At 67.1% G+C, this 57,671-nt stretch carries 49 protein-coding genes, 1 tRNA gene and 1 pseudogene (1 of these 51 running past the window's edge); 27 read left to right on the forward strand and 24 right to left on the reverse strand.

All coding sequences use genetic code 11. The annotated features are described in order from the left end of the window. Both AB0M45_RS23785 and AB0M45_RS23790 read left to right on the forward strand, forming a co-directional pair. On the forward strand, positions 1-222 hold a 222-nt coding region (locus AB0M45_RS23785; protein WP_364333114.1), incomplete at its 5' end, for a hypothetical protein. Positions 223-328: 106 nt separating this feature from the next. Beyond that, on the forward strand, positions 329-4,282 hold the full coding sequence (locus tag AB0M45_RS23790) for a DNA-directed RNA polymerase subunit beta' (RefSeq protein ID WP_364333117.1): 3,954 nt from the start codon (positions 329-331) through the stop codon (positions 4,280-4,282). 115 nt (positions 4,283-4,397) lie between these two features. Here the strand turns inward: AB0M45_RS23790 and AB0M45_RS23795 are convergent, their stop codons facing one another. Beyond that, the gene (locus AB0M45_RS23795; RefSeq protein WP_364333120.1) at positions 4,398-5,408 is read right to left on the reverse strand and encodes an aldo/keto reductase; all 1,011 of its coding nucleotides are present in this window, start codon (positions 5,406-5,408) and stop codon (positions 4,398-4,400) included. Positions 5,409-5,508: 100 nt separating this feature from the next. On the opposite strand from AB0M45_RS23795, the gene AB0M45_RS23800 reads away from it, so the two are divergent. Further along, positions 5,509-6,363 (forward strand): helix-turn-helix transcriptional regulator, encoded by an 855-nt coding sequence (locus AB0M45_RS23800; RefSeq protein WP_364333123.1) that lies wholly within the window; start codon positions 5,509-5,511, stop codon positions 6,361-6,363. Here AB0M45_RS23800 and AB0M45_RS23805 read toward each other — a convergent pair. After that, a complete protein-coding gene (locus AB0M45_RS23805) occupies positions 6,360-6,983 on the reverse strand; it encodes a hypothetical protein (protein ID WP_364333126.1) in 624 nt (207 codons plus the stop codon). The two genes, AB0M45_RS23800 and AB0M45_RS23805, sit on opposite strands and share 4 nt — an antisense overlap. 405 nt (positions 6,984-7,388) lie before the next feature. Between AB0M45_RS23805 and AB0M45_RS23810 the strand changes: the two genes are divergently transcribed. Continuing rightward, complete coding sequence (locus AB0M45_RS23810) at positions 7,389-7,721, forward strand: metalloregulator ArsR/SmtB family transcription factor (RefSeq protein WP_364333129.1); 333 nt, start codon at positions 7,389-7,391, stop codon at positions 7,719-7,721. A 76-nt stretch (positions 7,722-7,797) separates the two neighbouring features. Next, a complete protein-coding gene (locus AB0M45_RS23815) occupies positions 7,798-8,274 on the forward strand; it encodes an SRPBCC family protein (RefSeq protein ID WP_364333132.1) in 477 nt (158 codons plus the stop codon). Between the two features lie 57 nt (positions 8,275-8,331). On the opposite strand, the gene AB0M45_RS23820 is transcribed toward AB0M45_RS23815, so the two are convergent. From AB0M45_RS23820 to AB0M45_RS23835, 4 genes are all read right to left on the reverse strand, one after another. Continuing rightward, a complete protein-coding gene (locus tag AB0M45_RS23820) occupies positions 8,332-9,321 on the reverse strand; it encodes a pirin family protein (RefSeq protein WP_364333135.1) in 990 nt (329 codons plus the stop codon). A gap of 76 nt (positions 9,322-9,397) precedes the next feature. Continuing rightward, positions 9,398-10,192: a GNAT family N-acetyltransferase gene (locus tag AB0M45_RS23825; protein WP_364333138.1), complete on the reverse strand. Its 795-nt coding sequence runs from the start codon at positions 10,190-10,192 to the stop codon at positions 9,398-9,400. Between the two features lie 80 nt (positions 10,193-10,272). Then, positions 10,273-10,719, reverse strand: coding sequence for a MerR family transcriptional regulator (locus AB0M45_RS23830; protein WP_364333141.1), 447 nt, complete (start codon positions 10,717-10,719; stop codon positions 10,273-10,275). Positions 10,720-10,862: 143 nt separating this feature from the next. Further along, positions 10,863-11,234 (reverse strand): VOC family protein, encoded by a 372-nt coding sequence (locus tag AB0M45_RS23835; RefSeq protein ID WP_364333144.1) that lies wholly within the window; start codon positions 11,232-11,234, stop codon positions 10,863-10,865. Positions 11,235-11,292: 58 nt separating this feature from the next. Here AB0M45_RS23835 and AB0M45_RS23840 point away from each other — a divergent pair, with 58 nt between their 5' ends. Further along, positions 11,293-11,496, forward strand: a complete 204-nt coding sequence (locus AB0M45_RS23840) for a hypothetical protein (RefSeq protein WP_364333147.1) — start codon at positions 11,293-11,295, stop codon at positions 11,494-11,496. A 19-nt stretch (positions 11,497-11,515) separates the two neighbouring features. Here AB0M45_RS23840 and AB0M45_RS23845 read toward each other — a convergent pair whose 3' ends face one another. Then, positions 11,516-12,007: a histidine phosphatase family protein gene (locus AB0M45_RS23845; protein ID WP_364333150.1), complete on the reverse strand. Its 492-nt coding sequence runs from the start codon at positions 12,005-12,007 to the stop codon at positions 11,516-11,518. Between the two features lie 120 nt (positions 12,008-12,127). Between AB0M45_RS23845 and AB0M45_RS23850 the strand changes: the two genes are divergently transcribed. After that, on the forward strand, positions 12,128-13,798 hold the full coding sequence (locus AB0M45_RS23850; protein ID WP_364333282.1) for an FAD-dependent oxidoreductase: 1,671 nt from the start codon (positions 12,128-12,130) through the stop codon (positions 13,796-13,798). A 295-nt stretch (positions 13,799-14,093) separates the two neighbouring features. On the opposite strand, the gene AB0M45_RS23855 is transcribed toward AB0M45_RS23850, so the two are convergent. From AB0M45_RS23855 to AB0M45_RS23865, 3 genes are all read right to left on the reverse strand, one after another. After that, the gene (locus tag AB0M45_RS23855) at positions 14,094-14,897 is read right to left on the reverse strand and encodes an acyl-ACP thioesterase domain-containing protein (RefSeq protein ID WP_364333153.1); all 804 of its coding nucleotides are present in this window, start codon (positions 14,895-14,897) and stop codon (positions 14,094-14,096) included. 166 nt (positions 14,898-15,063) lie between these two features. Further along, a complete protein-coding gene (locus tag AB0M45_RS23860) occupies positions 15,064-16,176 on the reverse strand; it encodes a transglycosylase SLT domain-containing protein (RefSeq protein WP_364333156.1) in 1,113 nt (370 codons plus the stop codon). Then, complete coding sequence (locus tag AB0M45_RS23865) at positions 16,173-16,469, reverse strand: type VII secretion target (RefSeq protein ID WP_364333159.1); 297 nt, start codon at positions 16,467-16,469, stop codon at positions 16,173-16,175. The genes AB0M45_RS23860 and AB0M45_RS23865 overlap by 4 nt, the downstream gene beginning before the upstream one ends. Before the next feature lie 123 nt (positions 16,470-16,592). Between AB0M45_RS23865 and AB0M45_RS23870 the strand changes: the two genes are divergently transcribed. Together AB0M45_RS23870 and AB0M45_RS23875 are read left to right on the forward strand one after the other, a co-directional pair. Beyond that, entirely contained in the window at positions 16,593-17,567 is a 975-nt protein-coding gene (locus AB0M45_RS23870) for an NADPH:quinone oxidoreductase family protein (protein WP_364333162.1), read from the forward strand. A 23-nt stretch (positions 17,568-17,590) separates the two neighbouring features. Next, positions 17,591-18,703: a winged helix DNA-binding domain-containing protein gene (locus tag AB0M45_RS23875; protein ID WP_364333165.1), complete on the forward strand. Its 1,113-nt coding sequence runs from the start codon at positions 17,591-17,593 to the stop codon at positions 18,701-18,703. Between the two features lie 152 nt (positions 18,704-18,855). Here the strand turns inward: AB0M45_RS23875 and AB0M45_RS23880 are convergent, their stop codons facing one another. Beyond that, positions 18,856-19,380: an Lrp/AsnC ligand binding domain-containing protein gene (locus AB0M45_RS23880; RefSeq protein WP_364333168.1), complete on the reverse strand. Its 525-nt coding sequence runs from the start codon at positions 19,378-19,380 to the stop codon at positions 18,856-18,858. A 161-nt stretch (positions 19,381-19,541) separates the two neighbouring features. Between AB0M45_RS23880 and hppD the strand changes: the two genes are divergently transcribed. The 7 genes from hppD to tuf all read left to right on the forward strand — a co-directional run bounded on the left by hppD (position 19,542) and on the right by tuf (position 26,648). After that, positions 19,542-20,744 (forward strand): 4-hydroxyphenylpyruvate dioxygenase, encoded by a 1,203-nt coding sequence (hppD, locus tag AB0M45_RS23885; RefSeq protein ID WP_364333171.1) that lies wholly within the window; start codon positions 19,542-19,544, stop codon positions 20,742-20,744. Positions 20,745-20,825: 81 nt separating this feature from the next. Continuing rightward, the gene (locus AB0M45_RS23890; RefSeq protein ID WP_364333174.1) at positions 20,826-21,353 is read left to right on the forward strand and encodes a DUF3558 domain-containing protein; all 528 of its coding nucleotides are present in this window, start codon (positions 20,826-20,828) and stop codon (positions 21,351-21,353) included. Between the two features lie 10 nt (positions 21,354-21,363). Continuing rightward, complete coding sequence (locus tag AB0M45_RS23895) at positions 21,364-21,921, forward strand: DUF3558 domain-containing protein (RefSeq protein WP_364333177.1); 558 nt, start codon at positions 21,364-21,366, stop codon at positions 21,919-21,921. 337 nt (positions 21,922-22,258) lie between these two features. Beyond that, a complete protein-coding gene (gene rpsL / locus AB0M45_RS23900; protein ID WP_014353064.1) occupies positions 22,259-22,633 on the forward strand; it encodes a 30S ribosomal protein S12 in 375 nt (124 codons plus the stop codon). 1 nt (position 22,634) lies between these two features. Further along, positions 22,635-23,105, forward strand: a complete 471-nt coding sequence (rpsG, locus tag AB0M45_RS23905) for a 30S ribosomal protein S7 (protein WP_014353063.1) — start codon at positions 22,635-22,637, stop codon at positions 23,103-23,105. Between the two features lie 137 nt (positions 23,106-23,242). Further along, positions 23,243-25,345, forward strand: coding sequence for an elongation factor G (gene fusA, locus AB0M45_RS23910; RefSeq protein ID WP_364333183.1), 2,103 nt, complete (start codon positions 23,243-23,245; stop codon positions 25,343-25,345). A 112-nt stretch (positions 25,346-25,457) separates the two neighbouring features. Beyond that, positions 25,458-26,648 carry an elongation factor Tu gene (gene tuf / locus AB0M45_RS23915; RefSeq protein ID WP_364333186.1) on the forward strand — a complete coding sequence of 397 codons (1,191 nt, stop codon included), beginning with the start codon at positions 25,458-25,460 and terminating at the stop codon, positions 26,646-26,648. 159 nt (positions 26,649-26,807) lie between these two features. Here the strand turns inward: tuf and AB0M45_RS23920 are convergent, their stop codons facing one another. From AB0M45_RS23920 to AB0M45_RS23935, 4 genes are all read right to left on the reverse strand, one after another. Beyond that, complete coding sequence (locus tag AB0M45_RS23920) at positions 26,808-27,440, reverse strand: hypothetical protein (RefSeq protein ID WP_364333189.1); 633 nt, start codon at positions 27,438-27,440, stop codon at positions 26,808-26,810. 320 nt (positions 27,441-27,760) lie between these two features. Continuing rightward, positions 27,761-28,396, reverse strand: coding sequence for a hypothetical protein (locus AB0M45_RS23925; RefSeq protein ID WP_364333192.1), 636 nt, complete (start codon positions 28,394-28,396; stop codon positions 27,761-27,763). A 297-nt stretch (positions 28,397-28,693) separates the two neighbouring features. Beyond that, the gene (locus tag AB0M45_RS23930; RefSeq protein ID WP_364333195.1) at positions 28,694-29,779 is read right to left on the reverse strand and encodes an acyl-CoA desaturase; all 1,086 of its coding nucleotides are present in this window, start codon (positions 29,777-29,779) and stop codon (positions 28,694-28,696) included. Between the two features lie 308 nt (positions 29,780-30,087). Continuing rightward, positions 30,088-31,062 carry an alpha/beta fold hydrolase gene (locus tag AB0M45_RS23935; RefSeq protein ID WP_364333198.1) on the reverse strand — a complete coding sequence of 325 codons (975 nt, stop codon included), beginning with the start codon at positions 31,060-31,062 and terminating at the stop codon, positions 30,088-30,090. Between the two features lie 79 nt (positions 31,063-31,141). Here AB0M45_RS23935 and AB0M45_RS23940 point away from each other — a divergent pair, with 79 nt between their 5' ends. After that, a complete protein-coding gene (locus tag AB0M45_RS23940) occupies positions 31,142-31,768 on the forward strand; it encodes a helix-turn-helix domain-containing protein (RefSeq protein ID WP_364333285.1) in 627 nt (208 codons plus the stop codon). Between the two features lie 332 nt (positions 31,769-32,100). Then, positions 32,101-34,119, forward strand: coding sequence for a polyprenyl synthetase family protein (locus AB0M45_RS23945; RefSeq protein WP_364333201.1), 2,019 nt, complete (start codon positions 32,101-32,103; stop codon positions 34,117-34,119). Positions 34,120-34,310: 191 nt separating this feature from the next. On the opposite strand, the gene AB0M45_RS23950 is transcribed toward AB0M45_RS23945, so the two are convergent. After that, positions 34,311-35,552, reverse strand: a complete 1,242-nt coding sequence (locus tag AB0M45_RS23950; RefSeq protein ID WP_364333204.1) for a hypothetical protein — start codon at positions 35,550-35,552, stop codon at positions 34,311-34,313. 188 nt (positions 35,553-35,740) lie between these two features. On the opposite strand from AB0M45_RS23950, the pseudogene AB0M45_RS23955 reads away from it, so the two are divergent. Next, a pseudogene (locus tag AB0M45_RS23955) lies at positions 35,741-35,911 on the forward strand (recombinase family protein); the annotation flags it as partial. A gap of 865 nt (positions 35,912-36,776) precedes the next feature. On the opposite strand, the gene AB0M45_RS23960 reads toward AB0M45_RS23955, so the two are convergent. Both AB0M45_RS23960 and AB0M45_RS23965 read right to left on the reverse strand, forming a co-directional pair. Next, the gene (locus AB0M45_RS23960) at positions 36,777-37,130 is read right to left on the reverse strand and encodes a hypothetical protein (protein WP_364333207.1); all 354 of its coding nucleotides are present in this window, start codon (positions 37,128-37,130) and stop codon (positions 36,777-36,779) included. Between the two features lie 423 nt (positions 37,131-37,553). Further along, on the reverse strand, positions 37,554-39,491 hold the full coding sequence (locus tag AB0M45_RS23965; protein WP_364333210.1) for a DUF4132 domain-containing protein: 1,938 nt from the start codon (positions 39,489-39,491) through the stop codon (positions 37,554-37,556). Between the two features lie 828 nt (positions 39,492-40,319). Between AB0M45_RS23965 and AB0M45_RS23970 the strand changes: the two genes are divergently transcribed. Further along, the gene (locus tag AB0M45_RS23970) at positions 40,320-40,916 is read left to right on the forward strand and encodes a hypothetical protein (protein WP_364333213.1); all 597 of its coding nucleotides are present in this window, start codon (positions 40,320-40,322) and stop codon (positions 40,914-40,916) included. A gap of 780 nt (positions 40,917-41,696) precedes the next feature. Here AB0M45_RS23970 and AB0M45_RS23975 read toward each other — a convergent pair. The 3 genes from AB0M45_RS23975 to AB0M45_RS23985 all read right to left on the reverse strand — a co-directional run bounded on the left by AB0M45_RS23975 (position 41,697) and on the right by AB0M45_RS23985 (position 44,154). Continuing rightward, positions 41,697-41,769: transfer RNA gene (locus tag AB0M45_RS23975), tRNA-Arg, on the reverse strand. Between the two features lie 97 nt (positions 41,770-41,866). Further along, a complete protein-coding gene (locus tag AB0M45_RS23980) occupies positions 41,867-42,628 on the reverse strand; it encodes a DUF1542 domain-containing protein (RefSeq protein ID WP_364333216.1) in 762 nt (253 codons plus the stop codon). 53 nt (positions 42,629-42,681) lie between these two features. Further along, positions 42,682-44,154, reverse strand: coding sequence for an NAD(P)/FAD-dependent oxidoreductase (locus AB0M45_RS23985; RefSeq protein WP_364333219.1), 1,473 nt, complete (start codon positions 44,152-44,154; stop codon positions 42,682-42,684). 482 nt (positions 44,155-44,636) lie between these two features. Between AB0M45_RS23985 and AB0M45_RS23990 the strand changes: the two genes are divergently transcribed. The 4 genes from AB0M45_RS23990 to AB0M45_RS24005 all read left to right on the forward strand — a co-directional run bounded on the left by AB0M45_RS23990 (position 44,637) and on the right by AB0M45_RS24005 (position 49,316). Beyond that, complete coding sequence (locus tag AB0M45_RS23990; RefSeq protein ID WP_364333222.1) at positions 44,637-45,032, forward strand: metalloregulator ArsR/SmtB family transcription factor; 396 nt, start codon at positions 44,637-44,639, stop codon at positions 45,030-45,032. Beyond that, positions 45,029-46,138: a cation diffusion facilitator family transporter gene (locus AB0M45_RS23995; protein WP_364333225.1), complete on the forward strand. Its 1,110-nt coding sequence runs from the start codon at positions 45,029-45,031 to the stop codon at positions 46,136-46,138. Before AB0M45_RS23990 ends, AB0M45_RS23995 begins: the two co-directional genes overlap by 4 nt. 222 nt (positions 46,139-46,360) lie before the next feature. Beyond that, positions 46,361-47,647, forward strand: coding sequence for a serine hydrolase domain-containing protein (locus tag AB0M45_RS24000; protein WP_364333288.1), 1,287 nt, complete (start codon positions 46,361-46,363; stop codon positions 47,645-47,647). 31 nt (positions 47,648-47,678) lie between these two features. Further along, positions 47,679-49,316 (forward strand): long-chain fatty acid--CoA ligase, encoded by a 1,638-nt coding sequence (locus AB0M45_RS24005; protein WP_364333228.1) that lies wholly within the window; start codon positions 47,679-47,681, stop codon positions 49,314-49,316. Positions 49,317-49,343: 27 nt separating this feature from the next. Here AB0M45_RS24005 and AB0M45_RS24010 read toward each other — a convergent pair whose 3' ends face one another. The 3 genes from AB0M45_RS24010 to AB0M45_RS24020 form a co-directional block, all read right to left on the reverse strand. After that, entirely contained in the window at positions 49,344-49,892 is a 549-nt protein-coding gene (locus tag AB0M45_RS24010; protein ID WP_364333231.1) for an HD domain-containing protein, read from the reverse strand. 127 nt (positions 49,893-50,019) lie between these two features. Next, entirely contained in the window at positions 50,020-50,412 is a 393-nt protein-coding gene (locus tag AB0M45_RS24015) for an SCO5389 family protein (protein ID WP_364333234.1), read from the reverse strand. A gap of 61 nt (positions 50,413-50,473) precedes the next feature. After that, positions 50,474-51,538: a nitronate monooxygenase gene (locus AB0M45_RS24020; RefSeq protein ID WP_364333237.1), complete on the reverse strand. Its 1,065-nt coding sequence runs from the start codon at positions 51,536-51,538 to the stop codon at positions 50,474-50,476. A gap of 187 nt (positions 51,539-51,725) precedes the next feature. Here AB0M45_RS24020 and AB0M45_RS24025 point away from each other — a divergent pair, with 187 nt between their 5' ends. The 3 genes from AB0M45_RS24025 to AB0M45_RS24035 form a co-directional block, all read left to right on the forward strand. Beyond that, positions 51,726-52,610 carry a M23 family metallopeptidase gene (locus AB0M45_RS24025; protein WP_364333240.1) on the forward strand — a complete coding sequence of 295 codons (885 nt, stop codon included), beginning with the start codon at positions 51,726-51,728 and terminating at the stop codon, positions 52,608-52,610. A gap of 143 nt (positions 52,611-52,753) precedes the next feature. After that, on the forward strand, positions 52,754-53,737 hold the full coding sequence (locus AB0M45_RS24030; protein ID WP_364333243.1) for a LuxR C-terminal-related transcriptional regulator: 984 nt from the start codon (positions 52,754-52,756) through the stop codon (positions 53,735-53,737). 294 nt (positions 53,738-54,031) lie between these two features. Beyond that, positions 54,032-57,671: the 5' portion of an amino acid adenylation domain-containing protein gene (locus AB0M45_RS24035; RefSeq protein ID WP_364333246.1), read on the forward strand. 3,809 nt of this gene lie beyond the right edge of the window; only the first 3,640 of its 7,449 coding nucleotides appear in the window; its start codon is at positions 54,032-54,034; its stop codon lies off the right edge, out of view.

Raw genomic sequence — 57,671 nt, forward strand, 5'->3', positions numbered from 1 at the left:
GTCAAGGGCGAGAACATTCCGGAGCCCGGCATCCCGGAGTCGTTCAAGGTCTTGCTCAAGGAACTCCAGTCGCTGTGCCTCAACGTCGAGGTGCTGTCCTCCGACGGCGCCGCGATCGAGCTGCGGGAAGGCGAGGACGAGGACCTGGAGCGTGCGGCGGCCAACCTGGGCATCAACCTGTCCAGGAACGAAGCGGCCACCGTCGACGATCTGGCGAACTAGGCGGCCGGCCGGATGCCGTCATCGCACGGCATCCGGCCTCCGCAACGGATTACCCAACTAGTGAACTTTTGCTCGAATTCGACCCGCACAGGGGAAAGGAAGTTACGTGCTAGACGTCAACTTCTTCGATGAACTCCGGATCGGCCTCGCCACCGCCGACGACATCCGTCAGTGGTCCTACGGTGAGGTGAAGAAGCCGGAGACCATCAACTACCGCACGCTCAAGCCGGAGAAGGACGGCCTGTTCTGCGAGAAGATCTTCGGTCCCACCCGGGACTGGGAGTGCTACTGCGGCAAGTACAAGCGCGTCCGCTTCAAGGGCATCATCTGTGAGCGCTGTGGCGTCGAGGTGACTCGCGCCAAGGTGCGCCGCGAGCGGATGGGCCACATCGAGCTGGCCGCTCCGGTCACCCACATCTGGTACTTCAAGGGCGTGCCCTCGCGCCTCGGGTACCTGCTCGACCTGGCGCCGAAGGATCTGGAGAAGATCATCTACTTCGCCGCCTACGTCATCGTGGCGGTCGACGAGGAGCTGCGGCACAACGAGCTGTCCACGCTCGAGGCCGAGATGGAGGTCGAGAAGAAGGCGGTCGCCGACCAGCGTGACGCCGATCTCGAGGCCCGCGCCCAGAAGCTCGAGGCCGACCTGGCCGAGCTGGAGGCCGAAGGCGCCAAGTCCGACGTCCGCCGCAAGGTCAAAGACGGCGGCGAGCGGGAGATGCGCCAGCTCCGCGACCGGGCCCAGCGCGAGCTGGACCGGCTGGAGGAGATCTGGAACACCTTCACCAAGCTGGCGCCCAAGCAGCTGATCGTCGACGAGGTGCTCTACCGCGAGCTGGTCGACCGCTACGGCGAGTACTTCACCGGCGCGATGGGCGCGGAGTCCATCCAGAAGCTGATGGAGAACTTCGACATCGAGGCCGAGGCCGAGTCGCTGCGCGAGACCATCCGCACCGGCAAGGGCCAGAAGAAGCTGCGCGCACTCAAGCGGCTCAAGGTCGTCGCGGCCTTCCAGACCAACGGCAACTCGCCGATGGGCATGGTGCTCGACGCCGTTCCGGTGATCCCGCCGGAGTTGCGCCCGATGGTTCAGCTCGACGGTGGCCGCTTCGCCACCTCCGACCTGAACGACCTGTACCGTCGCGTGATCAACCGCAACAACCGCCTCAAGCGACTGATCGACCTCGGCGCGCCCGAGATCATCGTCAACAACGAGAAGCGGATGCTGCAGGAGTCTGTCGACGCGCTGTTCGACAACGGCCGCCGCGGCCGTCCGGTCACCGGGCCGGGTAACCGTCCGCTCAAGTCGCTGTCCGATCTGCTCAAGGGCAAGCAGGGCCGCTTCCGCCAGAACCTGCTCGGTAAGCGCGTCGACTACTCGGGCCGTTCGGTCATCGTCGTCGGTCCGCAGCTGAAGCTGCACCAGTGCGGTCTGCCCAAGCTGATGGCACTGGAGCTGTTCAAGCCGTTCGTGATGAAGCGCCTGGTCGATCTGAACCACGCGCAGAACATCAAGTCGGCCAAGCGGATGGTGGAGCGGCAGCGGCCGCAGGTGTGGGACGTCCTCGAAGAGGTCATCGCCGAACACCCCGTGCTGCTCAACCGCGCGCCCACCCTGCACCGCCTCGGTATCCAGGCCTTCGAGCCGCAGCTGGTGGAAGGCAAGGCCATCCAGCTGCACCCGCTGGTCTGTGAGGCGTTCAACGCCGACTTCGACGGTGACCAGATGGCCGTGCACCTGCCGCTGTCGGCGGAGGCGCAGGCCGAGGCACGCGTGCTGATGCTGTCGTCGAACAACATCCTCTCGCCCGCCTCGGGCCGGCCGCTGGCCATGCCGCGTCTGGACATGGTGACCGGCCTGTACTACCTGACCCGCCTGGAAGACGGCGCGAAGGGTTCCTACCAGCCGGCCACCAAGGACGCTCCGGAGCAGGGCGTGTACTCCTCGTCGGCCGAGGCGCAGATGGCGGTGGACCGCGGTGAACTCACCGTGCGTTCGCTGATCAAGGTCCGGCTGACCGACCAGCGTCCGCCGAAGGACGTCGAGGCGGCGCTGTTCCCCGAGGGCTGGCGCCGTGGCGACGCGTGGACCACCGAGACCACGCTGGGCCGGGTGCTGTTCAACGAGCTGCTGCCCGCGGACTACCCGTTCATCAACGAGCAGATGCCGAAGAAGCGTCAGGCGACGATCATCAACGATCTCGCCGAGCGCTACCCGATGATCGTGGTCGCGCAGACCGTCGACAAGCTCAAGGACGCCGGCTTCTACTGGGCCACGCGTTCCGGCGTGACGGTCTCCATGTCCGACGTGCTCGTGCCGCCGGAGAAGGCCGAGATCATGGAGCGCTACGAGGCGCAGTCGGATCAGATCGAGAAGAAGTACCAGCGTGGTGCGCTCGATCACCAGGAGCGCAACAACGCCCTGGTCAAGATCTGGCAGGAGGCGACCGAGGAGGTCGGTAAGGCGCTGCGCGCGCACTACCCGGCCGACAACCCGATCATCACGATCGTCGACTCGGGCGCCACGGGTAACTTCACCCAGACCCGTACCCTCGCCGGTATGAAGGGCCTGGTGACGAACCCGAAGGGTGAGTTCATCCCGCGGCCGATCAAGTCCTCCTTCCGTGAGGGCCTGACGGTTCTGGAGTACTTCATCAACACCCACGGTGCCCGTAAGGGTCTGGCCGACACCGCGCTGCGTACCGCCGACTCGGGTTACCTGACCCGTCGTCTGGTGGACGTGTCGCAGGACGTCATCGTGCGCGAGCACGACTGTGGCACCGAGCGCGGCATCGTGGTGCCGATCGCGGAGAAGCTGCTCGACGGCTCGATCATCCGCGACGCGCACGTGGAGACCTCCACCTACGCGCGCACGCTCGCGGCCGACGCGATGGACGAGCAGGGCAACGTCATCGTGGCGAAGGGCGCCGACCTCGGCGACCCGGCGCTCGAGGCGCTGCTGGATGCGGGCATCACCGAGGTGAAGGTCCGCTCCGTGCTGACCTGCACCACCGGCACCGGCGTGTGCGCGACCTGCTACGGCCGCTCCATGGCGACCGGCAAGCTGGTCGACATCGGTGAGGCCGTCGGTATCGTCGCCGCGCAGTCCATCGGTGAGCCCGGTACCCAGCTGACCATGCGCACATTCCACCAGGGTGGTGTCGCTGGTGACGACATCACCGGCGGTCTGCCTCGTGTGCAGGAGCTGTTCGAGGCGCGTGTGCCGAAGGGCAAGGCGCCCATCGCCGAGGTCTCCGGTCGCGTGCGGCTGGAGGACGACGATCGCTTCTACAAGATCACCATCATCCCGGATGACGGTGGCGAAGAGGTTGTCTACGACAAGCTCTCGAAGCGGCAGCGTCTGCGCGTGTTCAAGCATGACGACGGCACCGAGCGTCTGCTCTCCGACGGTGACCACGTCGAGGTCGGCCAGCAGCTGCTGGAAGGCGCGGCGGATCCGCATGAGGTGCTGCGCATCATGGGCCCCCGTCAGGTGCAGGTCCACCTGGTCCACGAGGTCCAGGAGGTCTACCGCTCACAGGGTGTGTCGATCCACGACAAGCACATCGAGGTCATCGTGCGCCAGATGCTGCGTCGTGTGACGATCATCGATTCCGGTGCGACGGAGTTCCTGCCCGGCTCGCTCACCGAGCGCGCCGAGTTCGAGGCCTCCAACCGCCGCGTCGTCGCCGAGGGCAACGAGCCCGCGGCGGGTCGCCCGGTGCTGATGGGTATCACCAAGGCGTCGCTGGCCACCGACTCGTGGCTGTCGGCGGCGTCCTTCCAGGAGACCACCCGAGTCCTGACGGACGCGGCGATCAACTGCCGCTCCGACAAGCTCATCGGCCTCAAGGAGAACGTGATCATCGGTAAGCTGATCCCGGCCGGTACCGGTATCAACCGCTACCGGAACATCCAGGTGCAGCCGACCGAAGAGGCCCGTGCCGCGGCGTACGCGGTGCCGTCCTACGACGACACCTACTACAGCCCGGAAGGGTTCGGTGCCCCCACGGGTGCCGCGGTTCCGCTGGACGATTACGGCTTCAGCGACTACCGGTAATCCATTTCACGGCAAAAGCATTCGGCCCCCGCTCCGATTTCGGAGCGGGGGCCGATGTGGTTTGCTGGGCAATGATTCACGGTGCGGGATCGAAATCCCGACCCCGCCAGCGGTTTCAGCGCTCGCTGTCGAGCAGCGCCATCTGTGCGGTTGCGTAGCGCTCTCCGGCGACTCGGTCGGCGGGGATGGCCGACTCGATGGCGGACAGTTCGTCGCTGGTGAGCGAGATATCCAGTGCACCAATGCTTTCCGCCCAGCGCGCGCGTCTCCGAGCGCCGATGACGGGCACGATGTCGTCGCCGCGGGTCAGTGCCCAGGCGATGGCCAGTTGAGCTACCGAGGCACCCTTGCGTGTGGCGATCTCGCCCAGCGCGCGGACCAGTTCGAGGTTGCGGTCCAGGTTCTCGCCCTGGAAGCGCGGGCTGTGGGCGCGGAAGTCGCTGGCGTCGAAGGCGGTCCCGGGCCGGATCGAATCGCTGAGCAGGCCGCGTGAGAGCACGCCGTAGGCGGTGATGCCGACGCCGAGTTCTCGGCAGACCGGGAGTATCTCCGCCTCGATGCCACGTGAGATCAGCGAGTACTCGATCTGCAGATCCGCGATCGGGTGTACGGCCGCGGCGCGGCGGATGGTTTCCACGCCGACCTCCGACAAGCCGATATGACGCACGTATCCCGCCTCGATCAGTTCGGCGATGGCCTCGACGGTGTCCTCGATCGGGACGTTCGGGTCCAGCCGGGCGGGACGGTAGATGTCGACGTAGTCGACGCCGAGCCGCTGCAGGCTGTAGCCGAGGAAGTTGCGCAACGCCTCCGGGCGATTGTCCACACCGCCCCAGGTGCCGCCGGGGCCGCGCAGCGCGCCGAACTTCACGCTCAGCACCACGTCCTCGCGTGGACGTTCGGCGATGGCCCGGCCGATCAGCATCTCGTTGTGTCCGGCGCCGTAGAAATCGCCGGTATCGATGAGGTTGGCGCCGGAGTCCAGCGCCGCGTGGATCGTCGCGGTGGACTCGGCGTCGTCGGCCGCGCCGTACATGCCGGACATGCCCATCGCGCCGATGCCGATGCGGCCGACCGTGGGGCCGGTCGCCCCGAGCTGTACTTCTTCGATCGTCTTTGTCGTCATAGAACTAGCCTGAACTGCGCGGACCAGGTGCGGGAGAGATCGTTTATCGGGGGAGTGGCGATCCCTGGCTGAGGCCGCCGTTTCGGGGGACAGTGGTGACATGGACCGCGCCGAACTCGCCGATTTCCTGCGCCGCCGCCGTGAGCAGCTCACGCCCGCCGACGTCGGGCTGCCGCCCGGTGTCCGGCGGCGTACGCCCGGCCTGCGCCGCGACGAGGTCGCGCTGCTGGCGGGCATGTCGACCGACTACTACACCCGTTTGGAGCAATGCCGCGGCCCGCGTCCGTCCACCCAGGTGCTCGCCGCGCTCGCGCGCGCTCTGCGTTTCACCAGCGACGAACGCGACTACCTCTACCATCTGTGCGACCACACGCCGACGGGACGCGAGCCGACCGACAAACATGTCGGCCCCGGTCTGATGCACCTGCTCGCGAAGCTGGACGACACCGCCGCCACCGTCGTCACCGATCTCGGCGAGGTGCTGGTGCAGAACCGGATGCACACCCTGCTCGTCGGCGATCACGCCGAGCGGCGCGGCTGGGAGCGCTACTACCCCTACCGCTGGTTCACCGACCTCCCGTCGCGCGCCATCTTCCCGGTGGAGGACTGGGATCGGCTCGGCCGCCAGCATGTCGCCGATCTGCGCGCCACCGCCGCGCGTCGCGCGGGAGACGCGGACGTCACCGAGTTGATCGCCGAGTTGCGCTCCGCGAGCGCGGATTTCGATCGTCTCTGGGATGAACACGAAGTGGCGGTGCGCCTTTCGGACACCAAGCGCATCCTGCATCCGCAGGTCGGCCTGATCGATACCGTGTGCGAAACGTTGCTGACCCCGAACGCCGCGCAGCGGTTGCTGGTCTACCTTCCGCGTCCAGGCACCGACGCAGCCGAGAAACTGGACCTGCTGCGCGTGATCGGGACGCAGAAGCTGACCTCCGCCGACCAGCTCGACTAGGGCGCGGTCACATACTGCAGCGCCGCGTCGACGGCGGGCTGCCCGCCGCCTACGACGAATCCGGCCATCGCGCCGATCGCGGCGCCCGCGACCGCGGCGGCGGGCACCGTGATGAAGTCGAGCACGAACAGTCCGAGCGGGAATCCGAGGACGAAGCCGATGGCCGCGCCGATCCCCGCACCGGTGAGGATCGAAGGCATGGCTTTCTCGGCCTCGGCGTAGAACCGCTCCTGCGCGCTGACGTCACGCAGCGGTGCGTCGGTCAGGCCGGTTGGTGCGAGGGTGAGCCGGTGGCCCGCGTCCTCGACTATCGGACGCAGTGCCACGCGTTGTTCCCCGACTCGCAATGCCATCGGCAGCGCTGCGACGACCTTGCCGTCCCGGTCGGAGACCGTCACCACGCGATCGTCGTGGGTGAGCTCGAAGGTCCCGTCCTGGATGGTGGCCACGGCCGCGCGCCGGTCATCGGTCGCGGCGACCTGGTAGGCGACCTGGTGGAACGAGCCGCTCAAGTCGAGCGGCGCGTCGTCGGGCGCGGGTTGCGCGTGTGCTGCGGTCGTGGTGATCGCGGTGGCCGCCAATGCGATCAGTGCCGTCGCGGTGAAATGGGAGATCCTCATCGTGCTCTTTCCATGTGCCGCCCCCGTGTCCGGTTCGTCCGAAGAACATACCGTCTGGTGGGCGTTATCAGAAGCGGTTGGGGCACGGCATTGTTCGATCCATCCACGCGGAATCGCGGTGTTGCGCTTCGCAAACCGGGCCCTCGCATCGGTGCGTGAACCGTGACGGCAAGTCGGCTCCAGCCTGGCTATGCGATCGACGAGCGCGGGGTGGACCGCTACGCGGTGCGTTCGTGCTGGTCGGGGTTGCCGTCGACGATGCGACTGGCGACTCGGGATTGTCCGATCAGGGGGTGTGCGGTCGGCGCAGTTGCTCGTGGATCGTGGCCCGGCGAATCGCGCCGACGTCGAGGCGACTCGCATTCGCTCTTGACATCCACGCGCGCACACGCAACACTGAACTAGATGGTTCAGTATGACTTCCTGGATGCCTCCTTCGGAGCGCTCGCGGATCCCACCCGGCGTGGGATCCTGGAGCGACTCGGCAGTGGGCCCGCGACCGTCAGTGAGCTGGCCGAGCGCTTCGAGATGACGCTGACCGGCGTCAAGAAGCACATCCAGCTGCTGGAGGCGGCGGGCATGGTCGTCACGGAGAAGCGTGGCCGGGTGCGGTACTGCCGCCTCGGTGCGAACGTCTTCGACCGCGAAGTGGCCTGGATGCAGGGCTACCGGCGGATGGTGGAAGCCCGGCTGGATCGTCTCGGTGAATTTCTCGAGCGAACGGAGCAGGAACCATGAGCGAGCGTAGCGAGCGAACAATCAACACAGCCACGTTTGTGGTCATGACGGAGCCGAGCGCCAGCGAGGCGCAGTCATGAGCACAACCACGAACGACGCCGTTGTCACGACCGACACCGACCGCACGATCCACATCGAGCGGATCTTCGACGCCCCGCGCCAGCGGGTGTGGGACGCCTATAGCAGGATCGAGTTGCTCGCCCAGTGGTGGGGGCGCGGAAACAAGCTCGACATCGAGCGGTGGGAGTTCCGCCCGGGCGGCCATTGGCGCTTCGTCGAGCACTCCGATGAGGGCACCGACGGCTTCGAAGGCCGCTTCCGCGAGGTCACCCCGCAGGAGCGCATCGTGTACTCCTTCGAGTGGGACGGCATGCCCGCCCATATCGCGATCGACCACGTCAGCTTCGTCGACCTCGGCGACGGCCGCACGAAGGTGGTCACCGACAGCCAGTTCCACACGCCCCAGGAACGGGACGGGATGCTCCAGTCCGGCATGGAGGTCGGGCTCAACCAGAGCTACCGCGCGTTGGACGCGCTGCTGGCACGCGGCTGATCACCGAACGTGTTCGGCCCCGGTCGTCGTCTCCGCGAGCGGGGCCGAATCACGCGGTCAGTCCCTGGCCGGACCGATGCGACGTTTGCGCGGCTCGAGGTGCAGCCCCGGCAGTGGCGGTGCGGGAATGCGTTGCTGTGGCATATGGCCCGCGATGTCGGCGAACCGGCTGACGTCGTGGTTCTCCCAGTCGGTGCGGGCCGCGACGATGTCCTCGTGGCTACGGCCGACGAAGTTCCACCACATCACCAGTTCCTCGCCGAACGGCTCGCCGCCGATCAGCGCGAAATGAGCGCCCTCCGCGCTGCTGATCCGCAGCTCGTCACGATCGGTGCCCAGGTAGAGCAGGGGGCCGGGAGCGAGTTCGGTACCCGCGACCGTCACGCGGCCCTCGATCACCAGCACCGCATGCTCGAAACGGGGTTCCAGCGGCACGGTGACGTCGGCTCCGGGCTCCACCCGCACGTCGGCGCCGACGATGGGCGAGTAGGCGATCGCCGGTGAGCTCACCCCGGCCAGTGAGCCGATCAGCACGATCGCCCTGAGGCCGGGCGCTTCCAGGACGGGCAGCTCGCGATGCTGCTCGAAGTGCGGGTCGATGCCGGTGCGGTCGCCCGGCAGCGCGATCCACAGCTGCAGACCGTGTCCGGCGGGCGCGCCGGGGACGGCGTACTCGGAATGGGCGATGCCGCGACCCGACGTCATCAGATTCAGCTGGCCCGGTTCGATCTCCACGTCCGAGCCGACCGAGTCGCGGTGCCGGATACGGCCCTCGAATGGCCAGGTCACCGTCTGCAGTCCGATGTGCGGGTGCGGATCGATGTCCGGCGGCGCGCCGGTCTTGGTGACGGTCGGCGATCCGAAGTGATCGAGGAAGCACCACGCGCCCACGGTCGGCAGATCCCGTTGCGGCAGCACGCGTTCGACGAAGACGCCGCGAACACCGCCGAGCGGCACCTCGCGTGCCGGATACAGCTCCGCGGCCGGACCGGGACCCGGCGCCGGTTCGCAGAGCGTTTCCGCAGGGCGAGGATCCAGATCACTCACGACTCCGCCTCGCTGGCGCTCGGCTCCGTCGTGTACGAGGGCACGCTGTGCTTTCGGTCAGCTCGCTGGCGCTCACTCACCGCGTGACGCCTTTGCCGATCACATGCGCGTCGTACTGCGGATGCTTCTCCAGGTATCCCTTGATGAACGGGCACAGCGGCCGGATCACGCGCTCGCGCTCTACTGTGTCCTCGATCGCGTTCTTCGCCAGGATGGAGCCGAGCCCTTTGCCGGAGAACGCGCCGTCGATCTCGGTGTGGGTGAACACCGTCTCGTCGTCGCGCTCCTCGTATTCGGCGAAGCCCGCCAATTCTCCGCCGTGGAACACCTCGTAGCGATGCCGCTCGTCGTTGCGAACGACCGTGGATTCCGGAGCTGATTCGGTCATGCTTGCCTTCTCCTTCCGTGCGCGTACTGGGTGCCCGCTGAGAATCGAGACGCGGTTGAACGCGCCGATCGTGGTGGCCACCCACATGACGACAGACAGCTGATCGTCCGTCAGGTACCGGCGAGCGAAAGCGTACTCACGCTCGATGATGTTTTCGTCCGGAAGCGTCGCCGTGACCTCCGCGACCGCGAGCACGGCCCGCTCGAACGGGGTGTACGTGCCGCCGCGCCGCCACCCGGGCAGCACCGAGATTTCCTGCTCGGTTGCTCCGGCCGCGAGTGCGGCCCGGTAGTGCACGTCCAGGCAGTACGCGCAACCGTTGAGCTGGGAAACGCGCAGGTTGATCAGTTCGATGATCCGGCGATCCAGCCCGACCGCGGCGCCGGCTGCTCTGACCTCGCTCGCGACGCTGTTGAGCGCGCGGAACGCGGACGGCGTCCGCTTGTCGATCCAGACGCGATCGTGCGGTGTATCGGGCTTCATATTCATGGGATGTTAGCCGCTCTCGGTGAACGCGCCCGGACCGGAGTGGCAGTAACCGGACTCCGGTCCGGTGATCGGCTCTAAGGCCCCCGATTCGGCGACTGAGCAGCCCGTGGACCGACCTCTTGGGCTTTGCCCTCGTAAAGGGCGATCTTGTAATCCAGCACGGCCAGGGTCTGACGAAGTTCATCGATCTTGGCGAGTACATCGGCGCGCGTGTTCCGGAACATCTCCAGCCGCTGCGGGAACGTGGTTTCCCCCGCGCGCACCAGTTCGGCGTAGCGGACCATGTCCGCCACCGACATGCCCGTGGTGCGCAGCCGGCCGATCAGCGTCAGCCATTCCAGATCGCGATCGCTGAACCGGCGCTTGCCGGCGTGATCCCTGCCGATGTAATCCATCAGCCCGATCCGCTCGTACCAGCGCAACGTGTCCCGGCTCAGTCCCGACCGCTCGGCCACCTCGCCGATCGAATACCGCGGCTGCTCCCGATCGCTCCCGCCGCCGTGCGGTGCGGTTTCACTCACGACTGCGCCTCGCTGACGCTCGCTCACTGTGCTCGCCTTTCCCGTTGAACGCCGACGACGCTAGTCACCTGGAGTGCACTCCAAGCAAACTCTGACAACCGCCCCGTCGGCGCATTTTGTTGACGGGAGATGGATCGTGCTGGTCAGCTGCTGTAATCGGGCAATTGCTGGACGGCCCACTTGTTGCCGTCCGGATCAGCGAAGAAGGTGAACAGGCCCCAGCCGAGATCCTGGACCGGCGTGGCGTCCACACCCGCGGCGATCAGCTGTTGATACGCCTCCTCGGCGCTGGCGACCACCATCTGCATGCCTTCGACGCTGCCAGGAGCCGCTTCGGTGATGCCATCGCCGAGGCAGATGGAACAACCGGAACCTGGCGGGGTCAGCTGAACGAAGCGCAGATTCTCGTTCACCCGGTGGTCGTGGTCGGCGTTGAAGCCGATCTTGGTGTAAAAGTCCTTGGCGCGGTCGACGTCGGTCACCGGAATCGCGACGAGCTCGATTTTCCAATCCATTCGCCGAGCATTCCACCGCCCGCCGACAAAGTCCCGGCTTCCGGCCTACCCTGGGAACATGCCTGGAAAGGACATCGATCGCGTCAGGGCCCGTTCGGCCTGGGCGACGGTCAAGGAAAGCCCCGTGATCACCGCCATCGCGGTCGCGCCGTTCGCGCTCGCGTTCGGCGTGGTCTGGTGGCTGTTCGGTGGTTTCGCCGCGTTCGTTCTACTGGTCATCCTGGGCGCGGTCGTTGTGCTGGGCGGCAAGTTACTGCGCTGACCGCGCGTCGCCTGCGCGGTCAGCGCGGGATATGGAAGTGGATCAGCTCCCCGGTTCCCGGGTCGACGTCGGCCCAGGGGCGGTCGAATCGCAGTACCGCGAGTGCTGAGGTCGGGAACTTCCTGCTGAGTTCGACGGCAGGCGCGCAGTCGTGATTGCTCGCCAGTTCCCATGCCGTCCATGGCATGCCCGGAGCGTGCCCGATCACCAGCAGCGTCGCCACGTCGTCGTCGCTGAGCTGGATCAGCTCGATGAGCGTCTCGGGCGCGGCCTCGTAGATCGCGGATTCGAACACGACCGGCGCGGTGATCTCGGTGGCGGTGAGCGTTTGCCTGGTGCGCGTCGCGGTGGAGCAGCGCACGGCATCGATCGGCGGCTGGGTCTCGCGCAGCCACTGACCTGCCAGTCCGGCCTCGCGCCGTCCCCGCGGTGCCAGCGGGCGCTCGTGATCGTCTACGCCATCCGGATAGGCCGATTTGCCGTGCCGCATGAGGATCAGAGTCCGCACCATGGGGGATACCGTAAGCCCTCCGGGTGAGAGGTCTCGACCACACTCGAGGCAAACTGAAAGCAGCATCACATCACCCCATAGGTGGCACAGCCCACGCACATCTTCGAGGATCAGCACAATATGGCCTACGTAATCACGCAGCGTTGTTGCAACGACGCCAGCTGCGTTTCCGAGTGCCCGGTCGACTGCATCCGTCCCACACCGGACCAGCCGGAGTTCGCGACGACCGAGATGCTCTACATCGACCCCGACACCTGCATCGACTGCGGCGCCTGTGTCGACGCGTGCCCGGTAGAGGCCATCTTCTCCGAGGACGACCTGACCGCCTCGCTGGCGCGGTTCCGCGATATCAATGCCGCCTATTTCCAACGGCATCCGCTGGAATCGAACTTCGATCCGATCGTCACTCCCGCGCGTCCACCGAGGGAACTGGGCACTCTGCGCGTCGCGATCGTCGGCGCCGGGCCCGCGGCCTGCTATGCGGCCGACGAACTGCTGCGCCGGGCCGACGTCGAAATCGAGATGTTCGACCGGCTGCCGACTCCCTGGGGTCTGGTCCGGGCTGGCGTCGCTCCCGACCACCCCGGCACCAAGACAGTGTCGAACATGTTCGAGTCCGCGTTCCGCCGGGAGACCCTGCAGTACTACCTGAACGTCGAAGTAGGCACGCACATCTCGCACGAGGAACTGCTGCGCCACCACCACGCCGTGATCTACGCGGTCGGCGCCTCGACCGACCGTCGGATGGGCATCCCCGGTGAGGACCTGCCGGGCAGCCACTCCGCCACCGAGTTCGTCGCCTGGTACAACGGCCACCCCGACTACGCCGATCGGACCTTCGACCTGTCCGGCGAGCGGGCCGTCATCGTCGGCAACGGCAACGTCGCGCTGGACGTGGCGCGCGTGCTGACCGTCGACCCCGACGAGCTCGCCAAGACCGACATCGCCGACTACGCGCTGGACGCCTTGCGGCAGAGCAATATTCGCGAGGTCGTCGTAGTCGGCAGGCGCGGCCCGTTGCAGGCGGCCTACACCTCGTCGGAGTTCCTCGCCCTCGCCCACCTGAAGGGCGTCGACGTGGTGGTGGACGAGACCGACTTGGAACTCGACCACGCCAGCCAGGCGATCGTGGACGACCCGGAAATCGAGCCCTCGCTGGGCCTGAAGTACACGCTCGCCAAGGAATACGCGGCCGGTCGTCGCGCCGAGGGCAACAAGCGGATCGTGTTCCGCTACCTGACTTCGCCCACCGCGCTGACCGGCACCGACCGGGTCGAGTCGGTCGAGTTCGTGCACAACGAGCTGGTCGAGGTGGACGGCCAGTTGGTGGCCAGGCCGGCCGACCGCACCGAGACCATCGACGCCACGCTGGTGCTGCGGTCCATCGGCTACCGCGGCGAGCCGGTCGCGGGCCTGCCGTTCGACGAGCGGCGTGGCGTCGTGCCCAACGAGAACGGCCGGGTCATCGGCGACGACGGCACGCCGGTGCCCGGCGTGTACGTCAGCGGCTGGATCAAGCGCGGCCCACGCGGCGTGATCGGCTCGAACCGGACCGACTCCGAGGAGACGGTGGAACTGCTCCTCGCCGATTTCACCGCGGGCAAACTCGGTTTACCGCAGGGCGACCGCGCCGCGCTGAAGACCCTGCTCGCCGAGCGCCAGGCCGACTTGGTGGACCGAGCGGGCTGGAAGGCGATCGACCAGGCCGAGAAGGCGGCGGGCAAGACCGCGGGCCGCCCCCGAGTCAAGTTCACCACCCGGGAAGACCTGCTCAAAGCCGCCCGCGGCTGACAATCTTCGAGGCCGGTCGGATCACCCGAGATCCGACCGGCCTTCAAACTATGGAACTCTCCGCTACCAGCCAACTGATTTCGCAAGAACATGGGTAACTCACGGGGAACGCCCAGAACTCGAGTGGCACCCAACGCAGGACCTGAACGCAGATCCCGCGTCACCCGACTTGTACGGCAAGCCCCGCAACAACTGATTTCGTCAGGACATGGGTAACTCGTCGGGAACGCCCAAAATTGAGCGGCACCTGACGCAGGACCTGAACGCAAATCCCCCGCCCGCCGACTGGTACGGCCTAAAGACCCGGAGAGGCGGGGGAGCCGGGGGAGCCGGGCAGTGGCATGATGCGGACCACTGTGGTGGTCGTCCCGCCGACCACGAACCATAATCGCAGCACCGGCTGCCCGGTCCGGTCGCCGGGCTCGTACCGGCTGCGCACGGTCACGTGCTGACGTGCCAGCACCGGTGCCACGTACTCGATCACCGCCCGGTGCGGCCCCGCGAGCAGCTTGGGATATTCGACCAGGAACTGTTCCACCGCCTGCCAGTAACAGGCGTTGTTGACGTGGTTGTATTGATCGATGTCGGTGGCGCGCACCGGGAATGGCATGTCCGTGTCCGACTCCGGCGGCGTGGCGTCGGTCAGATACGGCCGCCACCGCAGGCGGTGTTCGGTGGCGGTGCGGGCCAGGTAGGCCAGGCCTTCGTCGCTGATCCGCGAGGGCATGCCGGTGGACTCACTGATATTGATCCAGAAACCCTCGGTCTCGATCAGGCCACCGTTTCCGCTGGTGATTCGCACGCGCATATTGGTCCACCGGGTGGACAATGCCGAGCACCACCGCAGCAACCGCACCTCGTCCGGCCATAGAATCGGACGGATGACGTCGATGACCGTCCGCCGGACGATCCAGTTCGGGTCGGTGCGATGGAAGAACGTCTCATGCAGGTTTTCCCAGGCGATATCTTGCAGGTAGCGGGCGATGGCGTCGAACCGCAACCGGTCGTAGGGATCCACATCGCCAGCCCGGACGGGCCACGCCGAAGCAAAGCCCATGCCCTCCTGGGGAAGCGGGGCGAGTGGCTGATCGAGTGACACTTGTGCTCCTCGCGCTGCACTGTGTGCCGCGTTTCTTCATGCGGTGCTGTTGTGACGACTTTACGGGGCGTACGTCACACCCTCGCGTCGAGCCGTCTGTACCTCCTTCATAGTCCGCCTGACAGCACCCGGGCCAGGAAGTCTGGCAATGGCCTGGCTACCTCGATCAATAACCCTGGTACGCGCCGCCCGAGTTAACGGCGGCCACACCGGGGACATCGGCGAGCGACCCGTAGCGGTCGATCGAGTACCGCACTCCGGCGATGATGTTGTCGACCGGGTTCCAGATGTCGTCGTGGCCGGGTGCCTTGTACGCGTTGAACGTGCTGTCGATGGTCTGCATCAACCCCTTGGACGGATGCCCGGCCACCCAATTGCTGTCCCAGCGGTTCTCCGCGTACGGGTTACCCGCGGACTCGTGCTGGATGATCAGCGCGATCGCCCGCTCATCGAGGTCCTTGGGGTCGTAGCCCATCGCGATGAGCTTCTGCTTGGCCGCCGCGATCCATCGCGCGACATCGCCGCTCGGCAGTGGACCGCTCGGCGCTGACGGGCCCGGGCCACCCTGGTACGACGTGCCATGCGGAGACCCCGAGGTGCCGTGGTGCCCGGACATCAGCTGGCTCGGCCGGTTCGAATTCTGGTTGGTGACCGGTGGACCCGACGTACTCGCCGGTGTGGTCGCCGCGGGTGCGGGCACGTTCGAGCTCGGCTCGCCGAGCCCGGCGAACGCCGCCTCCAGCTTGCCGACCGCGCCCTCGACCTGTGTTTTCGCCTGGTTGGCTACGTCATGCGCGGTTTTCAACGCGTTGGTCAGCTCCCAGGTGCGGGAGGCCGCCTGTAGCGCCTCCTGGAAGACCAGGCCCTCCACGTCGGCCTTGTCCGCGTGCGCGCGGAGGTAGGCGATCCGCCCCTTTGCGTCCACGGCGCCGTTGGCCGCGACCTCGAAGGCGGGCGCCTGGTTGAGCGCGTCGTCGCGCAGACGCAGCACTTTGGCTTTCGCCTCGGTGAGGTTCTGCACCTGGGCTGTGAGCGCGGTCTTCAGTTCCAGCAGTGCGGCGGTCACCGCGGATGCGCGGGTTTTCTCGGTCTGCATCCGGGCGGTCGCGGCGTCGCCCGCGGAGCCGGACCATTTCTTCGCGTCGGCGAGCGCCCTGGTGTCGTCCATGCCCTTGCCGACCACGGTGTCCAGACCGTGCGACATGGTTCCGGCGAGTGCACCCGCCGCCGACAGCTGTTCCGGCTGCCAGTTCGCTACGTCGGGGACGGTGAGCGTCATGGCAGCCGCAGTCCGATGACTCGGAGTTTCGCTGCGAAGTCGTCCTCGGCCAGCTGGTACTTGCCCGCCGCGTCGTGCAGGTTGTCGGCGATCGTGGTGAGGCGTGTGCCGATGCGTCCCAGGCAGCGCTGGACGGCGTCGTTCGCGCGCTGAGCCGCCGGACCGAAGTCGGTGCCGGGCAGTGCCGCCACGGCGGCGGCGAAACCCTCGCCTTCGCCCAGATCGGTGACGGCCGTGGCCTCGGTGCGCAAAATCTGGGCGAAAGACCGCAACGCTGCCGGATCAACTTGCATCGTCCCCGCGGCAGCCGATTCCGCCGCTCGGCCCGCAGGCAGACATCATCCGGACGCGCCCGTTATGTTGTCGGTGTGGCGTCGGCGCGGAACATGCCGTCGCGAGGACAGAGAGGTCGGCACATGCGCGCAGCCCAGGTGAGCAAGCTGGAGGGACCGGAAGCGGTCGAGATCGTGGACATCCCGGAGCCCACGCCCTACCCGGGCGGCGTCGTGATCGACGTGCACGCGGCGGGCGTCGCCTTCCCCGACGTGCTGATGACGCGCGGCCTCTACCAGATGAAGCCGGAATTGCCCTTCGTCGCCGGCGGCGAGGTCGCGGGCATTGTGCGGGAAGCCCCGGAGGACGCGCATGTGCGGGCGGGCGACCGGGTGGTCGCTCTGACCCTGCTCGGCAACGCCATGGCCGAGACGGCCGTCGTGCCCGTGGAGATGGTGTTCCGGCTGCCGGACAACGTCTCGCTGGAGGCCGGTGCCGGCATCCTGTTCAACGACCTGACCGTGCACTTCTGCCTGCGCACCCGAGGCAGCCTGGCCGCAGGAGAGACCGTGCTGGTGCACGGCGCGGCGGGCGGCATCGGCACTTCGACGCTGCGCATGGCCGCGGCGCTCGGCGCGGGCCGGGTGATCGCCGTGGTGAGCACGGAAGCGAAGGCCGAGGTCGCCCGCGCGAGCGGCGCCACCGACGTGGTGCTGACCGACGGCTGGCTCGCCGCGGTGCAGGAGTTGACCGGCGGTCGCGGCGTCGACATCGTGCTCGACCCGGTCGGCGGCGACCGCTTCACCGACAGCATTCGCTCGCTCGCCTCGGCGGGCCGGCTGCTGGTGGTCGGCTTCACCGCGGGTGAGATCCCCACCGTCAAGGTCAACCGGCTGCTGCTGAAGAACGTCGAGGTGGTCGGCGCGGCGTGGGGCGAATGGGTGATGTCGCATCGAGGCTATCTGCGGGAGCAGTGGGCCGAGGTGGAACCGCTGCTGGCCTCCGGTGAGATCGCACCGCCCGAGCCGGTGCTCTACCCGCTGGACAAGGCGGCCGTGGCGATCGCCTCGCTGGACAACCGCACCGCCACCGGCAAGGTCGTGGTCACGCTGCGTTGACCCGCACGCGAACCGAATCCGTCATGAAGCTGTCCAACCGGGTACTGAACCGGACCCTGCTGGCCCGCCAGCATCTGCTGGAGCGCTCGCGGCTGACCGTGCACGAGATGTGCGACCATCTCGTCGGGCTCCAGGCCCAGGATTCGCCGCCGCCGTTCGTCGCATTGTGGAGTCGCGTCGCGGATGTCGATCCGACGACGGTGTCGGACGCGCTCGAGGACCGCTCCCTGGTCCGGATCACCCTGATGCGCGGCACGATTCACCTGGTCACTCCCGCCGACGCGCTGCGGATCGCGCCGCATGTCCAGCCGGAGCTCGAGAAGGTGCCCTTCCGTAAGGGTTTCAACTACGGGGCCATGGTGGGTCTGGATCCGGACGAGGTGCGCAGGCACGGCGAGGCGGCACTCGGCGACGAACCGATGTCCGCGGCGGACCTGCGGGCCCGCGCCGCCGAGTTGTACCCCGATCGCGACGCGGGCGCGGTGCTGCAGACCTGGCTGTATCAGCTGCCGGTCTTGCAGACTCCGCCGCGCGGGAAATGGAAGGACAGCAGCAGGCCGATCTGGTCGCGGGTCGAACCGTGGCTGGGCGCCCCACTCGACCCGACGTACCCGCTGGCGGAACTGCTCTTCCGCTACCTGCGCGCCTTCGGCCCGGCCAGCACGATGGACATGCAAACCTGGTCGAAATTGCTCGGCATGAAGCAGGCGGTCGAACAACTCGGCGACCGGGTGCGCACCTACACCGACGAGCGCGGCCGCACGCTCTATGACGTCGCCGACGGCGAACTGGCCGACCCGGACCTCCCCGCCCCGGTCCGGTTGCTCGGGTGGTACGACAACGCCCTTCTCTCGCACCAGGACCGGAGCAGAATCGTGCCGGAGGGCACGGCTCCTCCGCTGCGCGCCTTCGCCGCGCAGGTGTCTCCGATCCTGGTCGACGGGTTTGTCGCCGGCCTGTACAAGGTCTTCGCGAACACCAAGACGGCCCGGCTCAGGGTCAGTCCGACCAGGGCATGGACGAAAGCCGAGCGCGCGGCCGTCGAAGCCGAGGCACACGGTCTGCTCGCCTTCCTGGAGGAAGGCAAACAGGGGAGCGTGGAAATTCTCGACCCACACGCCGACCTGCGTCCCTGAGGGGACGAGTTCGGCGGCGCACCTGCCACGATCGCCGGCCGCGGCGTCGGCCACCCGGCCGCACCGCTCGGTCGGCGGTCGCACCGATCAGGCAGCCGAGGCCGGGTCGACCGAGTGGTCACACCGACTTCGCGAATCACGAGCAGACGCGCTCACGGCTCGCGGGGCGGACGGTAGGCGGGGGCCTTGGTGGTACCGGTCGGACTCAGCGTGCGCAGCAGCGGCAGCGAGCGGCGCGCCACCACGGTGGACAGCACGATCACGCTGTGCGAGCGCACCACCGACGACGTCCGGTCGATGCTCAGCAGCACGGTTTGCAGCCCGGCGTGCGAGTCGGCCCCGATCCGGCACAGCACGTCGCCCGAGCCGGTGGTGGCATAGGCCTCCAGCACGCCGGGGATGGCGTCGAGTTCGGCGGCCACCGTGTCCAGCGCGCCCTGGGCGATTTCCAGCGTGACGAATGCCTGCACGTCGAATCCCGCCGCGGTGACGTCGATGTGCGGGTCGTAGGAGGCGATCACGCCGGATTCCTCCATGCGGGCGATCCGGGATTGCACGGTTGCTCGGGCGACCTTGGTGCGGCGGGAGAGTTCGAGAATGCCCGCCTTCTGGTACTCGTGCATCGCGGTGAGGATGGCGAGATCGAGCTCGTCGAGTTTCGCGGGTGTGCGCGACATGACGGCCTCCGTTTCGAGCACTGGCCGGGCTTGCCGCCCGTCCTGCTTGTGCTATTCAAATTGTCCAGCATCCAAGGCGGTTTCCTAGCCGAATTCGCCACACTGACCATCGAGAATTCGCGCTGTTGCCTACTGGGCGGGCCTGGCGATTTCCTTGGAACATGACCATCGAGCACCTGCCGAACGCCCGGTCCGGCGCCGTTCCCAGCGACGGCGAGTTGCGCACGCTCGTGGGGCTGGTCGACCACGACGACAGCGGCGATCCCTTCCCGGTCATCGGATGGGACGCCCTGGTCTGGGCGGTGGGCAACGCCACACAGACCGCACACTTCCTGCAATCCGCCTTCGGTATGCGGTTGGAGGCGTACTCCGGTCCCGAGACCGGCAACCGCGACCACAAGGCGTTCGTCTTGCGCAGCGGCGCGGCACGTTTCGTCATCACCGGTGCGGTGGACCCGGACAGTCCGCTGGTCGCCCATCACGATCGGCACGGTGACGGCGTGGTCGACATCGCGCTGGAGGTGCCCGATGTGGACCGCTGCGTGGCGTGGGCGCGTGCGCACGGGGCCACCATCCTGGTCGAACCGCACGACGACTCCGACGACTTCGGCACCGTTCGCTCGGCCGCGCTGGCGACGTACGGCGACACCAGGCACACGCTGGTCGACCGTTCCGGCTACCACGGGCCCTACCTGCCCGGCTATGTCGCCCGGCGCTCGCGCTACCAGCGGCGCGACGGCGCGCCCACCCGGCTGTTCCAGGCGATCGACCACGTCGTGGGCAACGTGGAGCTCGGGCAGATGGACGAGTGGGTCGAGTTCTACCGGAGGGTCATGGGTTTCACGAATATGGCCGAGTTCGTCGGCGACGACATCGCCACCGAGTACTCGGCTCTGATGAGCAAGGTCGTCGCCAATGGAAATCACCGGGTGAAGTTCCCGCTCAACGAACCCGCCGTGAGCAAGAAGCGCTCCCAGATCGATGAGTACCTGGAGTTCTATCGCGGTCCCGGCGTGCAGCACATCGCGCTCGCCACCAGCGACATCCTCGCCTGCGTCGATGCGCTGCGCCGCGAAGGCGTCGAGTTCCTGGAGACACCCGCCGCCTACTACGAAGACCCTGAATTACGCGCTCGCATCGGCCGCGTCCGCGTCCCGGTCGAGGAACTCCAGCGGCGCGGCATTCTCGTCGACCGGGACGAAGACGGCTACCTCCTGCAGATCTTCACCAGACCGCTCACCGACCGGCCCACCGTCTTCTTCGAACTCATCGAGCGCCACGGCTCCCTCGGCTTCGGCAAGGGAAATTTCAAGGCGCTGTTCCAGGCCATCGAACGCGAACAAGCCGCCCGCGGCAATTTGTGACCGAGCTCCGGCGCCGATCGCGGCAGCGGGCCGGGTTCGTCGGACGATCCCCCCCTCGGCGTAATCGGTAGAGTTCTTCCCATGCGGATCAAGTCGGCGGTCGTCCTGGCGACAGCCTTGGTGCTCGCGCTGGCGGCTTGCGGTTCGGACGCACAGTCGGAGGACTCCGGTCCGTCGCGTCCGGCGCCGAAGGTCGTGGCGCTGGGCCCGTTCGTCGGGGAGTGTGGGCACGTGACCGACGACGAGGTGCGCGATATCGGCGGCCTCGGCCAGATCTCCGGGGTGTTCAAGAATGCGGTCGGTTGCAACTGGCGGGCGGCCGGAGTCGGTTCCGCCAGCATCACTTTCGCGTCGTATCGGGGCAGCCCGATCGAGCGGGAGCGGGCGTGGGTGACCGTCAACGGCCGCGCTCCCGATCCGATCAAGGTGGACGGGCGCGAGGGATTCGCCGCGTTGGATCCGAGCGGACAGATCTGTGATCTCGCGGTGCAACTCGGCGACGACTTCTTCGAGTGGTCGACGTCCTTCGGGTTCTTCTCCACCGCCACCGCCAACCCATGCGACCGCAGCCGCGCCCTGGCCGAGCTGACCTTACGGCGGTTGCAGTGAGGGGGAGGGCATGAACTCCGGACGAGGTCTGCGCCGCCGTGGTGCGGCCGCGCTCGCCGCCATCGTCGTCGCGTTGGCCGCGGGTGGCTGTAGCCAGACGATTTCGGGTTCGGCGCGCCCGGTCGGCGGCAGTGAGCCGGTCAACACCAGGCTCGACAAGCTGCTGCGGGAGTGCGAGATCCTCTCCAAGGAGCAGATCGGCAAGGCCATCGGCGAGAACATCTCGGTCGAGGATTCGTTCTTCGGGGCGGTCTGCATGTGGGATCTGGTCGGCGCGCCCGGCGGCAACGGCATGGCCACGCTCAACTGGTACGAGAACGGCACGTTGAGCAACGAGAAGCAGACGAACAACAAGCTCGGCTACGTCACCACCAACGTCACCGTGCAGAGCGCTCTCGCACTGCTGATCCGCAGGCCGAACGATCCCGACTCTTGCGGTGTGACGGCGAGTGCGCCGGACAACGGCGTGATCGGCTGGTGGATCAACTACCGGCCCGGCTCCGCCCACCCTGATCCTTGCGAGGCCGCCAAGAAGCTGATGGAGATGACCTTGAATCTGGCCCGGTAGACCACGGTCGTCGCGACCCGCTTTGACCCTGTGTCCCGGCCGCGGGTATCGTGGATCGCTGTGCCCGGAAGCATGCGGGCAAGTTCGTGCGTGACCGTAGGCCAGCGAGAGCGGCCGACGACTCCAGCGTGCCCGGAATCCGGGCTCCGCGCCGCGCGCGACACGCCCGACCTCGGGACGCGAGAAACGTGGCCGGACGTGCGAGTGAAAGCTCGATGACAGCGGAATGAACGTCGGGCCGGAAGCGGAAGCTTGCCGCCAAGGGCCCCGGGAGCGCCGCGCACCACAACAGACATGAAGTCCAGACACCGCGTTAACTAATAAGGAAAGCCGGTCTATGCCAACCATCAACCAGCTGGTCCGCAAGGGTCGCCGCGACAAGGTCGCCAAGACGAAGACCGCGGCCCTGAAGGGGAGCCCGCAGCGTCGTGGCGTGTGCACCCGCGTGTACACCACGACCCCGAAGAAGCCGAACTCCGCGCTGCGCAAGGTCGCGCGTGTTCGCCTGACCAGCGCGGTCGAGGTCACGGCCTACATCCCGGGCGAGGGCCACAACCTGCAGGAGCACTCGATGGTGCTCGTCCGTGGCGGTCGTGTGAAGGACCTCCCCGGTGTTCGCTACAAGATCATCCGCGGCTCGCTCGACACGCAGGGTGTGAAGAACCGCAAGCAGGCCCGCAGCCGCTACGGCGCCAAGAAGGAGAAGAGCTGATATGCCACGCAAGGGCCCCGCACCCAAGCGTCCGCTGATCAACGACCCGGTCTACGGTTCGCCGCTGGTTACGCAGCTGGTCAACAAGATCCTGCTGGACGGCAAGAAGTCCACCGCGGAGCGCATCGTCTACGGCGCGCTGGAGCAGGCGCGCGAGAAGACCGGCACCGACCCGGTCGTCACCCTCAAGCGCGCGCTGGACAATGTGAAGCCGTCGCTGGAGGTGAAGCCCCGCCGCGTCGGTGGTGCCACCTACCAGGTCCCGGTCGAGGTCCGTCCGGGCCGCGCCAACACCCTGGCCCTGCGCTGGCTGGTCAACTTCTCCCGCGCGCGCCGGGAGAAGACCATGGTCGAGCGTCTGGCCAACGAACTGCTCGACGCCAGCAACGGCCTCGGCGCCTCGGTCAAGCGCCGCGAGGACACCCACAAGATGGCCGAGTCCAACCGGGCCTTCGCGCACTACCGCTGGTGACGTCTGCCCGGCCCGTCGTCTGGGTCGGGAGGCACAGCCGGAGCGCGGCACCGACCGGCCGCTTCCGGCGTTGACATAGTGGCGACCACAGGGTCGTCCCCGATAATCCCAACTAGCTACGAGCGGGGAAGATTTCCGTGGCACAGGACGTGCTCACCGACCTGAACAAGGTCCGCAACATCGGCATCATGGCCCACATCGATGCGGGCAAGACGACCACAACTGAACGCATCCTCTTCTACACCGGCATCACCTACAAGATCGGTGAGGTCCACGACGGCGCCGCCACGATGGACTGGATGGAGCAGGAGCAGGAGCGTGGTATCACCATCACCTCCGCGGCGACCACATGCTTCTGGAAAGACAACCAGATCAACATCATCGACACCCCCGGGCACGTCGACTTCACCGTGGAGGTGGAGCGGTCGCTGCGGGTGCTCGACGGCGCCGTCGCGGTGTTCGACGGCAAGGAAGGCGTCGAGCCGCAGTCCGAGCAGGTGTGGCGTCAGGCCGACAAGTACGACGTGCCGCGGATTTGCTTCGTCAACAAGATGGACAAGCTCGGTGCGGACTTCTACTTCACCGTGCAGACCATCAAGGACCGCCTCGGCGCCAAGCCGCTGGTCATCCAGCTGCCGATCGGCGCGGAGGACACCTTCGAGGGCATCGTCGACCTGGTCGAGAACAACGCCAAGGTCTGGCGGGGCGAGACCAAGCTCGGCGAGCAGTACGAGGTCGTCGAGATCCCGGAGGACCTGAAGGAGCGGGCCGAGCAGTACCGCCAGGAACTGCTGGAGACCGTCGCCGAGTCCGACGAGGCGCTGCTGGAGAAGTTCTTCGGCGGTGAAGAGCTGACCATCGACGAGATCAAGGGCGCCATCCGCAAGCTGACGGTGACCTCCGAGCTCTACCCGGTGCTGTGCGGCTCGGCGTTCAAGAACAAGGGCGTGCAGCCCATGCTGGACGCGGTCATCGACTACCTGCCCTCGCCGCTGGACGTGGAGGCCACCACCGGCCACGTTCCTGGCAAGGAAGAAGAGCTGCTGACCCGCAAGCCGAGCGCCGACGAGCCGTTCGCCGCCCTGGCGTTCAAGATCGCCGTGCATCCGTTCTTCGGCAAGCTGACCTACGTCCGCGTGTACTCCGGCAAGGTCGACTCCGGCGCCCAGGTCATCAACTCGACCAAGGGCAAGAAGGAGCGTCTGGGCAAGCTGTTCCAGATGCACTCCAACAAGGAGAACCCGGTCGGCGCCGCCTCGGCGGGTCACATCTACGCGGTTATCGGCCTCAAGGACACCACCACCGGTGACACCCTGTGCGATCCGCAGAACCAGATCGTGCTGGAGTCGATGACCTTCCCGGATCCGGTCATCGAGGTCTCCATCGAGCCGAAGACGAAGTCCGACCAGGAGAAGCTGGGCACCGCGATCCAGCGTCTCTCCGAAGAGGACCCGACCTTCTCGGTCAAGCTCGACCAGGAGACCGGCCAGACCGTCATCGGCGGTATGGGCGAGCTGCACCTCGACATCTTGGTCGACCGCATGAAGCGTGAGTTCAAGGTCGAGGCGAACGTCGGCAAGCCGCAGGTGGCCTACCGCGAGACGATCACCAAGCGGGTCGAGAAGCTCGAGTACACCCACAAGAAGCAGACCGGTGGTTCCGGCCAGTTCGCGAAGGTGATCATTGCCCTCGAGCCGTTCGTCGGCGAGGATGGCGCGACCTACGAGTTCGAGAACAAGGTCACCGGTGGCCGCGTGCCGAAGGAGTACATCCCTTCGGTGGACGCCGGTGCCCAGGACGCCATGCAGTACGGTGTGCTCGCTGGCTACCCGCTGGTGAACATGAAGGTCACGCTGCTCGACGGCGCCTACCACGACGTCGACTCGTCGGAAATGGCGTTCAAAATCGCCGGCGCGCAGGCGCTCAAGGAAGCGGCTCGCAAGGCCGGTCCGGTGATCCTCGAGCCACTGATGGCGGTCGAGGTCACCACGCCCGAGGACTACATGGGCGACGTGATCGGCGACCTGAACTCCCGCCGTGGCCAGATCCAGGCCATGGAGGAACGCAGTGGTGCCCGTGTCGTCAAGGCGCTGGTTCCGCTCTCGGAGATGTTCGGTTACATCGGTGACCTGCGGTCGAAGACCCAGGGCCGGGCGAACTACTCCATGGTGTTCGACTCGTACGCGGAGGTTCCGGCCAACGTGTCGAAGGAGATCATCGCCAAGGCGACCGGCGAGTGACACCGTCGGGGCAGGTGTCACACTTGCCCCGACAGCCGGGCGTCAGCACGACCCCTATCAATAACCGCACTGCTGCAACTGCACGCACCAACAAGTCCAGGAGGACAAAGAAGTGGCGAAGGCGAAGTTCGAGCGGACGAAGCCGCACGTCAACATCGGCACCATCGGTCACGTCGACCACGGCAAGACCACGCTGACCGCAGCGATCACCAAGGTGCTGGCTGACAAGTACCCGGATCTGAACGAGAGCTTCGCGTTCGATCAGATCGACAAGGCGCCTGAGGAGAAGGCTCGTGGTATCACGATCAACATCTCCCACGTCGAGTACCAGACCGAGAAGCGCCACTACGCGCACGTCGACGCGCCGGGTCACGCCGACTACATCAAGAACATGATCACCGGTGCGGCGCAGATGGACGGCGCCATCCTCGTGGTCGCCGCCACCGACGGCCCGATGCCGCAGACCCGTGAGCACGTGCTGCTCGCCCGTCAGGTCGGCGTGCCCTACATCCTGGTCGCGCTGAACAAGGCCGACATGGTCGACGACGAGGAGATCCTCGAGCTCGTCGAGATGGAGGTCCGCGAGCTGCTGGGTTCGCAGGAGTTCGACGAGGACGCGCCGGTCGTGCGGGTCTCCGGTCTGAAGGCGCTCGAGGGCGACCCGAAGTGGTCGGAGTCGGTGCTGGAGCTGATGAACGCGGTCGACGAGTCCATCCCGGACCCGGTTCGCGAGACCGACAAGCCGTTCCTGATGCCGGTCGAGGACGTGTTCACCATCACCGGTCGCGGCACCGTCGTCACCGGTCGCGTCGAGCGTGGCGTGATCAACGTGAACGAGGAAGTCGAGATCGTCGGCATCCGTCCGGAGAAGACCAAGACCACGGTCACCGGTATCGAGATGTTCCGCAAGCTGCTCGACCAGGGCCAGGCGGGCGACAACGTCGGTCTGCTGGTTCGTGGTATCAAGCGTGAGGACGTGGAGCGCGGCCAGGTCGTCGTGAAGCCGGGCACCACCACCCCGCACACCGAGTTCGAGGGCCAGGCGTACATCCTGTCGAAGGACGAGGGCGGCCGCCACACCCCGTTCTTCAACAACTACCGTCCGCAGTTCTACTTCCGTACGACTGACGTGACGGGCGTTGTGACCCTGCCCGAGGGCACCGAGATGGTCATGCCCGGTGACAACACCGAGATGTCCGTCAAGCTGATCCAGCCGGTCGCCATGGACGAGGGTCTGCGCTTCGCGATCCGCGAGGGTGGCCGCACCGTCGGCGCCGGTCGCGTCACGAAGATCATCAAGTGATTCACTGAATCGCTGGAAACGGCGCCGCTCCTTAGGGAGCGGCGCCGTTTACGTTTCCGGGGCCCGCGCTTCTGGGCAGGCGAGATCCGGGTGGTGGGGATCGCGGAATTGATCAGGCCGGTCTGAGCGAGATCACTCCGTGGGGCAGTGGGCCGCGATTCAGCAGCCGTAGGCGCGACCGACAGCGGGTTCGCGCTCTGCTTCAGGGACTTCGCGTAGGCAACCAAGCGGGACAACGCCTTCGTCGCTCATCTGCACGCCGCTGCGCGAGGTGGGATCGACGCAAGTGAGGCCGGTCGTCGCGAGGCGGCAGGTGTAGTCGCCAAAGGTGAAGGTGCTGTCGTAGGGCAGCGTCTGTCCCTGGCCGTGGATGAAAAGCCCTGGGTCGCCGCGGAATTGGCCAACGGTCATGCGCTGTGCGGAGTAGGTGACGTACCCGCCGAACCACTGTCCATACCCCTCGCGGGGCGCGGGCGCCGGTTGTTTCAGTTCGACCATGCAATCGAACCCATCCATGCCGAGCGCGGTTCCGGTGATGCAACTGATCTTGCCGGTCGGGCTGACGAAAGCGATATCCGCTCGCAAGTCGGTCACCTGACCGCCATCGAGACTCGTCGAGTGGTAAGTCCCGAGATCTGTCGCCGAACCCTGGCGAACCCAATCGATTCGATCCTGCAACTCGTTCTCCGAGGACGCCGACGTGCCGGTCTCCGCCGAACCCGTCAACGGCTGTGGTTTCCCCGCTGTGGTGTGCGAACACGCACTCAACACCATGGCCACGCCGACCAGCACCGCCCACCGCATGCCGCAAAGACTAGCGCCTTGCGTGCCAATGGATTTCCCACGCCAGCGGATGAACGGCTGATGACTGGACCGACCCGGTGCTCGCTCTCGGCAAGTGGCCCACCTTCTTCCTCGACGAGTGCCGCCGCTGGTCGGCGACCGGGTCCGTGCTGATTCTCAGTGCCGCCGCCGATCCCCGACAGCGCGTGCAGTCGACTCGAGCAGGCTCGTGACGTGTCGATCCCGGACACCGCCCAACAACGCGAATGGGCCATTCGAACCGGCCGAGCATCGCGACAGCCCGGCCAGGTGAGATTTGCCTGCCGCGATCAGAGTCGTGGCGACTTCACCACGACGCATGGACTGGTCAGCAGTGCGGTATCGGCTGCCAGCCCGGACGCGAGCAATGCCGCTGCGGCGAGATTGAGAACCCGGGTGTCTGCGACGTCCGACCGGACATGGCTGGTGGCGGCGCGGCACTGGAACTCTTCTGTCGCCGCTCTCGCATCCGAGATGTGCGGGTCAGCGGCAGTTCGATCCTTCGAACCGGCGGACACGAACGCTTCCCAGATCAGTAAGTCGAGGGAGCCGCTGAGCAGGCTTTCCGCGTCCACTCCGGCCCGGATCGGGCGGTGCAGCGTCGCGGCGAGCCGGTGCATCACATACGACGCCTGTTGGACGCCGAACGCGAGTGTGATGGTTCCGGCGCCCGCGCACCACGGGCGTCCCGCCTCGCCTTCTCGTTGCCGCCCGAGCCCACCCGTGGCGGAAGGGTTGGGGATGAACAGCGGCGCTTCGAAACCGAGGGCGACCGGGCGCCCTTCGTCGAGGTCGGCCGCGAGCGAGGTCACGAGGTCGTCCAAGTCTCGACCGCCACTCGCTTCGACTCCCGCTATGCGCCACCATCCGACATTCGCGAGCTTGCCGACGTCGACCGCGGCGACAACGAGCTGGTTGGGCGGCATACCAGCAACATATCCCCGTTCGCCCGTCTCCGTGCGGGCCGCCGGGTCCGGAGCTATAGCGAGTTCCGGATCACCGCGCCCCCTCCCGCTGCCTGACTCAGTCCCACGCCCAGAGCTGCCAGTACGGCAGGGGCGGCACGTTACCGTCGGGATCATCGACCGGCACGACCTCGACCGTGTACTCGGGATTCCACGCCTTCAGCGCGCGAGGTAGATCTTCCAGGGCTCTCGTTGTGTCTGGACCGCAGCTGCCGACGGCCCCGGTGTGTCCGGGGCGTCGTGATGCCCAGCTTGTGTTCAACGATTGCGTTGTGGCACTTCGGCACCCGGGTGTCGATCGGAAGTGCGCAGAGGAGCGCCGACGTGGTGCAGGTGTCTCAGCGCCTCGCGGTAAGAGGAGATCAGCCCGGTTTCGTGGTAGGACACGCCGATTTCGGTGCAGTAGTCGCGGACGATCACCTGGGCGTGACGCAGGTTCGGCGTCGGCATGCTCGGGAACAAATGATGCTCGATCTGATAGTTGAGCCCGCCGAGGGTGAGGTCGGTCAACGCGCCACCCCGCACGTTGCGGGAGGTCAGTACCTGGCGACGGAGGTAGTCGGGGCGTTCGTCGCCGGTCAAGGTTGGCATGCCCTTGTGGTTCGGGGCGAAGATGCAGCCCATGTACAGGCCGAAGAGGCCCTGGTGGACAGCAAGGAACGCGACGGCCTTGTCGGCGGGCAGAACCGCGAACAATGCGGCCAGGTAGGTGGCGAAGTGGCCGAACAGCAGTGCGCCCTCCAATCCGCGGTTTTTGACCGATCGATTTCTGAGCGCACGTACGCCGGCCACATGGAGGTTCAGACCCTCCAGCAACAGGAGGGGGAAGAACAGGAACGCCTGCGCCCTCCCGATGAGACGAGGCAGACCGCGGCTGGACCGTGCCTGCCGTTGTGACCAGAGCAGAATGTCGGGCGCGACATCGGGGTCGAGTTCCTCGTGGTTCGGGTTTGCGTGATGCCGGGTGTGCTTGTCCTGCCACCAGCCGTAGCCAAGGCCGATGCCGGCGTTGCCGACGAGTCGTCCCACGAGCTCCGTCGGCTGCCGCAGACGGAAGACTTGGCGGTGCGCGACATCATGCATGACGAGGGCGATTTGAGCGAACGTCACCGCCATGAACCCCGCGACCAGCAGCGTCCACCACGAATCGCCGATGAGGACGAACGCCGCCCAGCCGGCTGCGAACGCGACCCCGACGAGGCTGAGCCGGACGGCGTAATAGACGGGACGCCGGTTCATCAGCCCCGCGTCGGAGATCCGGCGCAACAGACGGGCGTAATCACCGTCGGCGCCGCGCTGCGGTGACCGTGGAGATGACTCGGGGACCAAGGCAGGTGTCGTCATAGATCTTCCTGAGAGCTGAGTCGGAGACGCCACCTCCGTCCGTCGACGATGCCGGCCGGTCGACGTGGGAGCGGGCGCCGGTTTCGATACCCCGAAGCTATCGGCCGGATTCTCGTTACTCGTAACCCTTTGGTATGACATGGAATCGGACTGCGGTGTGATATTTGGATGCCTACCGGGGACCGAGGCGGCTGACCAGTTATCGGCCAACACATCCGGGTCGCCGGACCGGACGTCCGCTCATGCCGCTGGGCGCGCGTTCGGCCTGGCGATAGCCTCCGGACCGGAAGACCTCGACTTGTCCGAGCCTATGGCGCGTCTTGCTGCGCCCTGCCGTCACGACCTGTGCGGGTGAGAGTGGTATTCAGGTCTGTCTCACCTGCACGACTCACGTCTCCGCGCTGCGTCGCTGCCCAGTCGCGGATCGCGGCGACGAACTCCTCGGGCGCGTCGGACTCCACGTAGGTGCCGGCGCCCTCGACGATCACGGTCTGGTGGTCGGGGAAGGTCGCTTCCAGACGCTCACGCTCCTGGCGACGGAAGGCGATGTCGGCGTCACCCCACACGATCAGTGTCGGCAGGTGAGCGAGATCGGCAAGGCCTGCCTCGACCTCGGCGAAGAAGGCCCGGCTGGCGAGGACCCGGCCGGGGAGTACGGCGGAGGCCTGGCGCCGCTCGGGCGTTTCCAGCGCCCGGCGGTAGTGGGTCATCTCGGCTGCGGTCGGTTTGCGCCTTCGGTGGCCGGTGGGGATGAACGCGTTGACGAGGAGGTTGAGCCGTCGGACCAGGAAGCGGCTCGGGAGTCCGCCGATGATGCGAGAGAAGGCCTCGAAGTGGAGGACGCCGTTGACCGGCCAGGCCCAGGTGTTGGCGAGCACCAGCCGATCGAAGACGCCCGGCCGCCGCTGCGCGGTGGCCAGTCCGATCAGGCCGCCCCAGTCTTGCCCGACCAGAGTGACCCCATCGAGGTCGAGCGCGTCGACGAACCCGGTGACCACGTCTGCGTGCTCTTCGGGCAGGTAGCGGTAGCCGGGTTTCGGCGTCGACAACCCGAAGCCCGGGTAGTCCAGGGCGATGCACCGGAAGTCGTCGCGCAGCGCGCGGATCACGTCGCGCCAGAGGAACGACCAGGTCGGGTTGCCGTGTAGGAACAGCAGTGCGGGACCGGTCCCCTCGTCGACGTAATGCACGGTGTGCCCGTCGATATCGATGAAGCGGCTCTCGAACGGGAACAGGTCGTCGTCGACCCAGGTGGGCCGCACGCTCTCAGTGGTATCGGCCATGGCGGCTCTCTCTCGGCTCGGTCCTGCGGTATGCTTGAGTCTTTCACGCACACTTGAGAGGATCAAGCAGAGGGAAATGATGCGTAGCTACGGCCAGTACTGCGGGCTCGCCCGGTCGCTCGAAGTCGTCGGCGATCGGTGGAACCTGCTCATCGTCCGCCAGCTCCTCATCGCCCCCGCCCGCTACCGGGACCTCATCGACGGCCTCCCCGGCATCGCGACCAACCTGCTCGCCGACCGGCTCCGTGACCTCGAGGCCTCGGGCGTGGTCGAGCGGCGACTGGCCGGTTCGGGCAGCGTAGTCGAGTACGCCCTCACGCCATGGGGTGCCGAGCTGCGCCGGCCGATCGAGAGCCTGATCCGCTGGTCCACCCCGTTGATGGTCCGCGGCCCCGACGGCGATTCCTTCCGGCCAGAGTGGCTCACCCTCGCTGTCCCCGCCCTGCTCGACACCCGGGTCGAGGTCCGCCCCTCGGCGACGGTCGGCCTCGAGATCGGTGGCCCGCCCTTCCAGCTCCGCGCGACGCGCTCCGGCTTCGAGGTCGGCCCGCATGACGGCCGCGACCTCGACGCCACCGTCCGTGCCGACCCCGCCTACATCCTCGGCCTCGCCGCCGGCGCCTTCGCCCTCAGTGACGCCCGCGCCCTCGGACTGGTCGAGATCGAGGGCGACGAGTCCGTCGTCCGCACCGTCTTCGCCGCCTGACCGGGCCGCTCCGTCAGGCGCCGGCGGCAAGCAGCCGTGGAGATACCGCTGGACCTTGGCACCGAGAGCGGCGGTGATCGCGGGCTGTTGTTCGACATCGCGGCCTGAGCGCATCGGCACTCCCTCTGCCCGGCCGGAGTCGAACTATCGAAGCGGCGTCCGCGGGCACTGGTTCCAGGAGCAGATCTCGATCCCGACACTCGCAGAGACGTATCACTCGGGTCCAGGAAAGCCAAATACCTATTCCGCCAACACTTTTCGCGTGGGAGTGGTGGAATGCTCTTGATCGACGGTGTTGTGGATGAGCGATGTACCCAGCGAGGAGCGTGCGCGTGCCCAGTGAAATCGATTCTGCTGTCTTCCCGCATCTGGAGGCCGACTTGGACCGTGTCCGTGACGTTCTCGGACCCGTCCGGTTCCAGGGCAGGCCGGAGCTGACGGCGCTCACCGACGAGGGCCCGGACACATCTCGTCGTCTGGTGCGTCCGACGTTGACGCTGCTGTCGTACTACCTGCTCACCGATCCCGCCGCCCCAGCCGGCGACCGCGCGGTGCACGCCGCCGCCGCCGTCGAGCTGCTGCACCTGGGCTCGCTCTACCACGACGACGTCATCGACCACGCCTACGAGCGTCGGGGCCGTCCCAGCGCCAACGCGGTGTGGGGTTCGCATATGGCTGTGCTGGGTGGGGACTTGGTGACGATGGAGGGCGCGCACCTGCTGGCCGAGCTCGGCCAGCGCGAAGTTCTCGCTGGAACCAGCGCAGCCAAGCAGATGTGCACGGGCGTGGTGATCGAGGCCGCTGACCTGTATGAGGCCTCCCGCGGCGAGCAGGCTTACCTGGACTCGATCGACGGCAAGACCGCCGCGCTGATCTCGCTGGCCTGTCGGCTGGGCGCGATGCAGGCCGGTGCACCCGACGATCAGCAAGAGGCGCTGGCCCTGTTCGGCCGGCACTTCGGGCTGGCCTATCAGTTGTATGACGACATCCTTGACTTGACCTCGACGGCCGAAGCGATGGGCAAGCCCGTCAACGCCGATTTGTCCGAAGGGATCTATACGTTGCCCGTGATCCGCGCAGCTGCCCGCGACGGAGACCTTGCCCGTCTGCTGCGCAAAGCGATGACGGCCGAGGAAGCCGCACACGCCCGGGACCTTGTCGTCGGCTCCGGCGCCGTGGACGAAGCACAAGCGATGGCCGATGAATTCCTTGACCAGGCCGCCGATCAGCTCGCCGCCCTGCCCGTCGACCCGCGCTTCCGCCACGCGATGACCGTCTATGCCCGGTCCATACTCGACCGGCGAACTGTTCGCCCAACCGTCTCCGAGCCCTCGACGCCACCACAGACCGACGGCCATAGCTCCTCGCCGCAGGCCATGCAATGGGTGAAGAGTTGGTTGGTGGACACCGGCCTTGCCGCCTCCGCGGCCGAGTTGGACCACCGCCGGTGGGCAGGGGCGTTCCAGCTACTGGCAGCCGCGGCCCGAGCCTTGCCCCCCGCGGACACCACCCAGAAACAAGCCTTCATCAGTGTGGGCATGCTGAGCCTTGTGTGGGACGACCTCTTCGAGGACCCGCAGCTGAGAGACCCGCAAGCCATCACCGCGCTGAGGCATGGCCTGGTGGCCACACTGCGCCAGGACCCGGACAAACCGTGGAGAAACGGCGCGATCCCGACAGCGTGGGCGTCGCTGTGGCCACAGCTGCGCGAGGGGCGCAGCGCCCGCTGGCAGCAGTCGTTCCTCGACAGCATCGAGGAATGGTTCGCAGCCGCAGAACGCGAAGCGAACCATCGCATCAACGGCTACATCCCCTGCACGGCCGACTATCTGCCGTTGCGGAGAGCGACCAGCGGGTTCGACGTCTTCCTCGCCGCCCTGGAGGCGTACCAGGATCTCGAACTGCCGCCGAAACTGCGCAGCCACCCCGTGCTCCGCCGTCTCCAGGAACTCGCCTTCTTCGTGGCCTTCGTGGAGAACGACCTGGTGGGATTCGATCAAGACGAGGCCGACCAGGTCCCCTACAACCTGGTCCGCGCGGTCCGTCATGAGAACGGATGCAGCCGCGGCGAAGCCATCGAGCAGGTGCAGCGCCAGCTCGCGGAACACCGCGCCCAGCTCGACGCGGTGACCCGCTACATCCCCGCGCTGCTGCGCGTCCTTCCCGGCCTGTCCGGCCAGAGAAAGAAGTACGCGGCGATCTTCGAAAGCCTGACGAACATGGCGCTGTCGGTGCCGCAGAGCGATCGGCACACGCAAACCACCGCTTCGGATGCGCCGGAGCCGGACTTGGAACGACTTCGCCGTGAGATCTACTACCCGGCCACTGTTCCGGCTGACACCGCGCCGTAGTCCTGCGTTGCCGGCGGTATCGATGACCCGTCATGCGATCGACGTCAGCGGATGGGTGGTGGTCGAGGTCTGGTTCACGGGTGAGACTGATAACAGGTGGAATGCACTACCTTCCGCGTGCCGGCGGTCGCCTGCGGCGGTGACCCCACCCACCCCCGCCACACCATGGCGGCGGGGGCCGTGGCATCAGTTCATCCGGCGGTGGGGTCGAACTCGGCGGTGACGCGGTCCACGAGTTTCTTGGCTTCGGGGCTGTCGTGGTCGGTGGGCAGCTCCACGGGCTGTCCGTTGATCGGGACGGTTACCGGCCGACGGTTCGCCAGTACCTTTCCGGCACCGTCGCCGAGCGGTACACCGGCCGCCGCCCGGATGCGGCCCATCACGGCGTCGGTGCCGACCGGCGGAAGGGCTACGACGCCCTGCGGCCACTGCACGCCTTTGATTTCGAAGAACCCATGGTAGCCGCCTATGTGCTGGTACCCGACCTGGTTCCAGTACAAATCATCTGGCGTCGAGCCTTGCGTTTGATTGATCTCATTGTTGAACGCGCCTTGGAACACTCCGCTGGTGGGGTCGAAGTGTGCATATTGACCTGACACGGACGCCTGCATCTTCAGCAACTCGAACACAATCCCCATGCCACCGGGAGCAGGCTGGTTGTTCTTGGAGTAGAGAGCTTTGGCGCCATCAATGTCGGGCGGGTTCCACATGTGCGGGACGATGTCGAGGTCGTTGGCGTAGCGCTGCACTCGTTGCAGGCGTTGGGTGGTGTAGTTGACGAATTCCTGATTGCAGAAACTCGGTCCGGCGGTCGAGAGCACGCTGATCCTGGCCTTCTCGGATTGGTCCCATAGCCACTGGGTGTCGCGCAGGTACAGGGCGAGCGTGGGTGACAGGGCCCCACCGAGGCTGTGGCCGGTGACGGTCAGGTCGATAGCCTTGTCGTGGAGCGTGCTCAGGAACACGGGCAAGGTGCGCCCGGCGCCGGGACGGTCGCCGGAGGGGGTGATATTCGTGAGGGTTTTCACCCCGATGGCCGTGCCGATCGTGTGCCAGGCGGCGACATTCGCGAACCACGGCGTCTGGAGAATGAAGGAGTCTTCGACGAGCCAGTCGAACACCAGTGCGTCGCTGCTGCCGGCCATGGCGATCACGTACCGGGAGCGATCCTCCATGCTTCGCACCATGTACATGGCGTTCACCGCGTACAAGTCGGTGTCGAACAGCGCGACCCCTGGACCCCAGACGATCTCCCACCCCCCGATGACCTCCTGGTTGGTGTCGAGATACTGCTGGATCTTCTGATAGAGCGTGCGCTCCAGGTCGCTGTCTTCTTTGCTGATGCTGTTGACCAGATTCGCGTACTCGCACAGCTGGTATGTGATCTTGTCTTGCAGAGTCGGCTCGTTGATCGTCGTGGATCGTGCAGTCATGTTCCGCTCCTTGCCGTATGAGTTTCATCCGAAACAGAGAGGAGAAAGCGGTGACGCGCATTCACACGCTGGCTCCGCCGCGGGACAGATCATCCCGGACCGGTAGCCGTGGACGAGTCTAATCCGAAATGGGGTGAGTTGACTGCGGTAGTGGGGAACCGGCGAGCCACCGAGAAAGGCGGCAGGCTCAACCCGCCCGAGAAATGGGTCTGGTCACCGAACCCACCCATGAGCCGCTGGTCACCCGCGAGATGTGGGAGGCGGTTCAGCAGAACCGCACCGCCCGGCAGGGGTCGCGAGGGCTATTCGAGGAATTCGGATCTCGAGGCTGCCGCGACCTGGATTCGACCAATCACTGAGTTCTGCACCCCCCCGATTCGAGGACAACACATTTCGGGTCATGCGTGGTGAGGGCTTGCCGATTAGGTTCGGCCGTCTACCCGATACACGAGGAGTTCGAATGTTCGCAGTACGTGGATTTGCCGCCGCCCTGATCGGTGCCGCAACCCTGACCGGTGCTGGGGCGGCCGCCGCGGCGCCGTTGCCGCTCGAACCGCAGGCGCCCGCACCGGCCGTGTCAGTCGCAGGGAGCTGTGGTGGTATCACCGACCCGTTCGTGGCGCTGGTCTGCGCGATCAGCAGCCTGTCAGGCGGAGGCGGCACGGCCGTTCGATGAGCAGCCGTGAAGCCGGCTCAGCCGAATAAGCCGCGCACGAAAGGCGCCGAGTTCGGCAGTGAGGCGTTCACCTCGAAATCCGCTACAACAAGGTCCAGCAACGAGCGACCTACCGCATCACTCTCTCGGGCTCGACCCTGGCCGCCGCGCAACGCACCGCCGGAACCGCCATCACAAGCAAACGCCAGCGGCACCACACACGCAGCGCCGCTGGCGTTCCCATGTTCGATGTGCCCTCGGCAGGATTAGCAAAACATGGGCAAATATAAAACGCCTGGTCATCGTGGGTGCGTACCCAATCTGATCGGCAGCACGAACGCTGGGATCGAGTGTTGTGCAGGCCTGTTCGCCCATTTGGTCGGAAGACAGTCCCGCCATTCGCTGTAGTAGGTCGGAAACCGATGGATGAGACGGCCGAGCAGCAACGGTGCAGCATGTACGGCCAACGCTGCACGGTCGGTGTGCAGATCTCCGCGCGGCACCCACTCGCCCGCAACCCGACCGCGCCTGTGACCTGTGGCCAGGTATGGGCCGGCGGATGTCGAGGCTCATAGCCCTCGGTTCGCCAGCCGCTCCCGCAGATCCAGCAGATAGGGGTTGTGACGCAGTTCCGGATGGTGCCTGTAGAGAATGGCATACGCGTCTTCGATCATTCGTTCCACCACGTCGGCCAACGTGGTAGCGGAGACGAGTGGTTGTCCGTCATGGACATTCGAACAGATGCAGATCAGCGCGCCCTCTCGGTCGAGCCGGTACATGAGTGCTTCGACGCTCATCATCAGCTCCAGCCGGTCCTGCGTCTTCAGCGCGTCCGGCGCGCTCGCCCACACCAGTGCGAAATCGAGAACGGGCAGGTAGGTTCGTGAGAAGTCGACCCCGCCGATTTCGAGGGTGACTTCCACCCAGAACTTGCTGCAGACGAATTTGTTCTCGCCGAGATCGTTCCAGTCGCGCGATTCCCCGTGCTCGTCGAAGAGCAGCGACGGAGTCCAGTCCGGAGACTAGGAGTCGTCGTCCGCATGCGGCGCATATCGGTCCCGCGGGATTTAGCCTTCGCTGGTATCGCAGCAGCGCTCGGCCCATTCCCGCGCCACGAACACCGGCCGAGTCAGCACCTTGTCACCCGCCCACTGCGGGCGAATCACGGCGATCACGTCATCGGCCACTTCGCCGGAGGTGCCACGAACTGTGAGAAGAGGTCGACATCCTCTGATGGCCCTGTGCGCATCCCGTGGAGCACGACTGCGTATCCGCCGCCGAGGACGAAGCCGCGGCGGCCGACGGTTCAGAATGCGATTCGATGTCGCGTCCGGCTGAATACTGAATCAATCCACTGTAGGCAGCCGCTCGAGCGTCGCAAGGACCTCCGACGAAGCGACGAGGTCGATCTCGGTCGGATGCCCGCCGCGCCAGCGGTAGTAATCATCGATTTCATCGGTCAGAAACACCGCGTCTAGCCGCTGCGTCTCGTTGTACGAGGCGCCCATGCCGATCTGTAGGCCCGGATCCAGCTCAATGGCGAGATACCCTCCGCCCGGCAGCGGGTAGTGCATGCCGAACTCGGTCCCGTTGTCCTGCGGCTTGCCCCGCACCCAACCGCGATTGGTCAGCCCCAGCAAGTGCCCCGGCTCGACGTACAATCCCTCGAACCTTGTGAGCCTTCCGGTGGACAGCTCCTCCTCGGTGAACGCCAGAATCGGCCGGCTCACCTGCTCGAAGGGCTGCAGTATCTCGTAGTCGGCAAGAATCTGACCCCAAGCATCGCATTCCTTCGGTGCCATGTGGATCGGATGCGCGAGGCTGAACACCGCGCTCTCGGGCAGTTCGATCGTGTCATCGTTCGCATCGCTCGTGGTCCCGTCCTCGGCGAACCTGAACCCTATCCGGCCATCAGCGGTCTCTGCATGCCAGATCATGCGCTTGGCCAGATGCCGCATGAGCGGGTGGCGCACGAAGAACCGCTCGAACTCCTCGCGGTTCCAGCTGCGAGCGTTGACCATCGCGGCTTCGAGCCGCCGGATCTGATCTCGGGCAACCGCCCGAAGTTCCTTCTTCAATTCGCCGAACCGCTTGTACGCAGCCTCGGAGGCCTCCGGATCGTCCTTCGCACCCGGCTTCGGAAGGCTCTTGCGGCGCTTCCCGTCCTCGTCCGTGACGTACGGCTCGAGCTGTTCGTCGAACAACACCCTGAACCGCCGCGGCCCATATTCCAGCACGAGCGCACCGTCTTCCCCGAGCCTGAAATCAGGCACGAGCCGATCCGCGAGCTGCTCCCGAGTGAGCCCGAGCCGAGCGGCGATGACCTCGATCTGCTTTCCGGCCTCCGCCTTGATTGCCTTGAATTTCGCACGGAGGGCGACGTTCTGCATTGCGAGGAGCGCTGATTCGCTGCCGATCCTGCCGAGCACTTGCAGCGCGGCAACCGCATGGTGATGGCGGTTCAGACCCGGCCATTCGTGGATGAGCAGTGCGAGTCGACACACGGTCTCATCGTCACCGAACCAGCAGAGCTGGTCCAGTGCCCAACGGTCCTTCGCCGGAGCGCCGGCCGAATCCCAGTGCTCGAACAATTTCCAGGAGAACGCTCGAAGCGATTCGACATCGCAGGTCTCAGCGAGCACCTCTACTCCGCGGTCGGCAGTGTCGAGTTCGGCGATCGACAGTACTGAGATCAGATGCAGCACCGAAGTCCTGGGAAGTGCTGCGGTTCGGTCCTTGATCGCGACCTGCGGAAGCAGCCGAGGATTCACCCAGGCGCCGATGCCAGGCTTCTTCGCCGGTCGAGTCTCGACCGGGCCTTGCTCGAGGACTACGCGGATCGCGGCGGCGACCGGCTCGCCGTAGTGCCCCGCCGCGTCGATGACTGTTTGCGATCCTTGCCGCTCCGCGATATGGATCAGGGCGGTCACAGCTGCGGTGCGTCGCTTCTTCTCGCCTCCAACGGCATCGGGCACAAGGAGGATCGCACCGGTCGCCCCATGGCGGTCAAGCCAGGCGGCGCCTTCCGCTCGCTCCACCTTCAGGTCCGCGAACCAGTGGGCTGCCGTCCGGGCTGCGGCGAGCGACACGATGGGCCCCAGGCAATCGCCCTCTCGTCGAGTGTCCGCGATGTACTTGACGATTCGGTCCGTGACCGCACCCCCGTAACGAAGCAGGATCGCATGGATGAACGACCGGACCTCCCCCCGGCGATTGGCCTTCAGCTCACCCTTCCACCGCTCCAGGAGCGGATCGGCGAACTCGGAAGGCCCATAGGCGAGCATCTGGCAGACGTAGTCGGGGTTGTAACGCCGCGAGACATGCTCCGCGATGAGATCCCACCTCGGGGTGTGCCCCCTCGGCTCGAATTCGGCGGCACACTCGGCGAATCGCTGCTTCTCCCCCTCGGCCCATTCCAGCCTCGGATCGTCTTCGACGCCGAGACCCCGGATCACGGTCGGACTCGACTTCGGAGTATCTGCGAGCCACGGCGGCGCGACGAGCAGCGCTGGCAGCGATTCCGCAGCGGTCTCCGGCAGCGCGTCCGGCTCTTCTACGAGCCCTTTGATTCTCGACTTCTCGGATTCTCCGAGCTGCGCGAATGCAAGGTCGAACCACTCCTGCGGCACCTCACTGAGCACGGCCGCCAAGTGCTCGCGCCCGGCAGGGTCTGTGATCAGATCCCGGGCCGCCGCTGCCTGCATCATCCGCACCGGGAATCGCCGGGCGGCGGCACAGGCCGCCGCTAGCACGAACCGATCGCCGATACGGTCGAGCAGGAACGACACCGCCGCATTACTGGGGAGCATCGCGATCGCGGCCAGGACCGCCTGTCGGCCTTTGGTGTCGGGCCCCCGACCGTTGTCAAGCGTCGCCACCAAGGCGGGCAGGCAGTCGACGCCGAGTCGAGCCATCAGCGCGCCGAGCTTCGCAGCCCCGATTTCTCGCGGGTGGAGCGCGATCCCATCGAGCGCCTCGAGCTGGTCGCTGGTTCGAATGAGCGGCCAGAGCCCACCGTCTGTCGCGCCTTGGTATCCGATGTATCCCGCACATGCGTCGGCGATCCACTGATCCTCGGCCGGGAACAGTAACGAAGCGCGTTCCAGGAGCGCTTGACCGTGCAGGCGCGAAGCGACAGCTGCTCTGACTTCGCTGTAGAACGCGGGTTCGCACGCCTCGATGGCGCCTCGAAGCCGCTCGGTGACGCGGTACTCCCAGTCGCCCACCACCCCGCCTCGCGCAGCACGTTTCAGCAGCCCGGTGCTTTCGCGCCAGCGCGGCGATTTCCGGAACGGCCAGTGCTCCTCGTACGCGAGTCCGGCTTCCTCAACCACTGCGGCCGCTGCGAACGGAAGGCCGTGCTCGAGCTCCCAGGCATCGATGGTGCTGCTCTCCAGCGTTTCCCGACGGCTTCGGTCGTGGAGGATCATCGAAATGGCAGCAGCGCCGAGCGGATCGGGCTCGCCGTCGAGATATGCCTGCATGGCCTTCGCGAATTCCGCGTTCTCGGGGATTTCAATGGCCAGGTCGATTCTCGAGCGGTGCTGCTGCAATTCGGCGCGCCACAGTTCAGTCGCGCTGGCCGAGGGGAGAGCGCGTCTGCTCCTCAGCCGACCGGCCTTCCAGGAAGCCGGGAGCTGGAGGAGGGATTCGTCGGGCAAGGGGTTCGGTGCTACTTTCACACCGGCGACAGTAGATGCGGGGTGTGACACCGGGTCTGAATCTACTTGCGGGACGGACGGTTCAGATATCGCTGGTCCTCGGCGCCCTGCTCAGGACCCTTGTGTACAGCACGGCTGTCATGCTGGACCGCTGGGACGCACCGCATATCGCGACAGTGCCCGTCGCCGCGCCGCTGGCGGAGGTTTTTCCGCAGCCGACCGGGATCAGGGACTCCGGGGAGGGCCGCGCTCTGATACACGAGTATCAACAGATCGGACCCCGACTTCCGCGTCTTTCTCGGTGGCCGGTGTTGTGGTGTCGGGTAGTTTCTGGACCAGGCCTTCCAAGTCTCTCGGCTCCCGAGACAACCCCCTTCTCGTAGTGGCACGCTTCGGAGGGCAGGCCGCAGAACGCCTGACGGAGAAGGTCTGCAGCGTTGCCGGTTTAGCAGCTCGATTTGCATTCTGCCCCAGACCGTGACCGTGCGAAAGCCCGGTCGACCAGGTCACCGGCGGTCGGGGTCTGATGCCGTGGCCGGGCCCGTACGACCCGGGCAGGGCCCTGATCCCGGCGCGGACCATCAACAGTTCGACCTGGTTGTAGCCGATCCCGATGCCCAGGCCGAGGGTGAGCTCGGCATGCACCCGCGGAAGCACCGTAAGTCCCACGGGCAATCTGGTTGATCGGCGTGTCATGGCAGTTTGGTCGGTGTGTCGTGCGCACCTAGGGCGCGAACCTGCGACGCGTGACCTGGGGTTTCTTGTGAGGTCCGGTTACCTGAGCTCTGTCAGCATCGCCCTGACCTGTGCAAATGAGGCGTAGGTTTGTGCCCTCGGCAGGATTCGAACCTGCGACACCCGCTTTAGGAGAGCGGTGCTCTATCCCCTGAGCTACGAAGGCTGGTTGTGGTGGGCGGTGTGCCTACCCGGGACGTCCGCAGTCTACCGGGTCGAGGGCTGGGAGTCCGCATCGCTGTCGTGGGAGTTGCCGCGGTGGATCAGAAGCCGCCGCCGTCGAAGCCGCCGCTATCGAAACCACCGCCGTCGGTGCCGCCGGAGTAGTCGCCACCTTGGTCGTATCCGCCGTGGTCAGCGGTCAGGCCGTCCTGATATCCCTCGCCGTATCCGCTCTCGAACCCGTGGGCGTCGTACCCGACGCCGGACATTCCGGAGAACAGGGACGTGAACAGCAGCGCTGAGCCGAGGCCCCAGGCGCCGCCGATCAGCGCGGGCTTCCACCAGGGTTCGGAGTACCAACCCGCGGGAATCGGTCGTCCGGCGACGCGGCCGCCAGGGTAGTAGTTCGGCGTCGCCGGCGAGGGCTCGGGTGAGGCCGCGATCTGTCTGCCCTCGTACCGGACTACGCGTTTCTCGCTGACCTGCCCGGCGATGTCCTGGCCGTCGAGTGCGGCGATCGCGGGACCGGGGTCCATGCTCATCGCGGTGCGCGCGGCTTTGATGTAGTAGAGCCCTTCCAGTGCGGTCTGCTTCGCCAGCCGTGCCTGTGCGGGGGTGGCGGCCTGATCGAGTTGAGCGCCTGCGGCGAGATGTCGCTCGGAGGCGTCGGCCAGTGCCTGGGTCGCCGCCTCGTTGCCGCCGGTAAGGCTGTAGACCTGGCCGCCGAGCCGCTCGTTCACCTGCCTGGCATCGGCGAGCGCGTCGGCCAGTTCGATAGCTGAGCGCTGTTTGCTCCGTTGCGCCAGCCATACCACCAAGGCAACCAGCACGACGATTACCACGACGATCAGCAGCCACCGCACGGCACACCTCCGCTCCACCCCGGATAAGGCCAGTTTACTGATGGATTGCCAAGTTATGCCGAGTGCGCAGGTGCCTGCGTCTCGTCGTAGTCGGACGCGTCGAACGTCCTTGTTTTCCAGCGGTAGAGCACGGTGGCGCCGGGCCAGTTGTTGGTGATCCGTCCGGCGGCGTTGCGGTACCAGCTGGTGCAGAAATTCCACGGGGTGTCTTCGAGGCGGCGCTGGAGCCAGTCGTCCCAGCGCTGCTCGGTGGCGGGGCGGGCGGCGAGGTGGCGGCCGGGGCGGTCGGTGAGATACTGCACGACCCGGCGGATGTAGCGGGCCTGGGATTCGAGCATGTAGATGATCGAGCCGGAGCCGACGTTGGTGTTCGGGCCGTACATCATGAACAGGTTCGGGAACCGCGGCACGGAGATGCCGAGGTAGGCGCGGGCCCCGGCGTCGCCCCACACGTCGGCCAGCTTGCGCCCGTCGAGGCCGTAGATGTTCATCGGTGCGAGGAACTCGGTGCCCTTGAATCCGGTGCCGTAGATGATGACGTCCACCTCGTGCTCGACGCCGTCGGCGGTGCGGATACCGGTCGGGGTGATCGCCTCGATGGCCGTGGTCTCCACGGTGACGTTGGGCTGCGCCAGCGCGGGAAAGTAGTCGTTGGAGAACAGGCCGCGTTTGCAGCCCGCGGCGTAGTCGGGCGTCAGTTTCGCGCGCAGCTCCGGGTCGGGGACCTGCTCGGCCCGGTGCCGGTCGGCCAACGTGATCACCGGTGTCTTGATCGCCGGGATGTCGGTGAGCGCCAAGGCGAGCACTTCGAAGAACGACCAGATGGCGAAGCGCTCCGCGATACGGCTGGGTGGGAAGTACTTGAACAGCGCATGGTGCAGGGAGCTGTAGGCGACGTCGGCCTTCGGCAGCACCCAGGCCGCCGAACGTTGGAACAGCGTGAGGTGGGCGGCCCGCGGCTGGATACGCGGGATGAACTGGATGGCGCTTGCTCCGGTGCCGATGCAGGCGATGCGTTTGCCGGTGAGGTCGACCTCGTGGTTCCACTCGGCGGAGTGGAACGCGGGGCCGGCGAAGGTGTCGATGCCAGGGATGTTCGGCATGGCCGGACGCGACAGCTGGCCGACCGCCGGGATGAGGATGTCGGCAGACAGCTGCGCACCGTCGGCTGTGCGCACGGTCCACTGGCCGCTGTGCTCGTCGAACTCCGCGTCGGTCACCTCGGTGCCGAAGCGGATGAAGCGCCGCAGGCCGTACTTGCCGGCGATACCGCGCATGTACTCGTGGATGTCGCGCTGTTCGGAAAAGCGCCGTGGCCAGTCGGATTTCGGTTCGTAGGACCAGGAGTACAGCGGCGAGGGCACGTCACAGGCCGCGCCGGGGTAGGTGTTCTCGCGCCATACGCCGCCGAGGTCGTCGGCGCGTTCGAGGATGGTGAACGTGTCCAGCCCGGCCCTGCGCAGCTCCAGTGCCATGCCGAGCCCGCCGAATCCGGCTCCGATGATGATGATCGACGGCGAGGTCATGCATCGAGAGTACGGTGGAGTACTCGCAGGCCGAAGACATCCGCGGTCACCCGATTGGCATTTTCGGCCACATCGGGCGTAGTCGTAGCCGTCGTTCGGTGCACAATGGCTGGATCGTCTCTGTGCAGCGCTCGCGAAAGGCGTGCGGCCGAGATATCGGGGCACTCGAACGTTCCCCCTGCACGTGCAGCTGTGTGTACAGCAGGCGCATGACCTTCGGTCTGGCACCGCGCTATTCATGCTGGTCAACGGGTATGTGTGGGGTGGGCACCGAAAGTGCCCGTGCACCGGGGAGATTGGTTTGTCTCGTTCAGGTGATATCCGCTCACTCGGCTGGCGCACTAGCGCCACACTCGACTAAGACAGAAGCTGTTCGGATCTGGGGTCGACCGATGTGTCGGCGGCGACGCAGGGGGTGCCGCCGGCACACCGGCCCGGAGCGGTGCCTGTACCCAGCCCTCCGCCTGCTCTAATATCTGCGTATGAATGCAGATAGCCAGGAAATGCGGCCCCCACTTGCGGAGGACCAGGTCGGGCTGGTTGTCGAGGTGTTCCGGATGCTGGCCGACCCGACGCGCGTGCAGGTGCTGTGGGCGCTGGTCGACCGGGAACTGTCGGTGACCGATCTGGCCGGACATGTCCGCAAGCCCGCGTCCTCGGTGTCGCAGCATTTGGCGAAACTGCGGATGGCGCGTCTGGTGAACACCCGAAGGTCGGGCACGACGATCTACTACCGCTTGGAGAACGAGCACGTCCGGCAATTGGTGGTGGACGCGGTGTACAACGCCGAGCATGCGGGACCTGGCGTTCCGGCGCACCATCGCGGGGTGGGCGCGGTGCGCGAACTGCCCCGCCCCAACGAGGCGGGTGCGTCATGAACTGGTCGAAACATGCTGCCGGGGCCCGGATTACGGCGAACGGCCGCAACAATGGCCACCGCGCACCGGATGCGCACGAACACCGGCACCAGCACGGTAGCCATCGGCATCACCACCGCCACGCCGGACACCATCATGAGCACCGGACGGGCCTGCTCCGCGCACTGCGCGAAATCTTCACCCCGCACAGCCACGACGCCGCCGACAGCATGGACGACGCGCTCGAGGCCAGTGCCATCGGCATCCGCGCGGTCAAACTCAGTCTGGTCGTGCTGGGGTGTACGGCGGCGCTGCAGCTACTGATCGTCGCCGTGTCCGGTTCGGTGGCGCTGGCTGCCGACACCGTGCACAACTTCTCCGACGCGCTGACCGCCGTGCCGCTGTGGATCGCGTTCGTGCTCGGACGCAAGTCGGCGACCCGGCGCTACACCTACGGGTTCGGCAGGGCGGAGGACTTGGCCGGGCTCTTCGTCGTCGCGATGATCGCCCTGTCCGCGCTGATCGCGGGCTACGAGGCGGTGCGCAGGATGCTCGATCCGGTGCCGATCGACCATCTCGGCTGGGTCGCCGCGGCAGGCCTGATCGGGTTCTTCGGCAATGAGACGGTCGCGCTGTACCGGATTCGGGTGGGGCGGCGGATCGGCTCGGCGGCGCTGGTCGCCGATGGTCTGCACGCCCGCACCGACGGGTTCACCTCGCTGGCCGTGCTACTCGGCGCCGGGGGAGTGGCCTTGGGATTCCCGCTGGCGGACCCGATCGTCGGTCTGCTGATCACCGTCGCGATCCTCGCGGTCTTGCGCACCGCGGCGCGGGACGTGCTGCGCCGGTTGATGGACGCGGTCGAGCCGGGGCTGGTCCTCGCGGCCGAGCGGGCGCTGGCCGCCGAGCCCGGCGTGCAAGGCGTGCGCAGCCTGCGGATGCGCTGGATCGGGCATCGCCTGCACGCCGACGTGGAACTGGACGTGGCGCCGACCATCACGCTCGCGGACGCCCACCGGGTCGCGCACGACGCCGAGCACACGCTCACCCACGTGGTGCCCAAGCTGAATACCGCTGTGGTCCATGCGTATCCGGCGCATACCGAGGTGGCGGTGCCGATTTCGTAGCTGGAGCCGAGATATCCGCTACCGAGGTCGCGATGCCGCCCTGAAAGCTGGGCTCGAGGCGCACCCGCTATGGATATCGCGGCAGCCGAGCTGACCAGCGGGAACTGAGGGCATCCACTGTCGGGCGGGTGGGTTCGGGAATCCCCTGGGCCCTGCCCGGTGCGGCCTACTGTTGGGTAGCATCCCCGATGTGATGTGGCTCATGGTCGGTGTGTGCTGAACATGCTCGCGCGCGTACCGACCCTTCCGAAGCTGCCCGACCTGGTGCGACGCAGTGACATCCCGGAAGACTTCGACTCCGTCGCGTCGATCGGCGCAGAGGTGGCGCCGACTGATGTCGGCTTGGCGCCCGACTACGCCGAGCGCATCTGGCGGCGTATGCGGCTGGTGTATCGCAGTGGCGTCCATCCCGCCATCCAGGTGTGCGTGCGCAGGCACGGGCAAGTCGTCTTCGATCGAGCACTCGGTCACGCGCACGGCAACGGTCCCGGCGACGGGCCCGATACGCCGAAGGTTCTCGTAAACACGCGCACCCCGTTCGTCACCTACTCCGCGTCCAAAGGCGTCACGGCGTTCGTCGTGCACCTGCTCATCGAGCGTGGACTGCTCGAGCTGCACGCGCCGGTCAGCCGCTACATTCCCGAATACGGCTGTCATGGAAAGGAATCCATCACGATCGGGCAGGTGCTCGCGCACCGGTCCGGCGTGGCGAGCCTGCCCAGGGAGGCGCTCACCGCCGAAGCGGTCGCGGATCGGGAACGGCTGGTGTGGAATCTGTGCGCGGCACGCCCGTCCGTGCCGCCCGGCCGCTTCCAGTCGTATCACGCGCTGTCGGGCGGTTTCATTCTGGGCGAGGTGGTGCACCGCGCGACCGGGAAGGACATCCGCACCGTTCTGGCCGAGGAGATCCTGCGTCCACTGGGCTTCCGGTGGACCAATTACGGGGTGTCGCCGGAGGATTTCCCCAAGCTGGCGCACAACTACCTGACCGGGATGCCGCCGCTGTCCAATGCCATGGACCGGCTGCTGGGGGTCAGCTTCGCCGAGGCCGTCGAGACCGGCAACGATCCGGCCTATCTGAGCGTCATCGCGCCCGCCGCCAACCTGGTCAGTACCGCGGTGGAGTTCACCCGCTTCTACGAGATCTTCCGCCGTGGTGGCGAACTCGACGGCGTACGGGTGATGCGGCCGGACACCATCGCCGCGGCGCTCGTTCCACAGTCCCGTATCGAGCCCGATCTCACGCTGGGCATGAATTTCGGCTTCGGATACGGGCCCATGCTGGGCGGGCGGTTGTTCAGTCTGTTCGGCCCCGATACCACGCGTGCCTTCGGCCATCTCGGCTTCACCAACAACGTCTCATGGGCCGATCCCGAGCGCGCGCTGACGTGTGCCGTGCTCACCAGCGGCAAACCGATTCTGTATCCCGAAGTGATCCGCTGGATCGGGTTGCTCTATGGGATCACGTCGGAGACCCCGAAGGTGGCCGAAACGGACTTGGCTTTCTGAGCGGAAGTCATTGGAGAAAAGAGGAGTTCCGATGTTCAGCACTATGCAGGACGAGCCGTTGTCGTTGGCGACGTTGCTGCGCTACGCATCGACGTTCGCCGGGGATTCGACCGTGTCCACGTGGACCGGTACTGGCGTGCGCACCATGACCTACCGCGAGGTCGGTGCGGAGTCGGCGCGGTTGGCGAACGCGCTGCGCGGGTTGGGGATCGGGGTGGGCGATCGGGTCGGCACGTTCATGTGGAACAACAACGAGCATCTGGTGGCCTATATCGCGGTGCCGGCGATGGGTGCGGTGCTGCATGCGCTGAACATCCGGTTGTTCCCCGAGCAGGTCGTCTACGTGGCCAACCACGCCGAAGACCGGGTGGTGCTGGTGGACGGCACGCTGGTGCCGCTGTTCGGGCAGATCCTGCCGCACCTGACCACGGTGCGCCACGTCATCGTGGTCAACGGTGACGCCGCGACGCTGAACGCGCCTGAGGGCGTGGCGGTGCACTCCTACTCCGAGCTGCTGGCCGCGCAGCCCGAGGGCTACGACTTCCCGGTGATCGACGAACGCGCCGCCGCGGCGATGTGCTACACCTCCGGCACCACCGGCGACCCGAAGGGCGTGGTGTACTCGCACCGCTCCAACTGGCTGCACGCCATGCAGGTGGCCGCGAACAACGGGATGGGCCTGTTCGAAACCGACACCATTCTGGCCATCGTGCCGCTGTTCCACGCGAATGCCTGGGGCCTGCCGTACGCGGCGCTGATGTCGGGGGCGAATCTGCTCATGCCCGACCGGTTCCTGCAGCCGGTCCCGTTGCTGGAGATGATGGCCGCGTGCAAGCCGTCCTTCGCCGCCGCGGTGCCGACCATCTGGGGCGGGGTGCTGGCGGCGCTGGCGGCAAATCCGCAGGACATCACCCATTTGCGCTCGGTCGTGGTGGGCGGCTCGGCGGTGCCGCCGTCGATGATGCACACCTTCGAGGACAAACACGGCGTGCGGGTGCTGCACGCGTGGGGCATGACCGAGACCTCCCCGCTGGGCAGCGTCGCCCATCCACCCGCCGCCGCGGTCACCGACGAGGCGAAGTGGGCCTACCGGGTGACCCAGGGCCGGTTCCCGGCCGGTGTGCAGGCCCGCCTGGTTGGCGACGACGGCGTGGTCGCCAACGACGGGGAATCCCTCGGGGAACTGGAAGTACGCGGCCCGTGGATCACCGGCTCCTACTATTCGCCCGACGGCACACCGGTGGATCCGGAGAAGTTCGACGAGGGCTGGCTGCGGACCGGCGACGTCGGCAAGATCAGCCCGGACGGCTACCTCACCCTGGTCGACCGCTCCAAGGACGTGATCAAGTCCGGCGGTGAATGGATTTCATCGGTCGATCTGGAGAACGCCGTGATCGGCCACCCCGCCGTCGCCGAGGCCGCGGTGATCGGCGTGCCGGACGAGAAGTGGGACGAGCGGCCGCTGGTGGCGATCGTGCTCGCCGAAGGCGCCGAAGCCAAACCCGAAGAGCTGCGCGAGTTCCTGGCCGGCAAATTCGCCAAATGGCAGCTGCCCGAACGCTGGACATTCATCGCCGAAGTCCCCAAGACCAGCGTGGGCAAGTTCGACAAGAAGCGGCTACGCAGCCAGTACGCCGACGGCGACCTGGACGTCACCACCCTCGACTGAACCCGACTTCCCGCCGACCACCCCGCGTTACCACCGCACCATCGGCAGCGGTGACGTGGGGTTGGTCCGCAGCCGCCGCACGGTCAGACGGACCAAGGCGCGGTGAAAGCCGTGGTTCGGATAGCGTTTTGCCAGGTCACGGTAGGTGCCGCTGGAGACGCCGAACCGGCCGAACAGACCGCGGCCGACATCGATGGCATCGGCGCGGCGGAAGATCTCGACCGGGTCGTGTGGCGGACCGGCGGGACGAATCCTATGGTGCTCGTTGATCATCGACACCACCAGGCCGGTCAGGTCGTCGCGGTCGATGCTCGACAGCCAGGCTCGGGCCAAGTCGCAGGAGGGGGCCAGGTAGTCGAAGGTGCCCGCGGCCCAGATGCCGATATCGTGCAGGGTGGCCGCGGTCAGGTACTCCTCGCGAGCGCTCGGTAGGGGTTGCTGGTCGGCGGCCAGCTGATCGCACAGCGTCAGGACGCGCAGTACGTGATTGGTGTAGGCGGCGCGGTCCGCCCCGAGCTGTTGTTGCCACGGCGCCAGCCTGGCTTCGACCTCATCCCGAAGATCGTTGCTGCTCATGGCGGTTCACCCTACGCGCGCGGCGCGGCCACGAACGGTGGCGACGCGCGGGTGTGCCCGGCCTCTTCGCGCGAACACCCGGCGCGGACCGAAACGGTTGCCGCGCCGGGTGTTCAGTTCGCGCTGATCAGCAGTTGCGCAGTTCGGGGCTCTGGTTGAGCAGTTGCGCCCTGGTGCCGATGAACGTGGTGTACGTTTCGCCGCCGACCGCGGACAGCGGGAACGCGGCGACCCGGTGGCAGTTCTGGAAGGCGAGCTTCACCCCGAAGTGCCGCTCGAGTCCGCCGCGAATGGCGTCGGAAGCCATGGCGCGCAGTAGTTGCCCGCGGGCCACCTCGTCCGGCGGCGCGATCGTGTTGTCGGCGAATTCCGCCGTGCCGGAGCTCAGGTCACCGGCCACCCGGCTGACGACCTCCCAGGCGTAGGGCAGCGAATTGCGGACGACCTCGACGAAGTCGGCGTCGTCGACCTCGCCGCGCTCGGCGCGTTCGAGTAGGGCGGTGGGGACATCGAGGGACATAACGCTCTCCTCCAGTGCTGGACGTGATGCGATGCGCCACGAGTCTAATCGAAAGTCGTTGTCAACTAGACTGGATTCGGCGCGAAAGTGCTTTTTCCAGTGCGGTTTTCGTGTCCGCGGCCAGTGCGCGGACCAGGTCGCTCGCAGGTGTTTCCGGTGCAAGCGCATGGGTTTGACCCGCCCAGAGGTTGACCTCGTCGGCATTCCCCGCTGCCCGTGCCGCGGCCCGCAGTGGGGCGGTGGCGTAGTGGATTTCGGGGTATCCGGCCGGTGCGGTGGCGGTGTGCGCGAGCAGGAATCGGTTGCGCAGCCCGCGCGCCCTGCGTCCGGTGAAAGCGCGGGTGAGCATTGTCGGAGTCTCCGCGGTCAGAGCGGTGCGATGCACGTGATTGGTGCCCGCCTCGGGGCAGCGTAGGAACACGGTGCCCAGCTGGGCGGCCGCGGCGCCTGCCGCGAGCGCCGCGGCGATGCCCGCGCCCGTGGCGATGCCGCCCGTGGCCACCAGCGGCCGATCCGTGGCGGTGGCCAGAAGTTGCAGCAGCGCCAGCAGGCCGAGCGGATCGGTTTCGTCGGCGGCCGGTCGATCCACGAAACTCGCGCGGTGCCCGCCCGCCTCCACGCCTTGGGCGATGAGCACGTCGGCGCCCGCGTCCACCGCGACGCGCGCCTCGCCGGGCGAGGTGACCGTCACCCAGACCTCGGAGCCGACGGCGTGCAGCCGGGCGATCTCCGCGGCGCTCGGGCAGCCGAAGGTGAACGACACGGCCGCGACCGGGTCGGCGACCAGCAGGTCGAGTTTGGCGTCCCAGTCGTCGGTGTCGAACTTCGCGTCTCCGAGTTCATGGTCGGCGCCGAGTTCGGCGAGATAGTCCGCCAGGTCGGCGGCCGGGGTCGCGGGGCCGGGCACGAAGAGGTTGACGCCGAACGGCTTGTCGGTCGCGACGCGGGTCGCCGTGATCCGCGCGGCGGTGTCGGTGGCGCTCAGATAACCGGCGGCCAGCTGTCCGAAGCCGCCCGCTTCGGCGACGGCGGCGGTCAGCTCGGGAGTGGACGGGCCGCCCGCCATCGGGGCGAGCGCGATCGGGACGTCCAAATGGTCGAGGATCACGGTCCAAGTCTCGCCCATCTGGACATGTGACCCGTGCCTCACCTGCGAATTTTCCGCAGAAGGTTGCGGAATGGTCACGACGAGGTAGAGTTCCCATCACAACGGATGCCAAACCGTTATCCGCCCGGCGTCATCGAATCGTTATTAAACCGCTTCGATCCCGGGCAACGGCATCCGGACCCTGTACGTCGACCGAGGACCAGCTTTGTCGCAGCACCGTGTAGGCCCCGATTCCATTACCGTCCACAGCCTCCTCGGCGAGGGCGGCTCCAAGGACCGGCCGACGCGGCACCGCGCCGAGCCGTCCGCAGCCGAGCGGGTCAAGGCCGCCGCGAGCGCCGCGGTCGCCGCCGGCGCTCTGATCGGCGCCGCCAGCCAGGTCGCCCCGGCCCTCGCCTACGCGGCCCCGCTGCTTCCCGGTGCGCACGATGCCGACGAGGAGTCGGCCGCCGCGCCCGCCACGGTCAAGGGCACCGGCATTCTTCCGGTCGCCGAGGCGAAGGCGGCCGCCGAGCCGGTCGCCGAAGCCGCGCCGGAGCCCGCTCCCGCTCCGGTCGCCGCCACCGCGATCGCGGCGCCGGTCGCCGCCCCGTTCGGCATCCCCAATCTCCCGCCCGAGATCTCCGCGCCGCTGGCCCAGGCCGAGGAGGCTCTCCGGGGTGTGCAGCAGCAGGTCGCGCCGCCGTCGGCGGTGCGCCCGGTGGGCGGCGCGATCAGCTCTGGCTTCGGCAGTCGCTGGGGCGCCATGCACTACGGCGTCGACTTCGCCGACGCGCTCGGCGCTCCGATCCATTCGGTGAGCAATGGCACCGTGATCGAAGCGGGCCCTGCCTCCGGTTTCGGCCTGTGGGTGCGCGTGCTGCAGGACGACGGCACCACCGCGGTGTACGGCCACGTGAACGAGATGTTCGTGCACGAGGGCCAGCGGGTGAACGCGGGCGACGTGATCGCCACCGTCGGAAACCGGGGCCAGTCCACCGGTCCGCATCTGCACCTGGAGATCTGGGATCAGGCCGGTACCAAGATCGACCCGCTGCCGTATCTGGCCGCCAAGGGCGCGCCGATGCAGTGGGGTCCGACGGCCCACTGATTTCCCCTGTCCGGCTTGATATTCCGACGATCGCACGGTTGCGCCCCGCGGTGCCTCCCGTGCCCGGGCGAGGCGCGCGCGGCTCTGCGCACGGGTCTCGTGGACCCGCCCCATGGCCACCGGTCGGTCGCTAGGCTCGGGCCGTGATCGAGCTGGGCGACATCTTCGAGCCTGGGTCACCGCACGGCCGCACCTACGCCGTGCTGGTGCACCATCCGCGATCGAGTCTCGCCGATATCGCGCAGTACCTGGGCGTTTCGGAACACCTCGCGGCCGACTCGTTGGATGTGTTGTGTGAGTTACGCGCCGCGGTCCGCGTCGAGTCGCCCGACGGCGGCACGGTCTGGGACGCGCACGCACCGGAATCGTTGTCGGAGGCCGAGGCGCGGCGTAGGCAACAGGAGATCAACCACATGCATGCCGCCGCGGCGCGGCTGAGCGAGACGTTCCGTTCGGTGCGCCGCTCGCCGCGCGGTAACGGCGCCGTGGTGCCGGTGTACGAGCGGCTGGAAATGCTGGCGGATTTCGAGGAGATGCAGACCGGCGCGCGTACCTGCGTCAAGCTGGTCGAACGCGGACCCTACCTGAGCGATCCGGAGCGCGAGCGACAGCTGTTCCAGCTCAAACGGGCCCGGCTCGGCGAAGGCATTCGTTACCAGACGCTGTATCAGGACACCGTCTACCAGGACCCCGAACGCCTGCGGCACGCGCTGTCCACCAATGCCAGTGGAGCACAGGCCAGAACGCTGCCCGAGCCGCCGTTCAAGCTGATCATCTGCGACGACGAGCGGGCCAGCCTGGTGCTGCACGCCGACGAACGCAGGCCCGATCCGATGGGGCTGCGCTTGACCGGATCCCCCGCGCTCGAATTGCTGATCAAGACCTTCGACGTGCTGTGGGCGATGGCCGCGCCGATCTCGGTGAACCCGGCCGCGGAGGCGCTGGACGAGCGCGACCGGGCGATCCTGACCCTGATGGGACTGGGCGCCACCGACGACACCATCGCACGCCGGCTCGGGATGTCGCGGCGCACGGTGGTCCGCCGCACCGCCCGGCTGCTGGAGCGTCTCGGCGCGAGCACCAGATTCCAGGCGGGGGTGCAGGCCACCCGGCGGGGATGGTTGTGAACAAGTTCACCGATGTGGGTATGCCTGCAACATGACCGGCCCGGCGCCGATATAACGACAGGCATCAGGCACGACACCGCATCCAAGGGGAATCGACGGTGTCCGACGAGAGGACGGCACGGACGAAGAAGGGGCGCGGACCGCACACGCGGCAGCCGCGGCAATCCAATACGGCGCGCGGGCCTACCGATCGATTCCTTATATGATTGCTCGGACCGCGCTGGGCCCGGAAAACAGACCCTCGGCCTGGAAATGTCCAAGTCCTGGCTCGATGCGAGAGGTGAATGCACTCGAATGGAAACCGCCCGTCGCTCCACTCGTGGTAGCCGTCGTCGCAGGTCGGGCAGTCCCCTCTTCGGTCAGCTGCTCACCGCCGCGGTCGAGTCCGCCGCCACCGAGGTCGCGATCCGGTTCAGCCCCACGGGAGATCCGGCCGACGATCAGGAACTCACCTACGCCGAACTGGACGCCGCGTCCTCGCGGCTGGCCAGGGAACTGATCGCGCGCGGTGTCGGGCCGGGCGACGTGGTCGCCATCGGAATCTCGCGCAGCGTGGAGTCGGTGCTCGCGGTCTGGGCCATCGCGAAGACCGGCGCGGCCTACGTGCCGGTGGATCCGACCTACCCGCCCGACCGGATCAACCACATCGTCGCCGATTCCGGCGCGGCCGTTGGACTCACCATCTCGGCGCATCGCCCGGTGCTCGGCACCGCCGCGTACTGGGTCGAGATGGACGACCCGGTGCTGTCCGCGCGGATCGCCGCGCGCCCGGGGCACCCCATCTCCTATACCGACCGCGTGCGCCCGCTGGACGAGCGGCACCCGGCCTACGTCATCTACACCTCCGGATCGACCGGGAAGCCCAAGGGCGTCGTGGTCTCGCACAGCGGCCTGGCGGGGCTGGTGGCGGCGGAACGCGAGCACTACGGGGTGACCGAGGATTCGCGGGTACTCCACGTGTGCTCGCCGAACTTCGACGTCTCGGTACTCGAACTGCTGCTGGCCTTCTCCTCCGGCGCGACGCTGGTGATCGCGCCGCCGACCGTGTTCGGCGGCTTCGAACTGGCGGATCTGCTGCGGCGCGAGCGCGTCACGCACATGCTCATCACCCCGGGCGCCCTGGAATCGGTGGATCCGGCCGGGCTGGACGATCTGCAGGCCGTGGTGGTGGCCGGTGACAAGTTCGGTCCGGAACTCGTCGGCCGCTGGGCTGATGAGCGCGAGTTCTACAACGGTTACGGGCCCACCGAGGCGACCATTCTCGCGACCAGCACGCCGCCGATGGTGCCGGGCGAGCCCATCACGATCGGCACGCCCATCCCGGGAGTCGGTGCGTTCGTGCTCGATTCGCGGTTGCGGCCGGTACCGGCCGGCGTGGTCGGCGAGCTGTACCTGTCGGGTCCCGCGCTGGCGCAGGGCTATCTCGGACGGCCCGGGCTGACCGCGGAGCGGTTCGTCGCCAGCCCGTTCGGCGCCGACACCGGCAACCCGGGGGCACGGCTCTACCGCACCGGAGACCTGGTGCGCCGCAGCGAATCCGCGGGCCAGGACGGCGGCGCCATCGAATACCTGGGGCGTTCGGACTTCCAGGTGAAGATCCGCGGCTTCCGTATCGAGCTCGGCGAGATCGACACCGCGCTCACCAGCCACCCGGACATCGATTTCGCGGCCACCCTCGGCAAGGCGCTGCCCTCGGGCGCGACCGCGCTGGTGTCGTATGTGTTGCCGCGGTCGGGGGCCGACGTGGACACCGGCGCGCTCGCCGAGTTCATCGGCGAGTCGTTGCCCGCGTACATGATTCCCGCGTCCATCCTGGTGCTGGACGAGATCCCGCTGACGCCGGTCGGCAAGCTCGACCGCGCGGCGCTGCCCGAGCCCGTCTTCGCCGTGCGTGCCTTCCGCGCGCCGTCGACGCCGGTCGAGGAGATCGTCGCGGACGTGTTCGCCGCGCTGCTGGTGCCCGAGGAGGACGGCCGCGTCGGTGCGGACGACGACTTCTTCGAGCTGGGGGGCAACTCGCTGCTGGCCGCGCAGGCCGCCGCGCGCATCGGGTCGGCGCTGGATCTGCGGGTGCCGGTGCAGTTGCTGTTCGAGGCGACCACCGTCGCCGCGCTCGCCGCTCGCGTGGAGCGGCACGCGGGTTCGGCCGCGGGACAGGCGCTGCACGCGCGTCCGCGCCCGGAGCGGGTGCCGCTGTCCTACGCCCAGCAGCGCATGTGGTTCCTGAACCGGTTCGATCCGGCCAGCGCGGTCGACAACATCCCGGTCGCGGTGCGACTATCGGGCCGGCTCGATGTCGACGCGCTGCGCGCCGCGGTGCACGATCTCGCCGAGCGGCACGAGGTGCTGCGCACCCTGTACCCGGAGGTCGACGGCGAGGGCTACCAGCTGGTGCTGCCCGCGTCCGATCCGCGTGCCGTGCCGGAACTCACGGTCGAGCAGGCCGCAGAGTCCGAGGTGCCCGCGCTCGTTGCCGCCGCGGTGACCGAGGGTTTCGACGTCACGGTCGCGCCGCCCGTGCGGGTGCGCTTGCTGGCGCTGAGCGAGACCGAGCAGGTACTGATCTGCGTGGTGCACCACATCGCGGGCGACGGTTTCTCCATGGGGCCGCTGACCCGCGACCTGATGAGCGCGTACATGGAACGGATGCGCGGCGGCGCGCCGGAATGGCCCGCACTCGAGGTGCAGTACGCCGACTTCGCCATCTGGCAGCGCGAGATCCTCGGCGACGAGGACGACCCGGATTCGGTTCTGGCGCAGCAGATTGCCTTCTGGCGCACCGAATTGGCCGCGCTGCCCGAGCAATTGGAGCTGCCCGCGGACCGGTCGCGTCCCGCGGTCGCGTCCCATCACGGCGCCACGCTCGGCTTCGAGATCGACGCCGATGCTCATGCCGCGCTGAGCCGCATTGCACAGCAACATAATTCGACCTTGTTCATGGTGGTGCACGCGGCGCTCGCCGTGCTGCTCGCCCGCCTGTCGGGCACCAGGGACATCGCCATCGGCACGCCGGTGGCGGGCCGAGGCGAAGCCGCACTCGATGACGTAATAGGCATGTTCGTCAACACGTTGGTGCTGCGCACCGAGATCGAGCCCGGCGCGCGATTCGACGAGCTGCTGCGCGAAGTGCGCACCATCGATGTCGAGGCGTTCGGCCATGCCGACGTTCCGTTCGAGCGGCTGGTCGAGCTGCTGGACCCGGCGCGGTCGGCCGCGCGGCACCCACTGTTCCAGGTGATGCTGACCTTCCAGAACCTGGCCCGCACCGAGTTGGAGCTGCCCGGTCTTTCGGTGTCCGCGGTGGATCTCGCGGTGCCGCTGGCGAAGTTCGACCTGCAGCTGGCGCTGGTGGAGAACATCGACCGGCACGGCGCCACCCAGGGCATGTCGGCGGCCTTCACCTACGCCACCGACCTGTTCGACGAGGCGACCGTGCAGGACTTCGCCGATCGCTTCGGCCGGATCTTGCGCGCGGTGGCCTTCGACGCCACGGTGACCGTCGGCGATATCGACGTACTGGCGCCCGGCGAGCGCGAACTCGTGCTGCACGAGTGGAACACCCCTGGCGCCGCGGTGCCCGAAGTGACCCTGGTGGACCTGATCGGCGCGCAGGCGCGCAGGCGGCCCAACGCGGGTGCGATCCGTTTCGGCGACACCACACTGACTTTCGGTGAGTTGCAGCGCCGGGCGAATCGGGTGGCCCGCGCGCTGATCGCGCACGGCGCGGGCCCGGAATCGCTGGTAGCCGTCGCTGTCCCGCGTACCGAGGAGCTACCTGTCGCGCTGTTGGCGGTGCTCACGGCCGGTGCGGCGTACCTGCCGATCGACACCACCTATCCGGTGCAGCGGCTGGAATTCATGCTCGCCGATGCCGCCCCCACCTGCATCCTGGCGACCGCCGCCGAGCGGGATGCGCTCCCCGCGGGCTCTATTC

It is taken from the genome of Nocardia sp. NPDC051787, from assembly GCF_040681325.1.
GTDB lineage: Bacteria > Actinomycetota > Actinomycetes > Mycobacteriales > Mycobacteriaceae > Nocardia.

Excerpts from the sequence above, each read along its gene's own strand:
- AB0M45_RS23880 (WP_364333168.1), bottom strand. The coding sequence starts at position 19,380 with ATGTCGCGCACACCCGCGAAACTCGACGAGCTCGATCTCGCCATCCTC.
- AB0M45_RS23795 (WP_364333120.1), bottom strand. The coding sequence starts at position 5,408 with ATGACGACAAAGACGATCGAAGAAGTACAGCTCGGGGCGACCGGCCCC.
- AB0M45_RS23990 (WP_364333222.1), top strand. The coding sequence starts at position 44,637 with ATGAATGCAGATAGCCAGGAAATGCGGCCCCCACTTGCGGAGGACCAG.
- AB0M45_RS23965 (WP_364333210.1), bottom strand. The coding sequence starts at position 39,491 with ATGCTCGCCTATGGGCCTTCCGAGTTCGCCGATCCGCTCCTGGAGCGG.
- AB0M45_RS23930 (WP_364333195.1), bottom strand. The coding sequence starts at position 29,779 with ATGACGACACCTGCCTTGGTCCCCGAGTCATCTCCACGGTCACCGCAG.
- AB0M45_RS23845 (WP_364333150.1), bottom strand. The coding sequence starts at position 12,007 with ATGGTGCGGACTCTGATCCTCATGCGGCACGGCAAATCGGCCTATCCG.
- AB0M45_RS23810 (WP_364333129.1), top strand. The coding sequence starts at position 7,389 with ATGGTTCAGTATGACTTCCTGGATGCCTCCTTCGGAGCGCTCGCGGAT.
- AB0M45_RS23850 (WP_364333282.1), top strand. The coding sequence starts at position 12,128 with ATGGCCTACGTAATCACGCAGCGTTGTTGCAACGACGCCAGCTGCGTT.
- AB0M45_RS23950 (WP_364333204.1), bottom strand. The coding sequence starts at position 35,552 with ATGACTGCACGATCCACGACGATCAACGAGCCGACTCTGCAAGACAAG.
- AB0M45_RS23815 (WP_364333132.1), top strand. The coding sequence starts at position 7,798 with ATGAGCACAACCACGAACGACGCCGTTGTCACGACCGACACCGACCGC.
- AB0M45_RS23875 (WP_364333165.1), top strand. The coding sequence starts at position 17,591 with ATGAAGCTGTCCAACCGGGTACTGAACCGGACCCTGCTGGCCCGCCAG.
- AB0M45_RS23800 (WP_364333123.1), top strand. The coding sequence starts at position 5,509 with ATGGACCGCGCCGAACTCGCCGATTTCCTGCGCCGCCGCCGTGAGCAG.
- AB0M45_RS23925 (WP_364333192.1), bottom strand. The coding sequence starts at position 28,396 with ATGCCGCCCAACCAGCTCGTTGTCGCCGCGGTCGACGTCGGCAAGCTC.
- AB0M45_RS24020 (WP_364333237.1), bottom strand. The coding sequence starts at position 51,538 with ATGGGCGAGACTTGGACCGTGATCCTCGACCATTTGGACGTCCCGATC.
- AB0M45_RS23860 (WP_364333156.1), bottom strand. The coding sequence starts at position 16,176 with ATGACGCTCACCGTCCCCGACGTAGCGAACTGGCAGCCGGAACAGCTG.
- AB0M45_RS23935 (WP_364333198.1), bottom strand. The coding sequence starts at position 31,062 with ATGGCCGATACCACTGAGAGCGTGCGGCCCACCTGGGTCGACGACGAC.
- AB0M45_RS23985 (WP_364333219.1), bottom strand. The coding sequence starts at position 44,154 with ATGACCTCGCCGTCGATCATCATCATCGGAGCCGGATTCGGCGGGCTC.
- AB0M45_RS24005 (WP_364333228.1), top strand. The coding sequence starts at position 47,679 with ATGTTCAGCACTATGCAGGACGAGCCGTTGTCGTTGGCGACGTTGCTG.
- rpsG (WP_014353063.1), top strand. The coding sequence starts at position 22,635 with ATGCCACGCAAGGGCCCCGCACCCAAGCGTCCGCTGATCAACGACCCG.
- AB0M45_RS23825 (WP_364333138.1), bottom strand. The coding sequence starts at position 10,192 with ATGAAGCCCGATACACCGCACGATCGCGTCTGGATCGACAAGCGGACG.
- AB0M45_RS23895 (WP_364333177.1), top strand. The coding sequence starts at position 21,364 with ATGAACTCCGGACGAGGTCTGCGCCGCCGTGGTGCGGCCGCGCTCGCC.
- AB0M45_RS23865 (WP_364333159.1), bottom strand. The coding sequence starts at position 16,469 with ATGCAAGTTGATCCGGCAGCGTTGCGGTCTTTCGCCCAGATTTTGCGC.
- AB0M45_RS23805 (WP_364333126.1), bottom strand. The coding sequence starts at position 6,983 with ATGAGGATCTCCCATTTCACCGCGACGGCACTGATCGCATTGGCGGCC.
- AB0M45_RS24015 (WP_364333234.1), bottom strand. The coding sequence starts at position 50,412 with ATGTCCCTCGATGTCCCCACCGCCCTACTCGAACGCGCCGAGCGCGGC.
- AB0M45_RS24010 (WP_364333231.1), bottom strand. The coding sequence starts at position 49,892 with ATGAGCAGCAACGATCTTCGGGATGAGGTCGAAGCCAGGCTGGCGCCG.
- AB0M45_RS24000 (WP_364333288.1), top strand. The coding sequence starts at position 46,361 with ATGCTCGCGCGCGTACCGACCCTTCCGAAGCTGCCCGACCTGGTGCGA.
- hppD (WP_364333171.1), top strand. The coding sequence starts at position 19,542 with ATGACCATCGAGCACCTGCCGAACGCCCGGTCCGGCGCCGTTCCCAGC.
- AB0M45_RS23940 (WP_364333285.1), top strand. The coding sequence starts at position 31,142 with ATGCGTAGCTACGGCCAGTACTGCGGGCTCGCCCGGTCGCTCGAAGTC.
- AB0M45_RS23835 (WP_364333144.1), bottom strand. The coding sequence starts at position 11,234 with ATGGATTGGAAAATCGAGCTCGTCGCGATTCCGGTGACCGACGTCGAC.
- AB0M45_RS23890 (WP_364333174.1), top strand. The coding sequence starts at position 20,826 with ATGCGGATCAAGTCGGCGGTCGTCCTGGCGACAGCCTTGGTGCTCGCG.
- AB0M45_RS23840 (WP_364333147.1), top strand. The coding sequence starts at position 11,293 with ATGCCTGGAAAGGACATCGATCGCGTCAGGGCCCGTTCGGCCTGGGCG.
- AB0M45_RS23995 (WP_364333225.1), top strand. The coding sequence starts at position 45,029 with ATGAACTGGTCGAAACATGCTGCCGGGGCCCGGATTACGGCGAACGGC.
- rpsL (WP_014353064.1), top strand. The coding sequence starts at position 22,259 with ATGCCAACCATCAACCAGCTGGTCCGCAAGGGTCGCCGCGACAAGGTC.
- AB0M45_RS23870 (WP_364333162.1), top strand. The coding sequence starts at position 16,593 with ATGCGCGCAGCCCAGGTGAGCAAGCTGGAGGGACCGGAAGCGGTCGAG.